Genomic DNA, 57,671 nt, shown 5'->3' with positions numbered 1-57,671 from the left:
TAAGTAAGATTGTAAAACAGTTAGAGCAAAGAAATATTGGTTTACCTGCTCTTGTGCGTTTTCCTCAAATCGTGCATCAGCGTGTGCACAATATCTGTAACGCATTTAATCAAGCGATCGAAGAATATCAGTACGACAACCGTTACCTACTTGTTTATCCGATTAAAGTTAACCAGCAAAAAGAAGTGGTTGATGAAATCTTAGCGAGCCAAGCTCAATTAGAGCAAAAGCAGCTAGGTCTAGAGGCGGGCAGCAAACCTGAACTATTAGCGGTATTGGCGCTGGCTCAAAAAGCGAGTTCTGTGATCGTGTGTAACGGTTACAAAGACAGAGAATACATCCGTCTTGCTCTGATTGGCGAAAAGCTAGGGCACAAGGTATTTATCGTTCTAGAGAAATTGTCTGAGCTTGATCTTGTTCTTTCTGAAGCGAAAGCACTTGGTGTGAAACCTCGTTTGGGTTTACGCATCCGTCTTGCTTCTCAAGGTGCAGGTAAATGGCAAGCAAGTGGTGGTGAGAAGTCGAAATTCGGTTTGTCTGCATCACAAGTATTGACCGTTATTGAACGCTTGAAAGCAGAAGATCAACTGGATGTTCTAGAGCTAGTGCATTTCCACCTTGGTTCACAAATGGCGAACATTCGTGATGTGCGAAATGGTGTGAGTGAAGCGGCTCGCTTCTACTGTGAACTGCGTGATATTGGCGCTCAACTGAAGTTCTTAGATGTTGGTGGCGGTTTGGCGGTCGATTACGACGGCACACGCAGCCAATCTTCAAACTCAATGAACTACGGCTTGCTTGAGTACGCTCGTAATATCGTGATGACAGTAGGGGATATCTGTAAGCTCTACAATCAACCACAACCTGTGATTATTTCGGAGTCTGGTCGCTCATTGACTGCGCATCATGCGGTGCTAATCACCAACGTGATTGGTACTGAAAGCTACTCTCCGGAAGACATGGCGGCACCAGAAGCAGACGCACCGCTGTTGCTTAACAACATGTGGAAGAACTTCTTAGAACTCGATGCTGGTAACGACGACCGTGCGTTGATTGAGATCTACAACGACACGCAGAGTGATATTGCAGAAGCGCACAACCAATTTGCGACCGGTATGCTGAACCTTCAGCACCGTGCTTGGGCTGAGCAGATGTCTTTGCGTATCAACTACGAGCTTAGCACTCGTATGAGTACTAAGAACCGTTACCACCGTCCAATTTTGGATGAGTTGAGTGAGCGTTTGGCAGACAAGTTCTTCGTGAACTTCTCACTGTTCCAGTCATTGCCAGATGCATGGGGTATTGATCAGGTGTTCCCTGTATTGCCACTGAGCGGTTTAGACAATGCGGATGAGCGTCGCGCTGTTGTATTGGACATCACTTGTGACTCTGACGGTACGATTGACCAGTATGTTGATGGTCAAGGTATTGAAACAACGCTGCCAGTTCCTGCATGGAACCCAGATGAACCATATTTGATGGGCTTCTTCCTAGTAGGCGCATACCAAGAGATCTTAGGTGATATGCATAACCTATTTGGTGATACGCACAGTGTAGTGGTCAACGTTGACGAAAGCGGTGAAGCGAACATTGACTACATCAATGAAGGCGACACAGTAGAAGACATGATGCGTTACGTTCACATTGATATGGACCTAATTCGTCAGAACTACAAAGAATTAGTAACGGCGAAAGTACCAGCGCAAGAGCAACAAAGCGTACTTGAAGAGTTAGAGCAAGGCTTGATGGGTTACACCTATCTTGAGGATTTTTAATGAACGATCTATTTACGAAACCAGATTACTCGCTGTACTCCAATGCGATGACGTTTATGCGTCGTCCATTAGTGCAAAACCCAATCGATAACGATGCTGATGTGGTTGTGTTAGGCGCGCCATTAGATATGGCGACATCTGGTCGTCCGGGTGCTCGCATGGGCCCTGATGCGATTCGTCGTGCTTCTGTGAACCTGGCGTGGGAAGGCAAAAAATTCCCTTGGGACTTCAATGTATTTGAACACACCTCGGTAATTGATGCTGGCGATCTTGTGTTTGATTGCGGTGACGCAGAAGATCTAACTCAACGTTTAGAAGCGGCTGCTGATGCGATTCTAAATAGTGGTAAAACTCTGTTAGGTTTAGGTGGCGATCACTTCATTACACTGCCTTTGCTTAGAGCATATGGCAAGAAGTACGGTGAGATGGCTCTGATTCACTTCGACGCGCATACTGACACTTACAGTCAGGGCAGTCGTTACGATCATGGTACTATGTTCTACCATGCGCCAAATGAAGGTTTAATTTCGCCTGAACATTCAGTTCAAATTGGTATTCGTACCGAGTACAAACAAGAAGGTCACGGCTTCAACGTAATTAACGCGATGCAAGCTAATGACATGAGCGTAGACGAGATCATTGCTCAAGTGAAAGGTATTGTTGGTGACAAGCCAGTGTATCTGACGTTTGATATCGACTGTCTGGATCCTGCATTTGCGCCGGGTACTGGCACGCCAGTGTGTGGTGGTTTGAACTCAGATAAAGTTCTGAAAATCATCCGCGGTTTGCAGGGCATCAACATGGTTGGTATGGACGTTGTAGAGGTTTCTCCAGCGTATGACCAAAGCGAAATTACAGCGTTAGCTGGTGCGACGATTGCGCTTGAGCTGCTTTATGTTTGGACTGCAAATCGCCTCGCTAAATCATAATGTTTCATCGGTAACAGCATAACGCTATATACTGGTTCTAAAGCCCACTAAGGTTCAACTTAGTGGGCTTTTTTGTTTTGGTGGTGGATAAATAGAGTAACTTATCGTTGGAAACGAGCAGTTTCTCCCTTTTATGAATTAATGCGCTATCAGGTGTGCCTTATGCAAGTCATTTAATTGATTCTGGATAGGAATACATCATCTTTACTCTGGTTGCTGTCTCAAATGTGGGACTTACCTCTGCTTTGCTGTTAACGCATAACTCACCTCTATTAATGCCCCATATTCGCTAATGATTTATCAACGTTATTACTGTATATATTTATAAAATGAAGAGGTGTAATTACAATGTGCCTTTATTTGCATATAAATCAGCGTCCTACTAACTTTTAACCTCAGGTTTTCAAACCCCAGCCAGAATACCTAGATTTGTGAAAAGACGTCTCGTCGCACAGACATGGCATTTTTTATGGGGAAGACTAGGCTTAAGGGTAAGTAAACTATAAAAAACAGGTGAAATACTTCTCTCTTTTCAAGCTGATTGGGCATAACAATGGATTGCCATTCATGAGAGTTAAGTATGCGTTCAATGAAAACCTGAAATTGCTATTACAAATAATTTTCACAGCTCTAGAGAATAGTGCTTTGTGACAACGGGGGATATATGGATATCGAAGTTACGCGCCAGGTTGCGGTAGTTGAAGCAACTAGTGGAGATGTCGTCGTAGTTAAGCCTGACGGCAGTGCCAGAAAAGTTTCGGTTGGCGATATCATCCGTGAAAACGAGATTGTTATTACTGCACATGATGCAGAACTTTTCTTAGGCGTACCTAATGGCGTTGTTGAGGTTGGTGAGAATTGTGTCGGTTGTGTCGACCCCGAGTTGGCATGGGCAGATGCGCCAATCGCCGGAGAAGTGAATATTGACTTGGCACAAGCTGACGATGAATCATTTAACGATGACGACCTTGCGGCGATTCAAGATGCCATTTTAGCCGGTGCCGATCCAACTCAAATCCTAGAAGCAACGGCTGCTGGTGGCGGTCAGGGTTCTGCAAACGCAGGCTTTGTTACTATAGATTACACCTACATAGAAACTCATCCTTCGACCTTCTTTGAAACTTCTGGTCTAGAAGATCAATCTGTTGATGAAGACAGAGAAGAGCTCAGATCGATCACGCTCTCATCGGGTGGTCAATCCATCGCTGAAACACTGACAGAAGGTTCCATTTCAGGCAATACTTACCCTCAATCGGTTACGGTTACTGATACCGTTGTTGCGGGTAGCTTAGCGCTTGACCCAGATTCTTTTGCTCCAGAAACACTTTCTCTCGCTTCGCTCCTTAGTGAACTTAATAGCGACATTACCTCTAGTGGCCAACCGGTAACTTTTACGTTTGATTCAGCCTCCAATTCGATTATTGGTGTTCAAGGTACAGATGAAGTACTGCGCATCGATATTGATGCCGTGAGTGTTGGAAATGACGTTGAATTATCGCTGACCACAACTGTTTCCCAACCGATAGATCATGTTCCGTCGATTGGTGGCGGTCAGGTTTCCTTTACGGGCGACCAAATCAACATCGCCTTTGACATACAAGGTCAAGACACCGCAGGTAATGAGCTTGTCACACCTATCAATGCGCAAGTGACCGTCTTTGACGGGGTAGATCCGTCTGCTGAAAGTGTGAATATCAGTAACGTTGAAACAAGCAGTGCTGCAATTGAAGGCACGTTTTCAAATATTGGTAGTGATAACCTTCAATCAGCAGTCTTCGATGCAAGTGCATTAGAACAGTTTGATGGCGTACTCAGTGATAATCAGAACACGCTGGCCAGACTTTCTGATGATGGCACGACGATCACTCTGGCAATCCAAGGTCGTGGCGAGGTGGTCCTTACTATCTCACTTGATACCGATGGCACTTATAAATTTGAGCAGTTTAATCCGATCGAACAGATCGGCACTGACTCACTCTCTTTTTCGCTGCCGATCACGGTTACGGACTTTGACCAAGATATCGTAACCAATACCATCAACCTCGCTATTTCTGATGGTGATAAACCAGTCATTACCAATGTCGACAGTATTGATGTTGATGAAGCTGGTATTGTTGGTGGGTCTCAAGAGGGAACCGCGCCCGTAGCGGGTAGCGGAAGCATCACTGCCGATATTTTTGAAAGCGACATCATCGATCATTACGAGATTGAACCTACGGAGTTTAATGCTGGTGGTTCTTTAACGTCTAATGGCGAAGCCGTATTGCTTGAGCTTATTGATGAAACTAACGGTGTAAGAACTTACGAAGGCTATGTTGAAGTCAATGGCTCTAGAATTACGGTCTTTGACGTTAAAGTTGATAGTCCGTCATTGGGGAACTATGAATTCACTCTGTACGAAGAGCTTTCTCACCAAGGCGCTGAAGACGCGTTGTTGACCTTTGCTCTGCCTATTTATGCCGTTGACGCGGATGGAGACCGTTCTGCACTATCTGGCGGTTCGAGTACACCAGAAGCCGCTGAGATTCTCGTCAATGTCACAGATGATGTTGTTGAGCTCGTTGATAAGGTTGAGTCAGTTACTGAGCCAACTTTAGCGGGCGATACTATTGTTTCGTATAACCTGTTTAATTTCGAAGGTGCGGATGGTTCGACAATTCAATCATTCAACTACGATGGTGTTGATTATTCACTAGATCAAAGCTTACTGCCTGATGCTCCTCAAACCTTCAGTTTCACTGAGGGCGTGGTCACTATCTCGCTTAACGGTGATTTCAGTTTTGAGGTTGCTCGTGATATCGATCATTCAAGTAGCGAAACTATCATCAAACAGTTTTCATTCTTAGCCGAAGACGGTGATGGCGACACTGATACATCAACGCTTGAGTTAAGTATTACCGATGGTCAAAATCCGGCAATCAATCTGATTCCACCTGTTACTTTATCTGAAACCAATCTTGCTGATGGCTCTTCACCAAGTGGAAGTGCAGTAAGCGCAACCAACACGATCACCTTTACTTCTGGTAGTGATGATGTGGCGAATTTCCGCATTGAGTCTACTGAGTTCAATGTCGGCGGTGCACTGACGTCCCAAGGGCTTGCAGTCGAGATAAAAGAAGATTCTTCTAATCCGGGTACTTATATCGGTTTTATTACTAACGGCTCTGGCTCTGAAATCCCAGTGTTCACCATTAGCTTCTCGTCCACCACGCTTGGCGAATACACCTTTACTTTACTTGAAGCGCTAGACCATGTGGATGGCCTAGCGAACAATGATCTGAGCTTTGATTTTCCAGTATATGCGGTAGACAGCGATGGTGATGATTCTGTTGTGTCTCAACTGAATGTGACTATCGGTGATGATGTTCAAATCATGCAAGATGGCACATTAGATATTGTTGAGCCTAATCTAGCTGATGGCACGGTGACCACTAACACCATTGATGTGATGCCAAACCAAAGTGCTGATGGCGCGACGATTACTCAGTTCACCTATGACGGTCAACTTCGAACGCTTGACCAAAATGACACGGGGGAGCAGCAATTCAGCTTCACAGAGGGTGAGCTGTTTATCACGCTGCAAGGTGAGGTGCGATTTGAACCAAACCGTAATCTAGACCACTCCTTGAGTGAAGACATCGTGAAGTTGATAGAGGTCACCTCAAGTGATTTCGATAAAGATCCAGTAACATCAACGGTTACTCTGACCATCACTGACGGTGATAACCCAACTATCGATGTGGTACCGAGCGTATCACTTAAAGAAGCGGATCTCGCTGATGGCTCATCACCAAGTGGCAGTGCGGTTAGCCAAACAGAAACCATCACTTTTACCAACCAAAGTGATGATGTTGCAAAGTTCCGTTTGGAGCCGAGTGAGTTTAATACTGGCGGTACTTTGAAATCTGATGGCTTGGTGATTGAGATTCGAGAAGAGCCTGCGGGCTCGGGTAACTACATCGGCTTCACCACAGACACTTCAAATGTCGAGACCACAGTATTCACACTTGCATTTAGCAGCACGACTTTAGGTGAGTACACCTTTACGCTTATAGAAGCGATTGATCACACACCAATTCAAGGCAATAACGGCCTAACGTTTAACTTGCCAGTGTACGCGGTTGATAGCGACGGCGATGATTCTCTAATGTCGCCACTTGCTGTGACGATCACCGATGATATCCAAGTCATGGTAGATGGCGCGTTTACGATTGAAGAGCCGACTGTCGCTGATTTAGCAGCGGGTACGCCGACAACCACGACTGTGAATGTTCTTGATGAAGAAGGGGCAGACGGCACGACTATCACCCAAATCAATTATGACAACGGCACCGTGTTTACGCTTGACCAGAGCAATACGGGAGAGCAGAAGTTTGTGGTTGCTGAAGGTTCGCTTTATGTCACGCTGCAAGGTGATGTGCGCTTTGAACCAAATCGTAACCTCGACCATACAAGTGGAGACATTGTTAAGTCGATAGTCGTGACTTCAAGCGACTCAGATAGTGATGTTGTTACTTCTACGGTGACGTTGACTATTACTGATGGTGACATTCCAACGATCGACAATGTACCGAGCGTTACTTTATCTGAAACTAATTTGAGTGATGGTTCTACGCCAAGCGGTGCCGCGGTAAGTCAAACTGAGACTATTACCGTTACCAATCAAAGTGATGATGTGGCGAGCTTCCGTATTGAACCGACAGAATTCAATGTTGGTGGGGCGCTCAAATCAAATGGGCTGGTGGTTGAGCTAAAAGCAGACCCAAGCAAACCAGGTGGTTACATCGGCTTTGTGACTGATGGTTCGAACGTCGAAACCAACGTGTTCACGATCAGTTTCTCTAGTACTACCCTCGGCCAATACACTTTCACGTTATTGGAAGCGTTAGACCATGTGGATGGTTTAGCGAACAACGATCTTAGCTTTAACCTTCCTGTTTATGCGGTAGACACCGATGGCGACGATTCATTGGTGTCACAGTTGAATGTGACCATCGGTGATGATGTTCAAATCATGCAAGACGGAGCTCTAAATATTGTCGAGCCAACGGTTGCTGATTTGGCTGCGGGTACACCTTCGACAACTACCGTTAATGTATTTGATCAAGAAGGGGCAGACGGCGCGGCCATCACACAATTTACTTATGATGGCGGGGCTGTATTAACGCTTGACCAGAACAATACTGGCGAGCAGAAGTTCGTTGTTGCTGAAGGTTCACTGTATATCACTATCCAAGGTGAGCTTCGCTTCGAGCCGAACCGTAATCTCGACCATACTGGCGGAGATATCGTTAAACAGATCGAGGTCACATCAAGCGACTTCGATAAAGATACCGTGACCTCGACAGTCACCCTGACGATTACCGATGGTGATATCCCGACCATTGATTCGGTGCCAAGTGTTACTCTTTCTGAAACCAACCTTGCTGATGGCTCAGCGCCAAGTAGCGGTGCTGTAAGTCAAACTGAGACGATTACTTTTACTAATCAAAGTGATGATGTGACCGGTTTCCGTATTGAACCTACCGAGTTCAATGTCGGCGGCGCACTGAAATCGAATGGTTTTGCGGTCGAGGTAAAAGAAGATTCAGCGAATCCGGGCACTTATATCGGTTTCATTACCGATGGTTCAAACACTGAAATTCCAGTGTTCACGATTAGCTTTTCGACCTCGAACCTTGGTGAATACACCTTTACTCTATTGGAAGCGTTAGACCATGCAGATGGCCTAGCGAACAATGATCTGAGCTTTGATCTTCCGGTTTATGCGGTAGACAGCGATGGCGATGACTCTTTGGTGTCTCAACTGAATGTAACCATCGGCGATGATGTTCAAATCATGCAAGACGGTACGTTAGATATTGTTGAGCCAAATCTGGCTGATGGTACGGTAACAACCAATACCATTGATGTAATGCCAAACCAAAGTGCCGATGGTGCGACGGTTACTGAGTTTTCTTTTGGTGGCATCGTTAAAACATTGGATCAGAGCATCGTAGGCGAACAGCAGTTCAGTTTCACAGAAGGTGAGTTGTACATCACCCTTCAAGGTGAGATGCGCTTTGAGCCCAACCGTAACTTAGACCATTCCGTGAGCGAAGACATTGTTAAGTCGATAATCGTGACATCCAATGACTTTGATAACGATCCGGTCACTGCAACCGTTACTCTGACGATAACCGATGGCGATAACCCAACTATCGATGCGGTGCCGAGTGTGGCACTTGAAGAAGCGGATCTGGCTGATGGCTCGTCACCAAGTGGCAGTGCGGTTAGCCAGACAGAAACCATCACTTTTACCAACCAAAGTGATGACGTTGTAAAATTCCGCTTAGAGCCGAGTGAGTTTAATACTGGCGGTACTCTGAAATCTGATGGCTTAGTGATTGAGATCCGAGAAGAGCCAACGGGCTCGGGTAACTACATTGGCTTCACCACGGACATTTCAAATGTAGAAACCACAGTCTTCACACTCGCATTTAGCAGCACGACTCTAGGTGAATACACTTTCACGCTTTTAGAAGCGATTGACCATACACCAATTCAAGGTAATAACGACCTAACGTTTAACTTGCCAGTGTACGCGGTCGATAGCGACGGCGATGACTCTCTGATGTCTCCTCTGGCTGTAACGATTACCGATGATATTCAAGTCATGGTGGATGGTGCTCTCAGCATTGAAGAGCCAACAGTGGCTGACTTAACCGCGGGTACGCCGACAACCACGACCGTCAACGTTCTTGATCAAGAAGGGGCTGATGGCACGACTATCACCCAAATCAATTACGACAATGGCACGGTGTTTACGCTTGACCAGAGTAATACGGGTGAGCAAAAGTTTGTGGTTGCTGAAGGCTCGCTCTATATCACTCTGCAAGGCGATGTTCGCTTTGAACCGAACCGCGATCTTAATCACTCGAACGGGGATATCGTTAAGTCGATAGTCATCAGTTCAAGTGACTCTGATAGTGATGTGGTGACTTCGACAGTAACGCTAACTATTACCGATGGCGATCTACCAATCATCAACGTCATTCCTGGTGTGAGTCTTTCTGAGGTCGATCTGGCTGATGGCTCTGCGCCAACGGGCAATCCAGTATCGATGACTCAAGTGATTACCTATACCGAGGGTAGTGATGATGTTAGTCATTTCAGAATTGACCCTGCTCAGTTCAATACTTCGGGGGCTTTGAAGTCGAATGGTTTAGAGGTTGAGATTAAAGAGCAGCCAGCGAACTCTGGTAACTACATTGGCTTTGTAAAAGACGGTGCTAACGTAGAAACCAACGTGTTTACAATCAGTTTCTCAACCACAAATTTAGGGCAATACACGTTTACGTTGCTTGAAGCGTTGGACCATGCGGATGGCTTGCAGAACAACACCTTAAACTTCGATGTACCTGTTATAGCTGTGGATACCGATGGTGATGAGTCTGCGATGTCACCAATGACAGTGACCATTACCGATGATGTACAAGGTGTACAAGACGGGTCATTGAATATTGTTGAGCCTTCACTGGCTGATCTCGTTGCAGGTACTCCAACTACGCCAACCATTGATGTTATGCCGACTCAAAGTGCTGACGGCGCAAAGGTCACCCAATTTATTTACGATGGTGGTACTGCTGTCACCTTGGACCCGAATGTATCGACAGAGCAGGTGTTTACCGTAACCGATGGTTTACTGTACATCACGATTGAAGGCGAAGTTCGTTTTGAGCCAAATCGAAACCTGGATCATTCAGCGGGTGATATTGTTAGAACGATCGTTGTAACGACCAGCGACTTTGATAACGATACTGATACCGCGGATGTCGCATTGACGATCCAAGATGGGATTGATCCGGTCATTGATGTTGTTCCTAGCGTGAACTTATCGGAAGTGAACCTAGCAGATGGCTCAACGCCGAGTGGTTCTGCGGTGAGTTCAACACAAACCATTACCTACACCGTGGGTAGTGATGACTTAAGCCACTTTAGAATTGCAACCAACGAATTCAACCCAGGTGATTTGCTGAAATCAAACGGTCTTGTTGTTCAGCTAAAAGAAGATCCTGCGTCACCTGGCGACTACATCGGGTTTACTGATGATGGGGCCGGCAACGTAACTGATGTATTCACCATTGATTTTGATAGTGTCAACAAAGGTCAGTTCACCTTCACGCTGATTGAGGCACTCGACCACCTTGATGGCGCGCTCAATAACGACCTTAACTTCAACTTACCTGTTTATGCGGTTGATACTGATGGTGATGACTCTGTTAAGCGTGATGTTGTTGTCACCATTCAAGATGACCTTCAACAGATGCAAGATGGCACGTTAACCATCACAGAGCCAAATACTGGCACACCAACTACCTCGACGGTTGATGTTTTACCTACGCAAAGTGCCGATGGGGCAACCATTACACAGTTCACCTATGATGGTGGATCTGCGATTACCTTAAATCAAAACATCAGCGGTGAGCAGGAGTTTGTTTTCACTGAAGGCTCGCTGTTTGTCACTTTGGATGGCGATGTAAGGTTTGAACCAAATCGTAATCTTGACCACTCTGCAGGCGACATTGTCAAGCTGATTGAATTTACTTCATCTGATTTTGATAAGGATATTTCCTCTTCAACGGTCACACTCACTATCGTTGATGGTGATGGACCAACGTTGAATGTCGTGCCGAGTGTTAGCTTGTCTGAAAGCTTACTGGCTGATGGTTCAACACCGAGTGGCAACCCAGTCAGCGTGACTCAAACCATTACTTCACTCGCAAGCAGTGATGACATCGAGAAGATTGTCGTCGAAGTAGGGTTGTTTAATACCAGCGGTGTATTGAAGTCTGATGGCCTTGAATTGAGCTTGCGTGAAGAGCCTGCTGGTTCAGGTGACTACATAGCATTCACAACGGATGGCTCGGGTGTTGAGAAAATTATCTTCACTCTAGAATTTGATAACACTAACCCGAGTGAGTTCACGTTTACTTTGTTAGAGCGTTTGGATCATGTCGACGGATTAGGAAACAACGATCTTAGTTTTGATCTTTCCGTTTACGCACAAGACACTGATGGTGATATTTCAGCGTCTAAACCGCTTTCTGTGACCATCAGTGATGATGTTCAGTTGATGCAATCTGGTGCTCTGAGCATCACAGAGCCAAGTACGGGTACGCCAACTACAACGACATTTGATGTGATGCCTGCGCAAAGTGCTGATGGCGCCACCATAACCAAATTTACTTATGGTAGTCAGCCTGAAGAATCTCTAGTGCAAACCAATACTGGTGAGCAAGAGTTCGTATTTACAGAAGGTTCGTTGTTTATCACGCTTGAAGGCGATGTGCGCTTTGAGCCTAATCGAAATCTGAATCATTCTGGTGGTGACATCGTTAAGACGATTACCGTCACATCAGAAGATAAAGACGGTGATATTGTTACTTCGACAGTGACACTGACGATTTCAGATGGTGCTCCACCGGTAATTGATACGGTTCCAACGGTGGCATTGGAAGAAGCGAATCTAGTGGATGGCTCATCTCCGAGCTTACCTGTGAGCCAAACTGAAACCATTACTTTCACAGCGGGAAGTGATGATGTGAGCCACTTCCGTATTGATACCACTCAGTTCAACACATCTGGCGATCTGAAAGCGGATGGTTTGGTGGTTCAGCTTAAAGAAGATCCAGCCAACAGCGGAACCTATATTGGTTTCGTTGAAAGTGGAGGTGTTCAAACTGATATCTTTACCATAACTTTTAGTAGTGTAGTGCTAGGCGAATACACGTTCACTCTGTTGGAAGAGCTCGATCATCTACCTGTACAAGGCAACAACGATCAAGTATTCACTCTGCCAGTGATCGCGGTCGACCTAGACAATACCGATTCTGTGATGAAACCTTTGACCGTTACTATCACCGATGATGTGCCTGTCATTACCGATACGACAGCGACCAGCACATTTGTGGTTGATGAAGATGATCTTGGATCTGTGGTTTCTCAAGCAACAGGCGCATTTGTTACCACAGAAGGTGCTGACCAAGTAGAGGTTTACGAACTGCGTAATATCTCTGCGCTTGAAGCGACATTGACCTCTGGAACCGAAGCGATTTCTATTACAGAAGTCACTGGAGCTGCGAACACAACGACCTATCAAGGTACGACGACAAGCGGAACTCCTATCTTCACGCTCGCACTAGCGAATGATGGCTCTTATACGTTTACGTTGCTAGGTCCTCTGAACCATCCAACAAGCCCAAATTCCAATACCTTGACGATTCCATTTGATGTGGTGGCTGTTGATGGCGATGGTGACGATTCTAATCAGTATGTATTGCCAATCGAAGTACTCGATGACGTGCCCGTAATGAGTGCGCCAACGGGTGAGATGGTGGTTGATGAAGATGATCTTGCTGGGATTGGCTCGGATCAATCTGAAGACACCATTATCAATGGTCTATTTACAGTCGACGAAGGTGCTGATGGCGTTGTTAAGTATGAACTGGTCGATGAAAACTTAGTTATCGCAGGCTTAACTTCTGATGGAGAAAGCCTAGAGTGGCTGCCTGTTTCACAAAGCGGTACAACCTTCACTTATGTTGCACAGACGGTAACCAGCAATCAGCCTGTGTTTGAAATCATTTTTGATACCTCAAACAACAGCTATCAATTTGAGCTGTTTAAACCACTTAAGCACCCTGATGGTGCGAATGAAAACACCATCGAGCTTGATTTCTCTGTCGTGGCTGAAGATTTTGACCAAGATAAATCGAATGCGATCGACCTGACTATTACGGTAACTGACGATGTTCCATTGGTGACCACTCAATCGATCACGCGAGTTGAGGGTCAAGGTTATGGCAACTCCAAAGTTAACATGTTTGCAAATGCGACGGATGTGGGTGCGGATGATGCAGCGCTAACTCGCATAGAGGGCATTACCAGCAATGGTGCCGACATCGTGTTCCGAACAGGAAACAATGGACCATACAGCAGCAGCTTTGATTTAAACAGTGGAATCCAGCAGGTACGAGTGTACGAGCAAACCGACGATGGTAGTGGCGGCATAGATACTCGTGAGCTTGGTAGACTGCGCATAAATTCCAATGGTGAAGTGGAGTTTAGAGCCACTAATTATCTCGATCATGATGGAGACACCATCGACTTCTCGATCAATGTGATTGCGACAGACGGTGATTTAGATACGTCATCAACGCCTTTGAATATCACGATCACGGATGAAGAGTCTTCAGCAGTATCGCTCAAGGTGACTACGTTTGAGGATGCGGGTAGAGATTCGACAATCCCTTACGCAACGGGCGATGCTCCAAGCCTAGAGAATATTCAAGATAATCAAAGCGGTTTGCCTGATGCCCCTGCACAAATTGCGCTGCAGGTTAACCTGAAGGACCAAGATAACAGCGAGTCTATCGGCCAACTGACGATTCAAAGTGGTAATCACAGAGGGACGTTCTATTACTTTGACGGCGTGGAGTATCACAAGTTAGTCGCAGAACCAAACGGTGATATCTTGTTTGGTCCACCTCAAATGCAGCAGAGCTTTGCTCCAAGCACGAACCAACCATTAGACATCATCGCGACAATCGATAACTTGTTCTTTGTTCCAGACCAAAACTACGGTTCGAATGACAATGGTGTGCGAATCAACTACGAACTTGAGATTGATAATAATGGTTCGCTAGACCACACCGTAACCTCAAACTTTAGAATTGAAATTGAAGCGGTAGCCGACATCGCCACTTGGGATGATGTGAATAGCACGTATCAATATCAAGTGAATGAAGATGAAGACAATGTGACGCTGCAGCTGAACGCAGAGTCACAAGATAACAGCCGTACCGAGACCATTACCTATGAGCTTGAAGCGATTCAGGGTGATGGGAAGTTTGAGCTGTTGGATCAAAATGGCAATGTGTTAACGCCGGTCAATGGTGTCTACACGATTGCTGCCGCAGATATCAATAGCACCGTGGTTAACCCTATTGATAATTTCTCTGGGCAAATTGAGTTCAAAGCAACCGCAATTACGGAAGAGACGCGTAATCCATACGATGACGCAGCCAACGGAGGGGCAAATGATAAGACAACGGCTCGCTCTGTAGAGCAAAACATTATCATTGATGTGACTGCCGATGCGGATCCAGGCTCGTTCAGTGTTAACCGAATCCGTATTAATGAAGACAATATTGATGATCCAGACTACTTAGGTCCTCTGGCCAATAAAGATGCCTTCACGTTGGATGAAGTGATCACCATGAATGGCTCGGTGGACGCTGATGGCTCCGAAGAGCTGTTTGTTCGCATCAGCAATATTACCGAAGGAGCGGTGCTTTATTTCCTAGGAACCACTTCTCCGGTTCCTACAATCACTATCAACGGTGTCGATTATCAGGAAGTGGCGTATTCCGATCTAGCCAACGTAGAGATCGTTCCGACTAAACACAGCAATGTTGACTTCACGTTTGAAGTTACGGGTGTGGTCAAGGATACCGCAAACCTCTCTACTGGTGCCCAAGTTGATGAAGAAATCCTAGGGACTAAAACGGTTAACGTTGAGGTTAAAGGCGTTGCCGATATTCCTTATGGCGGTACCAACGGTACGGCTTGGACAGCAATTACCGATGGCACAACATCTGGCGTTCAAACCACAATTCAAGAGAGTCAAAATGGCGATAGCTTTGCTGAGCTCGATTTCACTGTATTGTCGGGCGAGAGAAGGCCAGATAGCGGTACAACACCATTACCGGACGATGGTTCAGAGTCGATAACGGTTATTCTTTCAGGCATCCCAGACGGCGTTATTCTGGAAGATGGCGATGGTACAGTGATTGACTTGAACTTTGTTGGTTATGAAACGGGACCGGGCGGTAGCCCTGATCTCTCTAAACCTATTTACGAAGCGAACATCACTGAAGCGGGTAAAACTTCAGGTATCCGCATTAGACCTGTTGATTCGTCGACAGAGAATATCCACATCCAAGGTAAAGTGATCGTGACCGAGAATGATGGCCATACGCTCTCTTTTGATCAGGAAATTCGCATATTAGTTGAGCCTAGGATTGATACATCTGCAACCTACAATACTGTGACTCGTGGGGACGAAGATACGGCGATCAACATTGATTGGCACCCAGAGGGCACTGATTACATTGACGATGATGAGCACTTCACTTCAATCGTCATCAGTGGCATTCCAAGTGGTGTTGCCAGTGTGGTTGTAAACGGTGATGTGATTTGGAACTACGATGCCGTGGCCGGAACGCTAACCATCACACCTAAGGCTGGGCAGACTCCAGAAGCGTTCACTCAGATAGCACTGAACAATAATTTTATTCAGATAACACCGGAACAAGACTCGAGCACCGATTTTACGCTTAATACGGTTGTCATGATTGAAGAACGCGATCATGAATATGTTGACGCAACTGACCCAGGGCAGGGTATTGCAACAGCGACAATCACGGGCTCAATTGATGTTCGTGTGCGACCTGTGGTTGAGCCTGAAGATGCGAGTAACAAACTGGTGGTCGATGAGGTCGCGGGTCTTACGGACTTGAGTACAGTGGTCGCGAATGCTCTAACTGGTGTTCTTAAATTCACAACCAACAGTGATAACACATCGGTTACGGATGAGTTCGTTATTCGATACCAAGAAACTGATGCTTCGTCTGCTATCGAAGAGGTTGACCAGCTAGTGATTCAACTGACTAATGTGGACGACTCGGCGTTATCAGATGCTGTCCTCAATCAGTTAGTTGTGATGGGTGCTGCTTATGAAGGCAATGGTCGTTGGGTGGTAACCAATGAAGACCTGTTTAGTATTAGTGCACCAAGCGGCCTTGCGTTTCCGCCAGTTTCTGGTGTTCCAGGCGTTTTCAATGACATCAAGATGACCATCTATAGTACCGTGATTGATCGAGGTGATGGCGCTGAAACTGAGTCATCAGCTGCGGTTCAGAGGGAAGGCGAAGTGAACTTGTCATTCCCAGAAGTGCTTGTTGGCGGGAACGAGGTGGCTGCAGATATTACGATGACACCAGATAGCGTTGTCGATGCTGTAGAGGATACACAGTTAGACTTGGGAACGGCACTAAATAGTCTGATCACATTTTCCGGTGAAGACGCTTCAACAGACCAAGTAACTATCATTATTGATGACTCTGTGACCATTCCCCCAGGAATAACTTTCCCAATCAGTTTAGGAGGAGGCAGTGATGTTGACTTCGTAAACGGGAAGTATGTATTTGAAACAACGGTCGATCAGGGTGTTCCAACGGATTTCTCTGGCCTGCTACTTAATCTGCCTGCTGACTATTCTGGCGACTTTAGGTTACCAATCACAATAGTCACCAAAGATACACTGTCTGGTGATGAGAAAACCTTGGTGACCGATGTCGTGATTAAAGTCGCTCCTGACGTTGAAGGTAACCCGGACATTGATGTAACGGTTGTTGGTTCGCTCGATGACTCGTTTAATCCTGTTGATACTGATGGTCAACCGGGACAAGATCCGGTGGGTTACGAAGATACTTACATTCAGCTTGATTTCAGCACGACCATTACTGACCAAGTCAGTGGGGTTGAGGGTGGTGACGAAAAATTCACATCTATTACGCTGACTTTGGATGACACAAGCGTCGGTGCGTTTTACACAAGCGCGGGTGTATCGCTTGGCACGTCCGTGACCTTCAATGAAGCGGAAATTAATGCCGGCGCTCTGGACAATGTATTGTTCCGTCCTGCTCTCAACTACCCAACGGGGAATGATATTAACCAAGTACAGGTGAATATCAGCGGAACAATAACCGATACCGCTACTTACAATGACGCCTCGTCTCCCGTTGGAACGGCAACCGATACTGATACGTTCAACACCAGTGTTAGCTTTGAAGTTGTCCCTGTGGTTGATGATGTGCTTGTAACAGGGCCGGGTAGTGATCCTGATGTCATTGAGATCACGGGCAATGAAGATCAAGCTATTTCTCTATCGGGAACGGGGCCTGTTTCTATTGCGCTCACTGACCTAGACGGCTCAGAGCAGTTCGTTTCGATTAAATTCACTGGTGTGCCTGATGGTTTCTTAATGAGTGCAGATCCGAGCTCCGCTTATACAGTGAAGAACAATGGTGGTGGTGAGTGGAGTGTTCAGCTTCCTCAAGCATCAGGGTTGTCATTTGATTTGAGTGAGATTTCGATCCTACCGCCTAAAAACTTCAGTGGTACGGCGGAATTTGGCGTTGCTGTCTTTACTCAAGAATCCTTGTTAGGCGTGCCAACTGCAGCATCGAATTTGCCAAGCTTTAAGCTGCATGTGGTGCCAGTGGGTGATGATGTTGATACCAACCCAACCGATTCTGTTACTGGCAATGAAGGCCAAAACATTGATATCGAAATCAATGCGACTATTTTGGATAAAGAGCTATCTGCAACAGGCAGCGGCACCTATACCGAAAATGCGCCAGAGACACTTCGTGTTGAGGTGGCTGGTGTGCCTCAAGATGCCTCTATCTACTACCCAGACGGTACGACGTTGGCTAGCTACGATCCTGTCACACAGATTTGGACACTGGATGTTTCGGCTCAGTCACTCGATAAGATCGTATTCAATTCTGGTCAACACAACAGCGATACAGGTAATGCGTTGGGTATTACTGGTCCATTACAAATCACGGTTCGCTCTGTGGACACAGATGCAGACAACACCGAATACCTGGGTACACCAACCAGCTTCGATGTTGATTTAGTGATTGACCCTATCAACGATCAACCAACGTTCGTCAACGTTACCAATATTGAAACGCAAGAAGACTCAACTGGTGTGGCGATTAATAACTTTAGTATCTACGACGTAGACGCAAGTTTTGATAACCCAGATGCACCGTATACGCTGACGTTGGAGATTGACCAAACACTGCCAGGAGCACAGGGTGTCTTTGAGTTTACAAGTTCTCCAGATGTGACGTTTGTACTGCAACCTGACGGTTCACTGGTCATCACCGGTAAAGAAGCTGACATCAATACGGCATTGACCAATGGTGCGGTGACCTTTAAGCCGGATCCAGACCAGAACTACCTCAACCAGAGTGGGTTGGTGACAATCAACGCAACACTCGATGACGGCGGTAACAATGGTCTTATTGACCCAGCGGATCCGAATACTGCACAGACTAACCAGACGACTTTCACGATTAAGGTGACGGAAGTAAACGACGCGCCTATCGCGACAGACGTTGATTTAGGCTCGATTGCTGAAGATGGTCAGATAGTCATTGTTGAAGGTGATTTGATTGCAGCAAGTTCTGACCCTGAAAACCACAACCTCACGGTAACAGGTGTCACCCTGACTCAGGGACAAGGTCAGTTAACGCGCTTTGAAAATGCTGGTGGCGCTGACAACGCAGCGATTACCGGTCCATTCTGGCTATTTGTCGCCGACAACGATTTTAACGGCGATGTTAAATTCAATTACTCCATTATCGATGATGGCACAACCAATGGCGTGGATGATTTCCAAACCGACAGTGCTGAAATTAGCCTCGTCGTAACGGAAGTGAATGATGCACCTGTCGCAGCGGATATCGACCTAGGCACCATCCTTGAAGAAGGTCAGTTGATCATCAAGGAAGAGGATTTGATTGCAGCGACGACAGACCCAGAAAATGACACGATTACCGTGACGAATCTGGTGCTCGATCAAGGTCAAGGCACACTGCAACGCTTTGAAAATGTAGGTGGCGTGGATGATGCGACGATTACAGGTCCATACTGGGTATTTACCGCTGCGGATGAATATAACGGCGACGTGAAATTCACTTATACCGTAGAGGATGATGGTACCACCAATGGCGCCAATGACTTCTTAACCGACAGTGCTGAGATCAGTGCTGTCGTGACGGAAGTGAATGATCAACCAGATGCTACGGATATCGACTTGGGCACCATCCTCGAAGAAGGTCAATTGATCATCAAGGAAGAGGATTTGATTGCAGCGACGACCGATCCGGAAAATGACACGATTACCGTGACTAATCTGGTGCTCGATCAAGGCCAAGGCACACTGCAACGCTTTGAAAACGTCGGTGGGGCAGATGATGCTACGATTACTGGCCCTTACTGGGTATTTACCGCAGCAGATGAATACAACGGTGATGTTAAGTTTACTTATACCGTAGAGGATGACGGGACAACGAATGGCGTTAATGATTTCCTAACCGATACCGCTGAAATCACTGCCGTGGTGCAAGGAGTGAACGATACTCCTGTTGTTAATGGTGACAGTGTCACTACGTTGATTGATGAAGACGCAGGACAACTGCTTAGTGGTATTAATGTCAGTGACCCTGATTATGTCGATAGTTTTGCTAATGACTTGATGACAGTAACGCTGACCGTTGATTACGGAACACTTTCCGTATCATTACCTGCTGGTACTAGTGTGACCGTTAATGGTGACAATAGTGGTTCGGTGACGTTAGTAGGGACGCTGAGCGATCTGAATGCCTTGATTGACACACCGACCAGCCCGAATGGGGTTTACCTTGATGCAAGCTTGGCTCCAACCAACAACATCGGCTTAGAGGTCACCGCCAAAGACAGCGGTAATCCTTCTGGTATCGCTATTGAAACGGCACCGGTTGTTTATAACATCGCGGTGACACCAGTGGCGAATGCGCCAACCTTGTTGATTGACCCGGCATTCAACTACGTGAGAAACATTACAACGAGCTCATCAGTGGTCGCTAATAGTGGAGTCGCTTTAGTCGGAATTGTCGCTGCATTGACGGATATTACTGAAGAGTTGACGCTGAAGATCAGTGATGTTCCGGACGGTGTTGACGTAACCAGTGATGCGGGTGCAGTTTCGCTAGTAGGTGACACTTGGATAGCGACGGCTGATGCGATTGATAGTCTCAGACTCGTCGAGCAACCATCCGTTGGTAAGCCGTTAACTCCTGGTAACTACACATTGAAGGTTGAGGCGGTATCTGAGGAAACGGACAATAACGATATTGCGATATCTCAAAACATTGATCTCAACCTCAATATTGTCGCGAACCCAAGAGACCTCGATCTGTCTTCTGAAACAGAGGATGTGCAACTTTTAGCGAGTAGCTTTGATACCAACCTTACTGGTGGATCTGGCAATGATCGTCTTGAGGGCGGTTCAGGAGATGATACGCTTGTTGGTGGCGATGGAAACGACACCCTGATCGGTGGTGGAGGCTCAGACATCCTGACCGGTGGTGATGGTATGGATTCATTTGTCTGGCTGAACATTGAGGATGGTGTCGAAGATACGATCACTGACTTCAATTTAGCCGAAGGTGACCAGATTGACTTGCGTGAAGTATTACCTGAACTGAAAGACGCGAATGTGAATATGACCACATTGTTGCAGCATGTTGATGCCAAGTTAGAAGGGAATGATGTTGAGTTAACCATCAATCCTGATGGCCTAGGTACCACAGAGCAAGTGATAGTGGTTGAAGACCTCGCACCTCAGTTGACGTTAAGCGGTACTATGCCTTCAGATATTCTGGACGCGCTTGTGCAGCAAAATGTGATAACTCACGGTTAAAGCGAAACATTAAACCATAACGAAATAGGCCAGCAATGCTGGCCTATTTTTTATCTAAAACTTTAGAAAATTATTTAAGAGAGTTGTGAATCAGGAACTCTTCTTCAACACCTTTCAGTTTCATCTCATCCATAATGAAGTTCACAGTGTTCAGCAAACGTTGCTCACCTTTAGGAATGAGGTAGCCGAATTGGCTGTTGGTAAATGGTGTTTCACAGCGAGCTGCTTCAAGGCGTTCGTCCGTCACTTGGTAGAATAGGCCTTCCGGAGTTTCAGTCACCATTACATCAACTTTGCCTTCCGCAACGGCTTGCGGTACATCTAAGTTGTTTTCGTAGCGAGTGAAGCTTGCATTCTGTAAATGAGCATCTGCAAACATCTCGTTAGTGCCACCGATATTTACGCCAACACGGACCGAAGATAGATTCACTTTCTCGATGCTGTTGTACTTTTCTGCTTTACCTTTAGCGACTAAGAAACACTTACCAAACGTCATGTAGCCTTGAGTTTGTTCTGCGTTTAGCTGACGCTGCATTTTACGTGTAATGCCTCCCATCGCGATGTCGTACTTATCGTCGTCTAGGTCGGTCAGCAGATCTTTCCATGTGGTACGAACAATCTTCAATTCAACGCCTAATTGCTCCGCGATGTGCTGTGCAACATCGATATCGTAGCCAGAGTAGCCTTTACCATCAAAGTAAGAAAATGGCTTATAGTCGCCAGTGGTGCCCACACGAAGGGTACCGGATTTTTGAATGTCTTCTAACTGGTCAGCTTGTGCGACACCAGAAAGTGTCAGAGCAATGGAAGCAAGTAATAGTGATGTTTTTTTCATTGTAATTATCTGTTGTGTTTGTGTTGTCATTCAAAGTAACAGAAACAATCTGAGAAAGAGATCAAACCATTGGAAAGGTTGGAAAATAAGATAAAACGAGGGCAGGAGATAGGCATTTCTATGGTTTGTGAGCATTAATCGAGATGCGTTTCATATTCTAATTTGATAAAGCGAAGGCAAATAAAAAGCCCATGTTATCGAATAACATGGGCTTCATTGTGGTTTATCTTGTTAGCTGTTTAGCTGTTTAGCTGTTTAGCTGTTTAGCTGTTTAGCTGTTTAGCTGTTTAGCTATTTAGCAACTGACTCGTTGTTCATCTTAGCTGGAGCTTTAGATGCGTTAACCAGAAGGATACCAACGGTTAGTACCATCGAACCACATAGTAGGAACAATAAGCGTCCTGTTGGTTCGTTTGGAATCAGAGCCATTGCGAGGATACCGAAACCTGCCGTGCTGATAAGCTTACCAAGCATTGAACGCTGTTTAGTATCTAGGTTCTGCTGCTCTTCACCTTCCGCTACTAACGGCGTGTTCCAGTTAGTGAATAGTTGGTCAACTTCTTTCTCACGCTCTGGCGTTAGGCCTTTGTAGAAGCGAGACGTTAGGATGAAGTAACCACCCGTGAACACTACGTGAGCTGCTAAGCTTAGACCTACCTTCAAGTCGCTCCATTCACGGCCTGTAAGGGCTGTTTCTAGACCAAATAGGTTTTCGATGTCTTCTGCTTGAAGCGAAATACCGAAGATGTAAGAAACGAAACCACCTACAACTAGTGTTGACCAACCCGCCCAGTCTGGCGTCTTACGAATCCACATACCAAGTAGTACAGGGATAAGCATTGGGAAGCCAATCAATGCACCAACATTCATTACGATGTCGAATAGGCTCAAGTGACGTAGAGAGTTGATGAACAAACCAATCGAGATAATGATGATACCCATCATGATGGTTGTTAGCTTACTTACAATAACCAGCTCTTTTTGTGTCGCGTTTTTACGAACAATAGGGCTGTAGAAGTTCATCACGAAGATACCAGCGTTACGGTTCAAACCTGAATCCATAGAAGACATCGTTGCAGCGAACATTGCAGACATTAGAAGACCAACCATACCTGCAGGCATTACGTTTTGTACGAATGCTAGGTAAGCAGCATCACCCGCTTTATCGCCCATTGATGCGTATTGATCCGCAAACTCAGGCATGAATGCACTTACGTACCAAGGTGGTAGGAACCAAATTAGTGGGCCAACAACCATAAGGATACATGCTAGGCCTGCCGCTTTACGTGCGTTTTCACTGTCTTTTGCACATAGGTAACGGTAAGCATTGATGCTGTTGTTCATTACACCGAACTGCTTCACGAAGATGAATACAACCCAAAGGATGAAGATGCTCATGTAGTTTAGGTTGTTACCTAACATGAAGTCGCCGTCGAAGTTAGCAACGATGTTAGTTAAGCCGCCACCGTGGAAGTAAGCTGCTACCGCACAAGTGATTGTCACGGCCATGATTACAAGCATTTGCATGAAGTCAGAAGCAACAACCGCCCAAGAGCCGCCCGTTACTGCCATCAATACTAGAACCATACCCGTTACCACAATGGTAGCTTCCATTGGGATATTGAATACCGCTGCTACAAAGATAGCTAGACCGTTTAGCCAGATACCTGCAGAGATAAGGCTGTCCGGCATACCTGCCCATGTGAAGAACTGTTCAGACGTTTTACCAAAGCGCTGACGAATAGCTTCGATCGCCGTTACCACACGAAGTTGGCGGAACTTTGGAGCGAAGTACATATAGTTCATGAAGTAGCCAAAAGCATTGGCTAAGAATAGGATTACAATAACGAAACCGTCATTGAACGCGCGTCCTGCGGCACCTGTAAACGTCCATGCTGAAAACTGTGTCATAAAGGCAGTTGCACCAACCATCCACCACAACATTTTGCCGCCCCCTCTAAAGTAATCACTTGTTGAGGTGGTGAACTTACGGAACATCCAACCAATCGCGATTAAAAAGAAGAAGTAGGCGAGAACAACAAAAGTATCAATAGTCATCTTTTCAGCCTTTTAAATATCATAATTAACTGGGCTTAGATTAACGCGTACAAAGGTTTATTTGTACTACAATATGTCTTTAGTATGATCTAGGTCGCATTGATTTTTTCTTTAATATTAGTGGCTAAATTAAGTTATTGTTTTTAATGATTTTAATTGGCATCTAATTTTGGTTTTGTTTGATGTTTAACGACCCAATAAATGTACATATGTATTACAATATAAACCAAAAAACAATAACAGAGGTCACCCATAAGACTTTAGTTATAACCGTAACAAATGTGCTACAAATGAGCCCAATTTTGCGACAGCTCTCATAATTAAAATTACGACATAATTATCAACCATCACGTGGTTAACGCAGAGGTAGCTTGTTGTTTTTAAGTGCTTATTTGATTATTTGATTATTTGATTATTTGATTCTTATGAGCTGTAGCACCGCCCATAGTTTCTTTTGATTTCAATATCAGTGAAGGTAACTAGTATTTTGTTCGAATAGTGCTCTTAAAATGCAAGCTGGCTACTCATTTGAGAGTTGGGGCCTAGCAATGGTGAATTAAAGTGGTCAATAAGTAGGGGGAAGTGGTGGAGCGCTTAGGAGAAAGTTAAAGTGGTTCGTGGTGAATTAGATGTAGCGTGGTGAATTAGATGTAGATAGGTTTGTACGACAAAAGCTAGGGGCTTTAGCATATATTAGCGCTTGAGTGTAAATGACCATACCAACGCCTAGTGGGAGCGGTAAGCTAAAGCGTAGACAACAAAAAGCCCCACCGAAGTGAGGCTTTATCAGCAAATCTAAAACAGATTAAGCGTTAACGTGTTCAACTGCATCACGTACTAGTTTGCCTAGCTCGTCCCATTTACCTTCGTCGATAAGGTTAGTTGGAACCATCCAAGTACCGCCACACGCAAGTACAGAAGGGATAGATAGGTATTCGTCTACATTCTTCAAGCTCACGCCACCAGTAGGCATGAATTTAACAGGGTAAACCGCAGTTAGTGCTTTAAGCATGCCAGTACCGCCTGAAGGCTCAGCCGGGAAGAACTTCAACGTACGAAGACCCATTTCCAATGCTTGCTCAACTAGGCTTGGGTTGTTAACACCTGGTACGATCGCAACACCTTTGTCGATGCAGTATTGAACTGTACGAGGGTTGAAACCTGGGCTAACGATGAAATCAACACCAGCTTCGATAGATGCGTCAACTTGCTCGTTAGTCAGTACAGTACCCGAACCGATTAGCATGTCTGGGAATTCTTTACGCATGATGCGAATCGCTTCGATTGCACATTCCGTACGTAGTGTGATTTCTGCACATGGCATGCCGTTTTCAACGAGTGCTTTGCCTAGGGGGATAGCATCTTCAGCACGGTTGATCGCGATTACAGGGATTACTTTCAGGTTTGCTAGTTGTTCATTTAATGTAGTCATGAATTCTTTCTCACGTTAATTGTGGGCTTGCTTAAAAAAGCAAGCCCTTGATTAATATATAAAGTATCTAATTATAGAGACAGATCAGGCGTCGCTTCTAGCGGAATAATCGCACCTGGATGCTGAATTACGGTTCCTGCCACAATATGACCAGCAAACGCTGCATCACGAGCATTGCCACCGCTCAAGCGTTTAGCAAGGAAACCTGCGCTGAACGAGTCTCCAGCCGCTGTCGTGTCAACGATGTTGTCTACTGGGTTTGGTGCAACGTATTGAGCGCCCTGGCTTTCAACAACTAAACAGTCTTTTGCACCGCGCTTAATGATGATCTCTTTCACACCAGACTCAGACGTACGTGCAATGCACTGTTCAATGCTTTCGTCGCCGTACAACTCTTGCTCATCATCGAACGTAAGCAGTGCTGTATCTGTGTACTTAAGCATTTTTAAGTACCAAGAAATCGCTTCTTGTTGGCTTTCCCAAAGCTTTGGACGGTAGTTATTGTCGAAGAATACTTGGCCGCCTTGCGCTTTAAATTTGTCTAAGAAGGTGAATAGCTGTGTACGTCCATGCTCTGTCAGGATAGCTAGCGTAATACCACTTAGGTAAACCGCATCAAAAGAGAATAGCTTATCAAGCAGAGCTGGAGTGTCTTCTTGGTCAAACATGAATTTTGCAGCAGCATCACTACGCCAGTAATGGAAGCTACGTTCACCAGTTTCATCGGTTTCGATGTAATAAAGCCCTGGCTGTTTGTGATCAAGTCGAGCAATTAAACTAGTATCGATACCTTCTGATTGCCACTTTTCTAACATGTCAGTACTGAATGGGTCAGTGCCTAATGCCGTAACATAGCTGGTGTTGATATCTTGCTCTTTAGTTAAGCGTGACAGGTAAAGTGCTGTATTTAGTGTATCGCCACCAAAACTTTGCTTAAGCCCGTCTTGTTTCTTTTGTAGCTCAACCATGCACTCGCCAATGACCGCGATGTTTAATGATTTCATATGCTTACCTTAGCAACTGAGGTTGCGCTATTCATTATTTTAGGAAATCTTCACGCGCAGGGTTGAAGATATCAAGAAGGATGCTGTCTTGCTCTAGAGCAACCGCACCGTGCATCATGTGTTTACGAGCAAAGTAAGCATCGCCTTCTTTAAGCACTTTCTTTTCGCCTTCGATTTCAGCTTCGAAACTACCACGAACTACGTAACCGATTTGGTCGTGAATCTCATGAGTATGAGGGTGGCCAATCGCGCCTTTATCAAAACATAGATGAACAGCCATAAGATCGTCAGTGTAAGCAACGATTTTACGCTTAATGCCGCCGCCAAGTTCTTCCCATGGGTTTTCATCTAGAATAAAGAAAGAGTTCATTGTGTATCTCCTAATCTGTTTAAATCTTTTAAGTGTTACTTAACTGTGTTCATCATAAGGTAATGACTTCAATTGTAATACAATATATCTAGAATTGTGTGATGACGATCAAGTGATACTTTATATAGCCTAAATAAATCAACAACTTAACAAACGCCTGTTATTCGCCATTCACTATCTACATCAATGACTTACAGTGATTTATGTGATTCTACTCATCATTTCGCACTGAATAGCTATAATTAAAGTTCATATTGTATTACTTTATATGGAGTTTGAAAATTTAATCAAAGTTTAAGCAGATAAACTCTTTATTGAGGGTGGCAAAGAATATGACGACTAAACCAGTATTGTTGACTGAAGCTGAAATAGAGCAACTTCACCTTGAAGTAGGCCGTTCTAGCTTAATGGGTAAAACCATTGCAGCGAACGCGAAAGACCTAGAAGCGTTCATGCGCTTACCTATTGATGTTCCTGGTCATGGAGAAGCGGGTGGTTATGAACACAACCGCCATAAGCAAAACTACACGTACATGAATTTAGCTGGTCGCATGTTCTTGATCACTAAAGAGCAAAAGTACGCTGACTTTGTTACAGAATTACTAGAAGAGTACGCAGACAAATACCTAACGTTTGATTTCCACGTACAGAAAAACACTAACCCTACCGGTCGTTTGTTCCACCAAATCTTGAACGAACACTGCTGGTTAATGTTCTCAAGCTTGGCTTACTCTTGTATTGCTTCAACATTGACACAAGAGCAACGTGACAACATTGAGTCTCGTATCTTCGAACCAATGCTAGAAATGTTCACAGTGAAATACGCACATGACTTTGACCGTATCCACAATCATGGTATTTGGGCTGTAGCCGCTGTAGGTATCTGTGGTCTTGCTCTTGGTAAGCGTGAGTACCTTGAAATGTCAGTCTACGGCATTGACCGTAACGACACTGGCGGTTTCTTAGCGCAAATCTCTCAACTGTTTGCACCTTCTGGCTACTACATGGAAGGTCCTTACTACCACCGTTACGCGATTCGCCCAACTTGTGTATTCGCGGAAGTGATTCACCGTCATATGCCTGAAGTGGATATCTACAACTACAAAGGTGGTGTGATTGGTAACACGGTACAAGCGATGCTGGCGACAGCGTACCCGAACGGTGAATTCCCAGCTCTGAACGATGCATCTCGCACAATGGGCATTACAGACATGGGTGTTCAGGTGGCAGTGAGCGTTTACAGCAAACATTACTCATCTGAAAACGGCGTTGACCAAAACATTCTTGGTATGGCGAAGATTCAAGACGCAGTTTGGATGCACCCATGTGGTCTTGAGCTATCTAAAGCTTATGAAGCGGCGTCTGCTGAGCAAGAAATCGGCATGCCTTTCTGGCCAAGTGTTGAATTGAACGAAGGTCCTGAAGGCCACAACGGCGCACAAGGCTTTATTCGTATGCAGGATAAGAAAGGCGACGTTTCTCAGTTAGTGATGAACTACGGTCAACACGGCATGGGTCACGGCAACTTCGATACGCTGGGTATTTCTTTCTTCAACCGCGGTCAAGAAGTGTTACGTGAATACGGTTTCTGTCGTTGGGTTAACGTGGAGCCAAAATTTGGTGGCCGCTACCTAGATGAAAACAAATCTTACGCTCGTCAAACGATTGCTCACAATGCAGTAACGATTGATGAAAAATGCCAAAACAACTTTGATGTTGAACGTGCAGACGCCGTACACGGCTTACCACACTTCTTCAAAGTAGAAGACGAGCAAATCAACGGGATGAGTGCGTTTGCTAACGATCACTACCAAGGTTTTGACATGCAACGCAGCGTGTTCATGCTAAATCTTGAAGAGTTGGAATCTCCGCTACTATTGGATCTTTACCGTTTAGATTCTGAGAAAGGTGGCGAAGGCGAACACCAATACGATTACTCGCACCAATATGTCGGTCAGATTGTTCGTACTAACTTTGAATACCAAGCGAACAAAGAGTTGAACACGCTGGGTAGTGACTTCGGTTACCAACACCTATGGAACGTAGCAAGCGGTGATGTGGATGGCACGGCACTTGTGAGCTGGCTACAAAACAACACCTACTACACATGGTTAGGTGCAACGTCTAACGACAATGCTGAAGTTATCTTTACTCGCACTGGCGCGAATGACCCAAGCTTCAACCTACGCTCAGAGCCTGCTTTCATTCTACGTAGCAAGGGTGAAACAACACTGTTCGCTTCTGTTCTAGAAACGCACGGTTACTTCAACGAAGAGTTCGAGCAATCAGTCAATGCTCGCGGCGTTGTGAAAAACATCAAGGTTGTCGCGCATACAAATGTGGGTTCAGTCATCGAAATCAGCACAGAGAAATCAAACGTGACAGTGATGATCAGCAACCAACTTGGCGCGACTGACAGCACAGAACACAAGGTAGAACTGAACGGCAAAGTATACAGCTGGACAGGCTTCTACTCAGTAGAGACAACTCTACAAGAAACAAATTCAGAAGAACTTAGCACTGCAGAGCAGGGGAAATAATAATGAGCTATCAACCACTTTTACTTAACTTTGATGAAGCAGCAGAGCTTCGTAAAGAACTTGGCAAGGATAGCCTTTTAGGTAACGCACTGACTCGTGACATTAAACAAACTGACGCTTACATGGCTGAAGTTGGCATTGAAGTACCAGGTCATGGTGAAGGCGGCGGTTACGAACATAACCGTCATAAGCAAAACTACATCCACATGGATCTAGCGGGTCGTTTGTTCCTTATCACTGAGGAATCGAAGTACCGTGATTACATCGTAGATATGCTAACTGCGTACGCGAAGGTTTACCCAACGTTAGAGAGCAACACAAGCCGTGACACTAACCCACCGGGTAAGATCTTCCACCAAACATTGAATGAAAACATGTGGATGCTGTACGCTTCGTGTGCGTATAGCTGTGTTTACCACACGATTTCTGAAGATCAAAAAACACTGATCGAAAACGACTTGTTTAAGCAAATGATCGACCTATTCGTCGTGACTTACGGTCATGACTTCGACATCGTACACAACCACGGTCTATGGGCTGTGGCTGCGGTTGGCATCTGTGGTTACGCGATCAACGACCAAGAGTCAGTAGACAAAGCACTGTACGGCTTAAAACTGGACAAAGTAAGCGGCGGTTTCTTAGCGCAACTTGATCAACTGTTCTCGCCAGACGGCTACTACATGGAAGGTCCTTACTACCACCGTTTCTCTCTGCGTCCAATCTACCTATTCGCAGAAGCGATTGAACGTCGTCAACCAGAGGTCGGTATTTACCAATTTAACGATTCAGTGATCAAGACAACCTCTTACTCTGTATTCAAAACAGCCTTCCCAGACGGCACATTGCCAGCTCTGAACGATTCATCGAAGACGATCTCTATCAACGATGAAGGCGTGATCATGGCGACGTCTGTGTGTTACCACCGTTACGAGCAGACTGAAACTCTGCTTGGTATGGCTGATCACCAACAAGACGTTTGGGTTCATGCTTCTGGTAAAACACTGTCTGATGCGGTTGATGCAGCAGACGACATCAAAGCATTCAACTGGGGTAGCCTGTTTGTAACGGATGGCCCTGAAGGTGAAAAAGGCGGCGTAAGCATTCTTCGTCACCGTGACGAAAAAGACGGCGACCCTAAGACCGCAGATACCATGGCGTTGATTTGGTTTGGTCAACACGGCAGCGACCACCAGTACCACTCTGCGCTAGACCACGGTCACTACGACGGCCTGCATCTAAGCGTATTCAACCGTGGCCACGAAGTGCTGCACGATTACGGCTTTGGTCGCTGGGTAAACGTTGAGCCTAAGTTTGGTGGTCGTTACATTCCAGAGAACAAGTCTTACTGTAAGCAGACGGTTGCTCACAACACAGTAACGGTTGATCAGAAAACCCAGAACAACTTCAACACAGCATTGGCTGAGTCTAAGTTTGGTCAGAAGCACTTCTTCGTAGCAGACGATCAGTCTCTACAAGGTATGAGCGGCACGATTTCTGAGTACTACACTGGCGTAGACATGCAGCGCAGCGTGATTCTTGCAGATCTTCCTGAGTTCGAAAAGCCGCTAGTGATTGATGTTTACCGCATCGAAGCTGACGCTGAGCACCAGTACGACTTACCAGTTCACCACTCTGGTCAAATCATCCGTACTGACTTCGATTACAACATGGAAAAAACGCTTAAGCCACTAGGTGAAGACAACGGTTACCAACACCTATGGAACGTGGCTTCAGGCAAAGTGAACGAAGAAGGTTCTCTAGTAAGCTGGCTACATGACAGCAGCTACTACAGCCTAGTAACCAGCGCTAATGTGGGCAGCGAAGTTATCTTTGCTCGCACTGGTGCTAACGATCCAGACTTCAATCTTAAGAGTGAGCCTGCGTTCATCTTACGTCAGTCTGGTCAAAACCATGTGTTTGCTTCTGTATTGGAAACACACGGTTACTTTAACGAGTCTATCGAAGCCTCTGTAGGCGCTCGTGGTCTGGTTAAATCGGTGTCTGTTGTTGGTCATAACAGTGTCGGGACTGTTGTGCGTATTCAAACGACATCTGGCAACACTTACCACTACGGTATTTCAAACCAAGCTGAAGACGCGCAGCAAGCAACTCACACTGTTGAGTTTGCTGGTGAGACATACTCGTGGGAAGGATCATTTGCTCAACTGTAAATGATCAACATATATCGTTTAATGACGGTATGTGCTGATGTGGTGCTTTGCGGGAACGAAGTGCCACGTCATGTTCGGTTGGTAGGGTGCTCGCATCTAAATAACTGAACGAAACTAATGTCGATGACAAAGAATATCGGAAATAAGTCAAACCGAGTAACTCGTTGCGAGTTGCTCGGTTTTTTTATGTATGTGATTTGAGAGTCACTCTTTCACGCGTACTGGAATTGACCGTGGGGAATTAGAGTGGCTCGAAGATAACCAGAGTAGGCCGAAGATAACCAGAGTGGACTAGAGTTTAGATTGGAGATTAATCGACAAGGGAATCAAGTATGAAAGGATTAATGGCGGTATTGATGATTTCAAGCGCTGCTTATGTCAATGCGGAAACCGTAGTTAAGAACAGCATCAAGGAATTCGTACGCTATCAATATCAAGACAAAATCAGTTATGGGAAGTTAGATAAAGGCGATGTGTTACCTATCAGCGGTGACATCTTCGGTGAGTATGCCGTCGCAAAAACCTCGATTCCTCTTGAGTCTGTCGAAGTATTATTGCCTATCAAGCCTGAAAAGGTGTTTGCGGTAGGGATGAACTTCGCCAGTCACCTAGCATCACCTGCCAATGCGCCGCCCCCTATGTTTCTTAAACTTCCTTCTTCTTTAATCCTGACAGGCGAAGTGATTCAAATGCCACCTAAAGCGAAGAACGTCCACTTTGAAGGAGAGCTGGTGGTCGTGATTGGTAAGGAGCTTAGCCGAGCCAATGAAGAAGAAGCCGAACAAGCGATCTTTGGTGTCACTGTGGGTAACGATATTACAGAAAGAAGCTGGCAAGGCACGGATTTACAATGGTTACGAGCGAAAGCATCCGACGGCTTTGGGCCGATTGGTAATACGATTGTTCGTGGCATCGATTATAACAAGGTGCAACTGACCACTCGTGTTAACGGAGAGGTTGTGCAGCAAGAAAGTACCTCGTTCATGATCCACAAGCCTCGAAAAGTGGTTAGCTACTTGAGTCACTATTTTACCCTTAAGCCGGGCGATCTTATTTTTATGGGCACACCGGGCAGAACGTTTGCGTTATCCGATAAAGACAAAGTGAGTGTTACCATTGAAGGGGTAGGGACGGTCGTTAATGAAGTGCGCTTCTAAGCGTGAGTTTGTCCGTAACACCTCAACAAACAAAAGCCTACTCTGTGAGTAGGCTTTGATCTTAGCTAACCGTCAATTTGACGTTGTTTTATTATTTAGATGAGGGCTTTTCGAGCTTTGGCAGCCAACCATTCTGAGAAGACAACCGTCACGAGAATCGCACAGAAAATCACAGTCACTTGAGGCCATGCCAGCATCGCCATTGATTCTTGCAGTTTCAAACCGATACCGCCTGCGCCTACTAATCCTAATACTGTAGATTCCCGAATGTTGATATCCCAACGAAACAAGCTCGTGCCGATAAAGCTTGGCATCACTTGAGGAAGAATGCCGTAGTTCAACACTTGCAGCGGAGATGCGCCCGTCGATTGAATCGCTGACATTTGTGTTGCGTTCACTTCTTCAATTGCTTCGTACATCAACTTAGCCACGAAACCAATCGAGCGTAGGGCAATCGCGATAATACCCGCCAACAAGCCTGGGCCGATGATCGCCACTAACAGAAGAGCCCAAATTAAAGAGTTAATTGAACGGCTTGCCGCGATGATAAAGAGCGCAATAGGTCTGATAAACGTCATGCTTGGTGTCGTGTTACGTGCCGCTAAGAACGCAACCGGAAACGCCAGTACGATCCCCAACAATGTGCCAAGTGTCGCGATGTTAATGGTGTCCCACAACGGGCTCCAAAGTGAATCTAAGTAGCTCCATCTCGGCGGCCACATACGTGAAGATATATCAGCAAGTTGATTTGGTGAGTCAGTCACAAAGTACCAAATCGTATCCTTGTTCATGACTTGCCATGCAAAAACGGTCAAAGCAACAAAGCAAAGCCAGCCAATCCAAAGCATCAGACTCTGTTTACTGTCGTAACGCTGCCATTGGGTATGATTCATGGCGATTGAAGGTGTGTCATTTAGCGTGCTCATTGGTCGTTCCTTACTGCACATGCTTACGGATGATGGTCGATAGATATTCACACAACATCATGATCACGATAATAATCAATAGGATAGCGACTGCGGCGCTGTACTCGTAGCGGTCCATTGCTGTATTCAATGTTGCGCCAATACCACCTGCGCCAACAATGCCAATCACGGCAGACTCACGGAAGTTGATGTCAAGTCGGTACATCGAAAGGCCAATAAAGCGCGGCATAACTTGTGCTTGAATGGCGTAATTCACTTGTTGTAGCCAGCTTGCGTCAGTCGCACGCATTGCAGTGAGTGGCGCAGGGTCAATGGCTTCGATTTCATCAGCAAACAGTTTTGCAAGAAAGCCTATGGTCACGAAGGTTAGCGTGACAAAACCAGCAAAGGTGCCAAAGCCAAATAGCGCAACACATAAAATAGCGACGATGATCTCTTGTAAGCTTCGGGCTATAGAAATGAATCCACGACAAAATAGGTAGATTGGCGTTGGTGCTAAGTTCTTTGCTGCACCAAGCCCAAATGGAATAGAAAGAATCACACCAGCGACCGTTGAGGTAAGTGTCATGGTCAGACTTTCAATTAAGCCTTGATATATGTTGTCCCAGCGTCCGCTGAAATCTGGGTTCATGAAGGCCATAATGAACTGTAAACCACGCTCGCTACCTTCGTAGATACGAGCCCAATTGACATCAACTGATTGTGTCGCTAGGTACAAGTAAACCGCGACTACGATGATCAAGCTCCAACGTAACCATGGGCTTGAAATCAAAGGTGGCTTTGTCCACTGTTTGGCTAACTGCACATCGTGAATATTAATGATGGCTGGAAGTTGTTGCTCAGAACAAATTTCGCTAATCAAGCGCATGATTTGGCGTGCCGTACGTGGATCAAGTGCCGCTGTTGGTTCGTCAATCAAGAGTAACTTGGGTTTCTGAGCGAGTGCTCGGGCAATACCAACACGTTGACGCTGACCACCCGACAGAGCGTCAGCTCTCTTATTTGCGTGTTCCAATAACCCCACACGATCGAGTAGGGCATAGGCTGCTTGGATATCCGACTCTGGAAAGCGGCGAGTGAAGCTTTGCCAGAAATTCACATACCCTAAACGGCCTGAAAGCACGTTTTCCATTACCGTTAAACGTTCAATCAGCGCGTACTCTTGGAAGATCATCCCAATCTCGCGGCGTGATTGTCTTAGTTGGCGCTTGGAAAGCGTTTCTAGATTGGTATTGGAAAAGATTACTTCGCCGCTGGTGGGTTCGGTGAGCCGGTTAATACAACGAATAAGCGTTGATTTTCCGGCACCAGATGGGCCAATCAATCCAACCACTTCGCCGGCATTCACCGACAAGCTAACGTTGGTCAAGGCTTTATCAGAACTGGAGTAGTGCTTGGTAAGCCCTTTTAGGGTAAGAGTAGACATAGTATTCCTATAAGACCGGTGTACTAAGCGTTCGCCTGAGGCTGAAATGGGAAGTAAACCGCTGAAAGTGGTGAGTAACTGCAGGCACATGTACCTGCAGCTAGTTTTAGTGTGTGTTACGGGTTTATCTGTGTGGTACTGGTTTAGCGTTTGAGTCGTTTAGCTACAGGTGTAAGACACTTTGTTTGCTGTATCGATAGTGCGAATGACTTCCCAATGCTCTTGGTAAGTGATTGGAACAAACTTCGCTTCGCCGTTACGCTCAAATTCTTCTTGAAGCTTTGTGCCTTCCCAGTCGAAAGTGAAGAAGGCTTTTTGAATCTTCTCTTGCAGCTCTGGCGTTAGGTTATGCGCTGTGCCGTAAGCCGTTGTTGGGAAGGTTTGAGACTTGTAGATGCTCTTGATTTGATCTTCTTTCACCACTTCGCGTGAAAGCATGCGGTTCAATACTGAGTTCGCTACCGCTGCTGCATCGTAGTCTTTGTGCGCCACACCTAATATAGAGTTGTCGTGCGCACCAGAGAATGCAGGTTTGAAATCACGGTCAGGTTGAAGTTGGTATTCCGCGTCCAAAATGGCAGAAGGTGCTTTAAAGCCAGAGTTCGATGTTTGTGATGTGAACGCTAAATTTTTACCTTTTAGATCTTCCACGTTTTCAATACCAGAACCCGGATGAGTGATGATTTCCATTTCGTAACCGAAAGAGCCATCTTCCGCGGCCATCATGGTGAATGGGGCAAAGCCTGCGCAGTTAACCGCTAGTGGTGTAGAACCTGTGTTGAAACCTGCGATATGCAGACGACCTGAACGCATAGCTTCGATTTGAGCTGCGTTATTTTGAACAGGAAAGAAACGAACCGTCTTTTCCGTTGTTTTTTCAAGGTGGCTCAAAAACTCGCTCCACACATCAGCGTATACTGCTGGATCTTCAACTGGTGTATAAGCAAAAATTAGCGTGTTTGGATCAACCCATTGCGATTCGTCTTGAGGAATATCCGCGACCAAGTTGCCAGTACGATCTTCGTATCGTGTATCCATTGCTAATGCAGAACCAGAAAAAATCAGCGCAGCAGTAATAGCGCTTTTAAGCGTAAGATTCGTTTTTGTCGGTTTCATTATTTCAGTCCAATTGAGTGATTTGTTGGGGAGGGAGTATAGAAATCGAGGATGACAGAACCGATGCGTTTTGATGACGGATTTATGAGTGGTGTAACATATTGTTTCTGAGTGCCTGAATTTGGATGCTTTCTAAGTGTTTGATTAGTTGAGTAAAATAGTAGGCTATTAGGGTTTGAGATTTTACTTAATTGGCGATAGGTTGAAATACTGTTATAGTGATCCTTAAATAATACATAAACATAACATATAAAATAAGTGAACTTATGGTTAGCTGTTTTAATTCAATTTCGGGCTCGAAGCGCAGCCTGCACGTTCAAGTAGCGCGTGAGATAGCTCGTGGGATCTTGTCTGGCGATCTGCCTCAAGGTTCTATTATTCCTGGTGAAATGGCGTTGTGTGAACAATTTGGTATCAGCCGAACGGCGCTTCGTGAAGCTGTTAAGCTTTTGACTTCTAAAGGCTTGTTAGAGTCGCGCCCAAAAATTGGTACTCGCGTAGTCGACCGTGCGTACTGGAACTTTCTTGATCCTCAACTGATTGAATGGATGGACGGCCTAACCGACATAGACCAATTCTGTTCTCAGTTCTTAGGCCTTCGTCGTGCGATTGAACCAGAGGCATGTGCATTGGCAGCAAGGTTTGCAACTGCTGAGCAACGCATCGAGCTTTCAGAGATCTTTCAAAAGATGGTAGAAGTGGATGCTGCTGAAGTATTTGACCAAGAAAGCTGGACAAACATCGACATTCGTTTCCACAGCTTGATCTTCAATGCAACTGGTAACGACTTCTACCTGCCATTTGGCAACATTCTGACGACCATGTTCATGAACTTCATCGTGCACTCTTCTGAAGAGGGCAGCACATGTATCAATGAACACCGCAGAATTTATGAAGCGATCATGGCTGGCGACAGTGAAAAAGCGCGTACAATGTCAGCTGCTCACTTGCAAGATGCTAACCACCGCTTGGCGACTGCAAGCTAAAGACGGTTTTCAACTTCATTTGAACCAGTCAAAAAGGTATGCCAAGTGCATGCCTTTTTTGTTTTTAGAAAGCGTGTTGCACCATGTGTGGCACTGTTTTGGTTCATCCTCGCTTTTAGCTCCTTCTTAAGTTAATTCCTTCTTGTATACGCCTAGCGGTCGTTCTCTTTACCATCAAAATAACAATAATATTACGCTCGATATTCGTTTTTAGACACTCGAACTCCCCTCATATAATTATGCGTCATCCATGATTTTTCATTTTTGTATATTTTGAATCCGCCATCGTTTGAACAGGATATGCCGCTTCAATATGGATTAATTTAAGTTGAATTCTAATGAAATTATCCACTCTCAATAGATAAAAAACACTGGTTTATTGTGTGATAAATGAGGGGGAGTTCAGCTCTGGTTTGGCTTTTATTATTTTTGAGAATTTTATATTTATATGTGTTTGGTTGTATTTGTTAATAAGTGTGCAAAGTCTCATTTTGTTATAAGCCTTTGATTTTGATGGTTATTATGTTCTTTGGTCTTGGTTTTTTGAGTTTTTACCTCAAACACCAGTAATTTCCTTAATGGATTGGCCATATTCCATCCTATGTCATATATATAATTAACTTAATCAATCAAAATAAGATCGCCATCACTTATTTGGATTATTGTACTACAAATAAAGTTTGGGATTTCCTATAGTCCTCGTAACAAAATACAACGGACAAAGGATACACGATGGAACTCAACACGATTATTGTCGGCATTTATTTCCTATTCTTGATCGCGATAGGTTGGATGTTTAGAACATTTACAAGTACCACCAGTGACTACTTCCGCGGGGGCGGTAACATGTTGTGGTGGATGGTTGGTGCAACCGCCTTTATGACCCAGTTTAGTGCATGGACATTCACCGGTGCGGCTGGTAAAGCGTATAACGATGGTTTTGCCGTCGCGGTTATCTTCGTAGCGAATGCATTTGGCTACTTCATGAACTTTGCATACTTCGCTCCAAAATTCCGTCAACTACGCGTAGTAACTGTAATCGAAGCTATTCGTATGCGTTTTGGTACGACGAACGAGCAAGTATTCACTTGGTCTTCAATGCCGAACAGTGTTGTTTCTGCGGGTGTATGGCTAAACGCACTGGCAATCATCGCTTCTGGTATCTTCGGCTTCGACATGACAGCCACAATCTGGATTACTGGTTTGGTTGTATTGGCGATGTCAGTAACAGGTGGTTCATGGGCGGTAATCGCATCTGACTTCATGCAGATGGTTATCATCATGGCAGTAACCGTGACATGTGCTGTTGTTGCTGTTGTTCAAGGTGGCGGTGTTGGTGAAATCGTAAATAACTTCCCAGTAGCGGAAGGCGGTTCTTTCCTTTCTGGTAACAACATTAACTACCTAAGCATCTTCAGTATTTGGGCATTCTTCATCTTCGTTAAGCAGTTCTCTATTACTAACAACATGCTTAACTCTTACCGTTACCTTGCGGCTAAAGACTCAAAGAACGCGAAGAAAGCAGCGCTACTGGCGTGTGTGCTAATGCTTTGTGGTGTATTCATCTGGTTTATGCCTTCTTGGTACATTGCAGGTCAAGGTGTCGACCTAGCAGCAGCTTACCCAGAAGCAGGTAAGAAAGCGGGTGACTTTGCGTACCTATACTTCGTACAAGAGTACATGCCAGCAGGTATGGTTGGTCTTCTCGTTGCTGCTATGTTTGCCGCGACAATGTCTTCAATGGATTCTGGTCTAAACCGTAACTCAGGTATTTTCGTTAAGAACTTCTACGAACCAATCGTTCGTAAAGGCAACGCTACAGAGAAAGAGCTTGTAACGGTTTCTAAGATTACTTCTGCCGTGTTTGGTATCGCTATTATCCTTATCGCACAGTTCATTAACTCGCTTAAAGGTTTGAGCTTGTTCGATACAATGATGTATGTGGGCGCACTTATCGGCTTCCCAATGACAATTCCTGCGTTCCTTGGCTTCTTTATTAAGAAGACACCGGACTGGGCTGGTTGGGGTACGCTAGTTGTCGGTGGTTTCGTTTCTTATTACGTAGGTTTCGTTGTTAATGCTGAAATGGTGTCGTCAGTCTTCGGTCTGGAAGAACTAACAAGCCGTGAATGGTCTGATGTTAAGGTTGCTATCGGTCTGGTTGCGCACATTACTCTGACAGGTGGTTTCTTCATCCTATCAACTCTGTTCTACAAGCCATTAACTGAGAAGCGTCAGGCTGACGTTGATAAGTTCTTCGGCAACCTAGCAACGCCACTTGTTGCTGAGTCAGCGGAACAGAAGAAACTAGACAACAAACAGCGTGAGATGCTTGGTAAACTTATCGCAGTAGCGGGTGTTGGTATTATGCTGATGGCAATGCTTCCAAACCCAATGTGGGGAAGTCTGGTCTTCATCCTATGTGGTGTGATAGTTGGCGGTGTTGGTATGCTGCTAGTTAAAGCTGTCGATGATGGTGGCAAGCAAGCGAAAGCGGTCACTGAAAGCTAATACGTAGAAAATGTTTAATAGAATGCGATGCTCGATAGGGCATCGCATTTTTTTGCTTTGCAAAGATGGAGCATCTGCATGGATTGGGGGCGAGCAGCATAACAGGGAGCGCTTGCTCTGGAGTACAACATCAGACCTAAATCACGAAAACTGTAAAAAAGTGTTCAATCGAATCGAAACAGATTTAATTGTCCTACAATAAGACGTATATTGTTGCTAATTCCTTTCAGTCAACTTGAATATAAGTGAGTTAGAATGAGCGACCAAAAATCTCTTGATGCAATCAGGAAGATGAAGCTGGAGAATGACACTTCAGCAGGTAATCTTGTAGACCTACTCCCTATCGAAGTACAAAAACGTGACTTCGACCTATCATTCCTAGACAACTTGAGCGAAGCACGTCCACGTCTTCTTGTTCAAGCTGATCAATTAGAAGAATTCAAAGCAAAAGTGAAAGCTGATGAAGCTCACTGCATGTTTGATGATTTCTACAACAATTCTACGGTTAAGTTCCTTGAGACAGCACCTTTTGAAGAGCCTCAAGCGTACCCTGCGGAAACAGTAGGCAAAGCTTCTTTGTGGCGTCCTTACTGGCGTCAAATGTACGTTGATTGCCAAATGGCACTGAACGCGACACGTAACCTTGCAATTGCAGGTATCGTGAAAGAGGACGAAGAGCTAATCGCAAAAGCGAAAGCTTGGACTCTAAAACTGTCTACGTACGATCCAGAAGGTGTGACTTCTCGTGGCTACAACGATGAAGCGGCGTTCCGTGTTATCGCAGCAATGGCTTGGGGTTACGACTGGCTACACGCTTACTTCACAGACGAAGAGCGTCAGCAAGTTCAAGATGCTTTGATTGAGCGTCTAGACGAAATCATGCACCACCTGAAAGTGACGGTTGATCTACTGAACAACCCGCTAAACAGCCACGGTGTTCGTTCTATCTCTTCTGCTATCATCCCAACGTGTATCGCGCTTTATCACGATCACCCGAAAGCAGGCGAGTACATTGCCTACGCATTAGAATACTACGCAGTGCACTACCCACCATGGGGCGGTGAAGACGGCGGTTGGGCTGAAGGTCCTGACTACTGGAACACGCAAACTGCATTCCTAGGTGAAGCATTCGACCTATTGAAAGCATACTGTGGCGTAGACATGTTCAATAAAACATTCTACGAAAACACAGGTGACTTTCCGCTTTACTGCATGCCTGTTCACTCTAAACGTGCGAGCTTCTGTGACCAGTCTTCAATTGGTGACTTCCCAGGTCTAAAACTGGCTTACAACATCAAGCACTACGCAGGTGTTAACCAGAAACCTGAGTACGTTTGGTACTACAACCAGCTTAAAGGCCGTGATACTGAAGCTCATACGAAGTTCTACAACTTCGGCTGGTGGGACTTCGGTTACGATGATCTTCGCTTCAACTTCCTATGGGATGCTCCAGAAGAGAAAGCACCATCAAACGACCCTCTGTTGAAAGTATTCCCAATCACTGGTTGGGCTGCATTCCACAACAAGATGACTGAACGTGATAACCATATTCACATGGTATTCAAATGTTCTCCGTTTGGCTCAATCAGCCACTCTCACGGTGACCAAAACGCATTCACGTTGCATGCATTCGGTGAAACGCTGGCGTCAATCACTGGCTACTACGGTGGTTTCGGTGTTGATATGCACACCAAATGGCGTCGTCAAACGTTCTCTAAAAACCTGCCACTATTTGGCGGTAAAGGTCAGTACGGCGAGAACAAGAACACAGGTTACGAAAACCACCAAGATCGTTTCTGTATTGAAGCGGGCGGTACAATCTCTGACTTCGACACAGAATCTGATGTGAAGATGGTTGAAGGTGACGCAACGGCATCTTACAAGTACTTCGTTCCTGAAATCGAATCTTACAAGCGTAAGATCTGGTTTGTTCAAGGTAAAGTATTCGTAATGCAAGACAAGGCAACGCTTTCTGAAGAGAAAGACATGACTTGGCTAATGCACACAACTTTCGCAAACGAAGTGGCTGATAAGTCTTTCACTATCCGTGGCGAAGTAGCGCACCTAGACGTGAACTTCATCAATGAGTCTGCTGATAACATCACTTCAGTTAAGAACGTTGAAGGTTTCGGTGAAGTAGACCCATATGAGTTCAAAGATCTTGAGATCCACCGTCACGTTGAAGTGGAATTCAAGCCTTCTAAAGAGCACAACATCTTGACGCTTCTTGTTCCAAATAAGAACGAAGGTGAGCAAGTTGAAGTGTCTCACAAGCTTGAAGGCAACACGCTACTGCTTAATGTTGATGGTGAAACGGTTTCAATTGAACTGTAATTCGTTGAATTAGCAGCTAGATACCAAAAACTCCGGGCCAAAGCTCGGAGTTTTTTTGTTTGCACAGAACAGGCAGTAGCCTACAAGGTGGGAAGAGGTAGCGTTGGTTAGTTAGAGGCTAAGTAGCAAGAGTGCCAGGCTTAGTAAGTGGCGACAAAACTTTGGTTTAAACCTCGTGTTCAGTAAACCTTACCAAGGCTAGGGCAGTGACTGTCTTCCAATAATTTGTCAATTACTGACAGTGGGCAGCCTTAACCTTGTCTGAAAAAAGGGACGGCAGGTTAATAATCGTTATTGGAGTGGCTTATTCTCATTAATCGTATGACATTTAGAGTACGTTATTTCATCAACAGGCTATTTTTTGATTGGTATATCGCTCTTGTAAGTACAAAGCGTGACCATATTTTCTCGTAAAGTGAATCCCCGTCACAACTTGCGTCTAAGCATTGAAGGATTACCCTAAAACTATTGCGTAACGGAAAAGACGTCGTTATTATAATGACCATATAATCATACAATACTATATTTGGAGTTTGAACATGACTAAACCTGTAATCGGTTTCATTGGCCTAGGTCTTATGGGCGGCAACATGGTTGAAAACCTACAAAAGCGCGGCTACCACGTAAACGTAATGGATCTAAGCGCTGAAGCTGTTGCTCGCGTTACAGATCGCGGCAATGCAACTGCATTCACTTCTGCTAAAGAACTAGCTGCTGCAAGTGACATCGTTCAGTTTTGTCTTACAACTTCAGCTGTTGTTGAAAAAATCGTTTACGGTGACGACGGCGTTCTAGCTGGCATCAAAGAAGGCGCAGTATTAGTAGACTTCGGTACTTCTATCCCTGCTTCTACTAAGAAAATCGGCGCAGCTCTAGCTGAAAAAGGCGCGGGCATGATCGACGCACCTCTAGGCCGTACTCCTGCACACGCTAAAGATGGTCTTCTGAACATCATGGCTGCTGGCGACATGGAAACTTTCAACAAAGTTAAACCTGTTCTTGAAGAGCAAGGCGAAAACGTATTCCACCTAGGTGCTCTAGGTTCTGGTCACGTTACTAAGCTTGTAAACAACTTCATGGGTATGACGACTGTTGCGACTATGTCTCAAGCTTTCGCTGTTGCTCAACGCGCTGGTGTTGATGGCCAACAACTGTTTGACATCATGTCTGCAGGTCCATCTAACTCACCATTCATGCAATTCTGTAAGTTCTACGCAGTAGACGGCGAAGAGAAGCTAGGTTTCTCTGTTGCTAACGCTAACAAAGATCTTGGTTACTTCCTTGCTCTTTGTGAAGAGCTAGGTACTGAGTCTCTAATTGCTCAAGGTACTGCAACTAGCCTACAAGCTGCTGTTGACGCAGGAATGGGTAACAACGACGTACCAGTAATCTTCGACTACTTCGCTAAACTAGAGAAGTAATCGACGTACGACCTCGCTCGGGTATTGCCTGTCATTTAGGCGGCGATACCTCAGCGAGGTTCGTTTTTATCTGAACAAGTCTTATCTATAATCCTGTTTTATCCTCGCTCCCTGTTTTATCCTTAATACCAGTTTGCTCCCACGGTTTCACTCTCCCTCGTAAAGCCAGCTGTCATCAGTATTAATTTTCTCGTTCTACTTTTTTACTCTTGTTGTTCTATCCAATCCAAACTTTACCGGTTTCGACTTTTAATTATGTATATCAACGCTCTACGCCACCATAAACCTATCGTTGTAGATGCGCTTTGTTAGACAGGAGCTGACACTCTATTTTTACACAAACAAGTACCTAAAACTGACAATAATGGGTGACACTTCGCGCCCTAGATCGATAACTAAAACCCGAGTAATCAGCAACAAATAAAAAAAAGCCCACATAGCTGGTGACTATGTGGGCGTATTCGGACTAGCCGTCTGGAAAAACAAATGAACAATACCAGTGAATAACGATTAACGAGATCCCCCGACAGTTTCTACATTAAGCGTGTTCAATGACCTTAAAGCGAGTCGCTTCAATTACCACTTCGAATTGTACAAAAGCATCCAGAAAGAACTTAAGTTATGATTCAAATACACCATACATCAAGAGTTATTGTATTACAAATGAATCTTGAGGTTGAATGCCTTTAGTGAATAGTTAAAGAGTGAAAATGTGAGGTGATGCTCGTTTTTGATTCGACGAGTTCGTGTCGACAAGGTTATTTCAGTGAAGCGCTATATTGGTGAGGTTGGAAGTTAACTATCTGTAATTAGATCGTTTTTTCGTGTCACCTTGCTTGGCTATACTCGGAGTGTATTCCAGATTCATAAATGATAACTATGTCACAAGGTGTTTTTAACTACTTTTAATATATCAAGATCGCTCACAGAAAATGCCAGCTAATTAAGCATACAATATTAATTAAATTGGTGATTGTGACTATGGGCGGTATGGGTGAGTTTCGCTGACCGTACCATTGAAAATAGAAGGAATGACCGTCTCGTTTGGGTGGGAATAACAGGTATAGGTTGATAGGGATGATAAGTTTTAAGGATTCTAAGCTGTCTTTTGGGTTTAAAGGAAAATTGATTTTGATGGTCGCTATCGTCAGTTCCAGTGCCTTGGCATTTACGAACTGGTTTACGCTTAGCCTGGCCACTGATCAAGTAAACCAAACGATTTATAACGAGATTGATCACTCGTTAACGATAGAAATTAATCAGATTGAAAGCACCGTCCAGCGCACCATCGATACGGTCAATTCCGTTGCACAAGAGTTCATGAAATCCCCATACCAAGTACCAAACGAAGCGCTGATGCATTTTGCCGCTAAACTCGGTGGTATTGACAAGATTGTAGTGGGTTTTGATGATGGTCGGTCTTACACTTCTCGTCCTTCAGAGTCTTTCCCCAACGGTGTTGGAATCAAAGAAAAATACAACCCAACGACTCGTCCTTGGTATCAACAAGCGAAATTGAAATCAGGTTTATCTTTTAGTGAGCTGTTTTTCACTAAGAGTACTCAAGTGCCTATGATTGGTGTGACTTACACCTATCAAGATCGCGTCATCATGGCAGACATTCGATTTGATGATTTGGAAACTCAGCTCAAACAGCTAGATAGCATCTACGAAGCCAAAGGTATCATTGTGGATGAGAGAGGGATGGTAATTGCATCCACAATAGAAAACGTGCTTCCACAGAGCAATATATCTTCTGCTGACGCCTTAATGAAACTCAATGAAGCTATCGAACGACCGGACCAATTCATTGAAGGTGTGATTGATGGTAATCAGCGAATCTTGATGGCTAAGAAGGTCGATATTGGCAGCCAGAAAGAGTGGTACATGATTTCAAGTATTGATCCTGAACTTGCGCTCGATCAGCTGAATGGTGTGATGTCGGATGCTCGAATGCTGATTATTGCCTGTGTGTTGGGGTCGGTCATATTGATGATTTTACTCCTGAATCGTTTCTACCGCCCAATCGTGTCATTGCGTAAGATTGTTCACGACCTTTCTCAAGGTAATGGCGACCTGACCCAAAGGCTCGCAGAGAAAGGTAATGACGACCTAGGACACATCGCCAAAGACATCAACTTGTTCATCATTGGCTTGCAAGAGATGGTTAAAGACGTGAAATTCAAGAACTCAGATCTTGATACCAAGGTATTAAGTATTCGAGAAGGCTGCAAGGAAACCAGCGATGTACTGAAAGTTCATACCGATGAAACGGTTCAGGTGGTCTCTGCGATTAATGGATTGTCCGAGGCTTCAAGTGAAGTCGAGAAGAACTCACAGTTTGCGGCAGAAGCAGCGCAAGATGCGGCCGTGTCCAGTGATGAGACTAAGCAAATTAACACTGTGACCGAAACGTACATCAGTGATCTTGAGAAGCAAGTTTGTACGACGTCGGATGATATTCGTTCTATGGCCAATGAAACACAGAGCATTCAGTCGATAGTGTCTGTGATTGGTGGTATTGCTGAGCAAACCAACTTGCTTGCGCTGAATGCATCCATTGAGGCGGCGAGAGCAGGCGAGCATGGTCGAGGTTTTGCTGTCGTGGCTGACGAAGTCCGTGCGCTAGCAAACCGAACTCAAATTATAGCTTTGCTATCAGCAGTTCCTATTGTGTCGTTTGCAAATAACGGTGTGTCTTATCCAGTTCCCGCTGATAAGTTTGATATGCGTAATTGGAAAATAACGATCCCTTCAGATATTAATGAAGATGGACGTGTTGATGAAATCGAAGGGGTAGCCATGATGAGCTACTCACACAGCGATTTCTTCCACCTTGATAAAGACGGTAATCTTGTCTTTGAAGTACAAAACCAAGCGATTACCACGAAGAACTCGAAAAACGCACGCTCTGAATTACGCCAGATGCCACGCGGTGCTGATTTCTCGATCGATACGGCTGACAAAGGAAACCAGTGGGCATTATCGAGCCACCCAGCAGCGAGTGAATACAGTGCGGTTGGTGGAACGCTAGAAGCGACGCTAAAAGTGAATCACGTTGCGATTAACGCTAAGCACCCTGAAAGGTACCCAGCTCACTCAGTGGTTGTTGGTCAGATACACGCGAAGAAACACGATGCTTTGATCAAAGCAAAAACAGGTTACGGCCACGGTAACGAACCACTAAAAATCTTCTATAAGAAGTTTCCTGATCAAGAGATGGGCTCAGTCTTTTGGAACTATGAACGTAACCTAGAGAAGAAAGATCCTAACCGCGCTGATATTGCTTACCCAGTTTGGGGCAATACTTGGGAAAACCCAGCAGAGCCTGGTGAAGCGGGGATTGCTCTAGGTGAAGAGTTCAGCTATAAAGTGGAAGTGAAGGGTACAATGATGTACCTAACATTTGAAACAGCTCGCCACGATACTGTTAAGTATGAAATCGACTTGAGCAAGGGCATCGATGAACTTGATTCGCCAACAGGCTATGCGGAAGATGACTTTTACTATAAAGCGGGTGCGTACGGTCAATGTAGTGTAAGCGACTCTCATCCAGTTTGGGGCCCGGGTTGTGCAGGCACTGGCGATTTCGTTGTCGATAAAAAGAACGGCGATTACAACAGCGTGACTTTCTCAGCACTTAAGCTGAACGGCAAGTAGTCGAGAATAGATAAATAGATAATATGAAGGCCACTAACTAAGCGTTAAGTGGCCTTTTTTGTGTTCGCTGTTTAAATGTGCATTTAAATAACTTTGAACACTTCGTCTAGCGGAAGTCGAGCTTTAGGAAGACCGTGATTGTAGTCTTCGCCTTCAAGGAAGTACCCCATTGCCAATGCAACTTCACATACATGCCCGTCCAGCTCTTCGCTAAATTCTTGTCCAATCAAATCCATATCGACTCCTTCCATCGGCGTCGAACCTATCTCAAGTCTCGCGAGAACGTGTAGGGCATTACCGAGTGCTAGGTAAAGCTGTGCCTTAGTCCAGTTACCGTTAAAGCCTGCTTCGTCGGTATTGAGATCGGCAAATGCGTAGCCACCATTGAGCATGTTGTCGTGCATCTCTGCTGGTAAGTGACCCGATTCCACTTCAACATCCACTCGATGTGCGTATTTCTCTTTGGTGTAGTGCGGATCGTAAGCGAAAAGAATGATGTGTGAGGATTCAATCGCATGGTGTTGGTTGAATTGGAATTTGATAGCAAACGTATCGTGGAAACGTTGTTTTGCCTCTTCGCTCTCTATCAGAATGAATTTCCATGGCTGTGAGTTGATAGAAGAAGGGGAAAGGCGGATAGCTTCTTTGATGATCTCGATTTTTTCCGATGAAATGCGCTTACTAGGATCGTATTTCTTTACCGTGTAGCGATGATGAAGGTCTTGAATAATGTCATGCATAGTGTGTTCACCCATTCTTTTAGCGATTAACTGAAACCGAATTATTGGGTGTTTACGATTCAAAAAAGATGCGGTCGATAGCCCAATAAATGCTTACCTTGAAAGTAGTACAACCTTGCCAAAGGACAAGGTTGTATTCAGAGAGCTTAGACAGATCTTTGATATCTTTTAGAGATAACTCTGACCCTTAGAGTTAGTTGGGTACGAACGACATACCATCACTAGTCATACATCAACTCATTGGCCTTGTTTGCATCAAACTCTTTAAGAGACTTGCGCGCCAAATGACGGAATGGGAAGGCTTTGACTATCTCTTCGAATGGTTGGATGGCAAATGCCCAAAAGATAGAGCCGTCTAAACCAAAGATGATCAACGCACACAGTGGGATTGAAACGACCCATTGACCTGTAAAGTTGATTTTGAAGACTGCGGTCGTTTTTCCTAGTGCTCTTAATACGTGTCCGTGAACGGTGTTGTAACCACGAACGATTGGCAAGAAAATGTAGAGTGGGGCAATAACGGCCAGCGCTTGATAAGTCGAGGCGTCAAGATCTGGGTAAATATCGCCAATCACCAAACTTAAACCTGCAAACATCACCGCACAAACCACAGAGATACCCACCGCAACATCAATACTGGTATCAACGTTTTTGGTTAGGTCATCCATTTTCTTCGAACCGATCGCCTGGCTGATCGTAATTGCGGAAGAATGAGCCCAAGCCGTAATGAATTGAGTACCGGCACGTATCCACGGCATCACCAAGGTGATCGCTACATAGGCGTTAATGTTGAGTTGTGAGTACAACAACTGATAGATCGTCGCGCCAATCGAAAGCATAGTTACGTTCGCTGCGACCGGGAATATCTCAATGAAGTGACGACGGATGTTAGTGATGAACTCTGACTTTTCAGTATCCAGTTTCAGAGATACGGACGAATCGTAATGCACACACAGAATCAAATACACAAGACGAATCGTAATGGCGATAACACTACCTAGTGCTGCACCTTGTACACCAATGCCTTCAAAATTAGAAAAACCATGAATCAGCACATATGAGAGTACAGCATTGATAGGCAGTTCAATTAAGTAACCTTTGAATGGGACTTTAGTTCTGCCCAGTCCATTAAACAAGGCAATGATTACTTGTGTTAAGGCTGTGAAGATCACTAGATATTTTGAGATGTCTAGATAGCGGCTGATTTCTAAGTGGAGGGAAGCGTCGTCTGTTAATGCTTGGATTAGAGGTTGTTCAAAAAAGGTCAGCAGAAGCCAAAACAGTGTTGCTACGCCAAGGTTGATAAATAACCCTGCCCAAAATGCTTTAGATAATGACGCGGCGATGCCAGAGCCCACTGCGCGGCTTAATACTAACTGAGTACCGTTTGCCAGCGCCATTTGAATTCCCAGTACAAAGGCAACGATAGTCGTCGCAATCCCCATTGCAGCTAAAGGGATTTCACCAAGAGGAGAAACCAGCAACGTGTCGATCATCAACATCGACTGCATCAAGATACCGTTTAAGGCGAGGGGCCAGGCGAGAGAGAAGTTTTTCCTTACGTACGATTGCGAAGACACAAACAACACCTTATGTGTATAACCGTAAGCTTTCTCTGAGACGACCCGACTTCAAGGTTTAAAGATGAAACACTACGGTATGGATGGTAAAAAATTGGACGCTAAAATGTGACTGACTCGTGTATTGAAATACACGAGTCAGTTTGGTAAATCTTGGTTATGCGATGGCGAGTTCAACCCGAGACAGCTTTTGGTTTTCATCGTCTAGTAACACTTGTGAGGCTATTCGAGCCTGCTGAGCGTTACCCGACATAATCGCGTCGTATATCGCTTTGTGTTCTTCTAAACAGAAGCGACCGCCTTCGGCTGAATGGTCGATGAACTGCTTGAAGATTGTCGACAGAATGTTCGCGAATGGGATGTAGAACTGATTACCTGTCGATAAGAAAATCGTTTGGTGAAACAGGTGATCGTTGGTTGTCCACTCTTCATAATCAAAGCTATTGGCCGCAATGGTCATCTTTTGGAACAGAATCGAAAGCTCTTTGCGTTGTTCTACCGTTGCGTTGGTTGCTGCTAGCGCACACGCTTCTGGGTCAATCGCTTTTCTTAAGCCTAAGAACTGAGACAAGAAGGGTTTGGTGTCTTCTAAGTCTTGAATCCAATACAGCAATTGCGGATCTAAGAAGTGCCATTGCGTTCTTGGTTTGATACGAGTGCCTACTTTGGGCTTTGACTCAATCAACCCTTTTGCTGAAAGTAGCTTAGTTGATTCGCGAAGGGCAGTTCTACTCACTCCGAAGATATCACATAGATCCATTTCACTGGGTAACTTCTGATTCTCTTGTAACTCGCCAGATAAGATCTTACGAGCAATTTGTCTCGCCACTTGAACATGAATTCGGCGGCTTGAATCTTCCACCAATGTAAATATTGACATTTAAACCACCTGAAATTGAATCTTTTAAAACAAAAAAAGCCAGACGAATCTGGCTTTTAGTGTCAGTGTATACGTCTAATATAGCGTGAGGTTTATCCTCATCTATCTCGGTCTTTGGAACCTATGTAATGTGTAACTTATTGTGCTACCTACCTACACTAAGGCGTAATTTGCCCACCGTTTACATCTAGGATTTGCCCCGTGATGTAACCGCTGCATGCGTGTGATGCAAAGAAAGCAAAAGTCGGTGCCACTTCTTCGATATTGCCAAAGCGCCCCATTGGGATGTTGCTAGCAATATTCGATTTCAGCTCGTCGCTTTTACCATCGTGAAATGCAGTATCGATAGTACCCGGAGAAACAATGTTGAAACGGATATTGTCTTTCGCAAACTCTTTCACCCAGTTACGGTGAATGTCGTGTAACCACGCTTTTGAAGCTGCATAGATGCCAGCACCCACACCGCCACCTTCACGAGCCGCAATCGACCCCGTGCTGATAACACACGATGTTTGCCCCGACTCAGCAGCAGAAGCACGTAAGTGGGGGATAGAGAACTTGGTTGTCATTAATGCAGAGCGAACGTTGAGATCCATAACTCGTTCATAAAACTCGTCATCGATACTTTCTAGATTTGCACGACCGCCTAAGCCACCTGCGTTATTGATCAAGACATCCATGCCACCAAAATGCTCGGTGAACTCTTTTACTAATCTTTCGCACTCTGATGTGTCCATCAGATTTGCTGGGAAAAACGCAACATCGCCACCCAGTGCAGTGAGTTCTGTTAGTACGTCATCCACTTTTGGGCTGAAAGCACGACTATTGATGCCAATCTTTGCACCATACTTTGCAAAAATACGTGCGGTAGCTAAGCCCATACCAGCAGTAGAGCCAGTAATTAGAATGCGTTTGCCTTTTAAATCGTTAAACATCAGAGTCGCCTATATTGTAGATTATTTGCGTTAATAAATCATACAATAACACTTGCCATATTCAAGGGTGTTCATCTCAAAACCGATCATTAACGACATAAATAGTGAGAGTAAGAGTGGTTTTGTGAGTTCGCGCATACTCAAAAAGTGTAAATAAGAACTATTTGTATGAATAAATAGATTGAAGAGGTCTAATGTGTTGAATAGGGGTAAGATGAGTGAAATATTGCTCTAGACTATATCAGGAGTGACCTCACGTTATTCTTATACTGAGTTGGTGCAGGTATAAATCGGTGATATAGTCCGGGTTAAATAATACATATCTAATAAGTAAGTAGACACATGGCTGGCTCTTTCAATTCGATTTCAGGCTCTAAGCGAAGCCTTCATGTGCAAGTTGCACGTGAAATCGCTCGTGGTATTTTGTCGGGCAATTTGCCTCAAGGTTCTATTATCCCTGGTGAAATGGCTCTGTGTGAGCAATTTGGTATCAGTAGAACAGCATTAAGAGAAGCGGTGAAACTTCTGACTTCAAAAGGTCTACTAGAATCTCGTCCTAAGATTGGTACTCGTGTGGTTGACCGCGCATTCTGGAACTTTCTTGATCCACAATTAATTGAATGGATGGACGGACTGGCAGATACAGACCAATTTTGCCATCAGTTCTTGGGATTACGTCGAGCGATTGAACCAGAAGCGTGCGCACTAGCTGCTCAGTTGGCGACTGCTGAGCAACGCATTGAACTATCGAGTATTTTTCAACAGATGGTTGAAATATCGAGTGCGGACGTGTTTGATCAAGAGAGCTGGCTAGATATCGACATGAAGTTTCATAGCCTGATTTTTAACGCCACGGGTAATGATTTTTACCTGCCGTTTGGCAATATCCTAACGACGATGTTTGTTAACTTTATTTCTCACTCTTCTGAAGAGGGAAGTACGTGTATTAACGAACACCGCCAAATTTATGAAGCAATCATGGCGGGTAACAGTGACAAAGCGCGCCAAGCGTCGGCAAGTCACCTGTTGGAAACGAATCACAGATTACCAGTGGCTAGCTGATTGTTTTAAAAAGCTTTAGTTTTAAAAAGTTATAGTTTTAACAAGATTTTGGTTTATAAAAAGACAGTGATTTAAAAATCTTAGTTAAAGCAAACTGACACCTAAAAGCACGTTCAATACGTGCTTTTTTTGTCTTCAAATTTGATGAAAACCTGACCAGTGTCCAATATTTAACCTATTATTTGTCGTTTTATTAAAATCACTAGTAACCAGTATTTTAAGTTATATAATAATACTAATTAAATTATTGTGAGTGTGATTATGCCCCAGTCTCTGCTGCCAAATATTCTTCAATTCATCGGTCAGATAGACCCTTTCGATAAGATCCCTAAAGAAGCACTTCGTGAGCTTGCCTCTAATGTTCAGATCACTTACCTCGGCAAAGGGGATGTGGTTGATCTGTGTGAGTCGGGTAAAGAGAAGTCGCTTTATATCATTCGAACGGGCTCCATGGAGCAAAGAAAATCAGACGGCGTACTTCGTGCGCGTTTAGGCAGTGAAGATTTGTTCGGCTTTACGTTCTTAGATTCTGAAGTTAACGACGAGAAAGGCTATCGCGCCGTCGCCATCGAAAACACCTTACTTTATGTGATACCACACTCGGCACTTCAAACGTTGTTCAAAGCATTTCCAAGCTGTGCTGAACACTTTGCATCACAGGCTCAAGTTCGCTTGAAGTCGGCACTTGATGTGGTGTGGTCAAATAAAGAGAAGGGCTTGTTCATTCGTAAGGTTGAAGAGGTGGCAAGCGGGCAGGTGGCCATCGTCAAATCTGAGCAAACCATCCAATCGGTCGCGGTAGAAATGCTGCATCAACGCTCTCCTTGTGCGGTGATCTATGAAGGTGAAACCATTGTTGGCTTGATCACCGACCGTGATATGACCAAACGCGTGATTGCGCACGGTGTTAGCACTGAAAATTTAATCTCTGAGGTAATGACACATTCTCCACTCACAGTAAAACCGGACGATCTTGTGTTGCATGCTGCGTCTATCATGATGCAATTCAACATTCGTAACCTTCCTGTAGTGAAAGAGAACAAAGTCGTTGGCCTTCTGACGACGTCTCACTTAGTTCAAAACCACCGTGTTCAAGCGATCTTCTTAATCGAGAAAATCAAATATGCGGGCAGCGTGAAAACCATGTCTTCCTTCACTTCAGAGCGACAAGCTATTTTTGAAGCGCTGGTGGAAGGTAAGGTTGCACCGGAAACGGTCGGCAAGGTAATGACCATGATTATGGATGCCTACACACGCCGATTGATTCAGATAGCAATTGATAAGTTAGGCCCGCCGCCGTGTGATTTCTCTTGGATAGTGGCGGGTTCGCATGCTCGTAACGAAGTTCACATGCTGTCTGATCAAGACAGTGCGATCGTACTGGCTGACGATGCAACCGACAGCGACCGCATTTACTTTAAACACTTAGCCATGATGGTGACCAACGGCTTAGCGAGCTGTGACTACCCACTCTGTCCGGGTAAATTCATGGCTGCGACGCCAAAATGGTGTCAACCGCTCAGCGTATGGAAGCACTACTATAAAAAGTGGGTGGCAAACCCTGAGTACGAACGCTTACTCAACATCAGTGTATTCCTAGAGATTCGTACCATTTACGGCAACAGTGAGTTTGAAGGCATTCTCCGTGATGAACTGCATAACAATATTCGCAGCAACCGTGAGTTCTTAAGCACGTTAGTGAAAGATGCGGTGAACACCAACCCACCTTTGGGCATCTTCAATAGTTTGGTACTTGAGAAGTCGGGTGAGAACAAGAAAACACTCAACGTGAAGAAGTACGCTATTAACTTGATCATCGATTTAGCGCGTATTTACGGTTTGGCGGTTGAGTGTGACTTGTCGGCAACGGACGAACGTTTCGCTGCTGCTAATGAAAAAGGCATGTTGAGTGACGACGCATTCAAGAACATCCTTGGCGCGTATCAGTTCATTCTGTCTTTCCGTTTCGGACACCAATTAGAGGCCTTGAAGAACGGGGAGGTGCCAGACAACAATATCAACCCAGACAGCTTTGGTAGCTTTGAACGTAAGCACTTGAAAGACGCCTTTAGAATCATTGCCGACCTTCAAGAAGCGGCGAAAATTCGTTTCGGAGCGCGTTAATGAAAGCCTTGTTGAACTACTTTCACCCGCTTGAGCGAATTAAACGCAAGCGTAAACAATATTTGGGTACGGTTAAGCTGCCAGAAGCGTTACATGATCTGGTAGAACAGCCTTGTCCCGAAATGACAGACGCAGCGAAAGACAGCGATTACATTGTGTTGGATCTTGAAACCACAGGCTTAGACAGCGAACAAGATCTGATTTTATCTATGGGGTGGGTTGATGTGGTGAAAGGGCGAATCGATTTAGCTTCGGCCAAGCATATCTACCTCAATAACGATTCACAGATCAACGCTGAAACCGCGGTGATTAACCACATCACGCCACAGATGTTGGAAGAGGGCGTATCAATTCATGATGCGATGCTTACTTTCTTCGAAGCAGCGAAAGGCAAGATCATTGTCGCGCATGCTTGTGTGGTTGAAGAGAAGTTCATTAGCCAGTATCTGCTAAGGTGCTATGGCTTAAGGCAATTGCCTTTGCTTTGGTTAGATACGCTGTGTATCGAGAAGAGCATGGAAAAAGCGATCAGCAACCATGAAGAGGTGGACTTAACTCTGGCGGGTACGCGTGAAAGGTACGGGCTTCCTGAGTACAACAGCCACAATGCGTTAGCCGATGCGGTTTCTACAGCGGAATTGTTTTTGGCACAGCAGAAACGAGTGGTGCCTAACGACCAAGTGACATTAGCCTTTCTGTATCGTATTAGTCACTAGAGCAATAACTTCAACCACACGAATCTTATTGGATTAACGGATTTCAAAGCAAAAAAAGCCAGCGATTAAGCTGGCTTTTGTTTAGGTCTTAGAAAATTAGGACAGTAATTATCTTAGATTATTCATATAGCTATCGATTAGAAGCTGTAAGTTAGACCAACACGGCTACGTAGTTCGCGAGTCGCTTTAGTCGATGAAGTGCTCACATCACCAAACTCTACATATGGTGCCCACTGACCCATCATGTGACGAATACTAGCGTTTAACTCGTAGTTGGTATCGTCGTTGTCGTAGATGTCATATCCATCCGCTTTGTAGTAGTTACCTTCTAGACCAAAGCGCCAGTTTTCCATTGAGTAGTTAACGTTTGCCGTTAGACGGTGGCGACGTTGGTTTTCAATGTTTTTCTCAACACCGACAATGTCACCATTATCGTCGATCTGGTACTCAGTAGTACTAGTGTTTTGTCTCATATCGTAACGGTAACGAGCACTTAGGCTTAGACCATCAACGCTATCCACTTTGTATGTTGCACGAACTTGAGGCTTATACGTAACGCCTGATTCACGGCCTTCAATTGGCATACCGTAAGTCATTGTCCAGTTATCGTTGAGAACATGGCGGTAATTTAGACCAAGTTCCCAACCATTGTTCTTTAGATCTTCCATGAATTTACCGTCTTCTCCCTTGAATTTTGCTTCGATATCTACAAGGAAGTTGCCAATGCTATCGCCAAGTTTTACACGAGTAGCGTGTTGATCTGTATGACTTTTGTATTCGTGTCTTACATCGAAAGACGCCGCTGATACAGAGCCAGCAGTTAATACAGATGCCACAGCAATCACGATTTTAGTTTTATTCATGGTATTAGTTCCATATTTATAGGTTTAGTAATGGCTTAAGTCTCAAGCCAAATAGAGTAGTTCTAGCTTTCATTGCATCCAGTGGTTGAGGTTATTAAGTTTTTCTCAATTCTAGATTTGCATTTAAATAATACAAATATGGTAACGATCTGAGGCGTGATGATCTGTGAATTAGATCGTGTTGTAGTGACAAAATCACTATTTACAAAGGGTTACAAAGTTGAACAAACCAAGTAAGTTAATGATTTGTATTGATTTATTTGGCTGTTGATAATGATTTTGAAGAGTTTTGTTCGTCAATAAATGTGCGCTACAGCAAAGAATTTAACCTTTAGATATTATTTTTATTTGTAATACATTATTATTTACTAACTTTCTGTAGCAATACATAACTTTGCTGTGTTGATTGTATGAACAGACGGTGTGGAGCCGAGAAGCGAAATGGATTAAATCCAACCGCTTTAAAAGCATGAGGCATTTACTTGAGGTGATTTAAAGCTCAATCAGAGAAGGTTTGAAATGTAGTAGGCAAGGCAGTGACATAGCCTGCTATATGAGTACGAACTTGATAGGAATGAACAAGGTTCGAATAGTTACCCTTTGTTCTCATCAGCGACAAAGAAGAAATCGTTGAAGTGCTTGCGAAAGCATTTTGATTATTGCTCCCAACTATTCTAATTATAACTTCTGCTTTCGTTTAGAAAGGTAGGAGATGGTAGTCGAAGATCTGCCCTTGCGCTCATGTTGATACAGGCAACATGAGCGTTTTTTTTATCTGAAATTTGAGTAGAGAGTCGTTTGAGGCTCAATAAGCGTGTAAACCACGGCTTAATAGCTAGGCTTTTAGGTTGATGACAGCACGTTCAAGTGAGTCTGTTTGCTCTACGACTGAAGTTGCAGAAGCTGCGTTTTTTGAAGCACTTTTCACATTGGTCATTGTCAGCTGTTTGATGGCATCTACGTTTTCGATGATCTCTGATGTGACCTCACTTTGCTCCTTCATGGCATTGGATACCTCTAAACTGTTATTTAGAATGGTTTCCATATCTGCGATAACGGAAGTAATTCTTGAATGCGCATTTTCACAAGAGTCGACGCTACTGTTGCCTTTCTCACAACAACTTTTAATCGTGTTTTCGACCGTTTGAGTCTGATCTTGAACGCCTTTGATAATCCTTGAGATCTCTTCGGTCGAAAGTTGTGTTCGACCAGCCAACGTCCTGACTTCATCTGCCACCACTGCAAAACCACGGCCTTGTTCTCCTGCACGAGCAGCTTCGATTGCTGCATTTAGGGCGAGTAGGTTGGTTTGTTCAGCGATGTCTTTAATCACCTCTAACACGGTATTGATCTTCTCTGAGTGGACAGAAAGGCGATTCACTTCTTCACTAGCACTGACGAGGTCAGTCGAAAGGGTATTGATGGTGTTCCGTGTAAATGCGACATCATTCAAGCCATCATTCGCAGTGCTAAAGCTGGTTTGCGCATTGCTGGAAGCATTTTCGCTATTGGTCGCAACACTTTGGATGTTGCTGCC

The 57,671-nt window shown here is 44.8% G+C and carries 28 protein-coding genes and 1 pseudogene (2 of these 29 cut by a window edge); 15 read left to right on the top strand and 14 right to left on the bottom strand.

Annotated features, from left to right (window positions below):
- The 3 genes from speA to F0251_RS08895 all read left to right on the top strand — a co-directional run.
- Window positions 1-1,775 carry the 3' portion of an arginine decarboxylase gene (gene speA / locus F0251_RS08905; protein ID WP_105057850.1) on the top strand. Its footprint begins 133 nt before the window's first position, so only the last 1,775 of its 1,908 coding nucleotides appear in the window; its start codon lies off the left edge, out of view; its stop codon occupies window positions 1,773-1,775.
- Window positions 1,775-2,704 carry an agmatinase gene (gene speB / locus F0251_RS08900; protein WP_017082742.1) on the top strand — a complete coding sequence of 310 codons (930 nt, stop codon included), beginning with the start codon at window positions 1,775-1,777 and terminating at the stop codon, window positions 2,702-2,704. The genes speA and speB overlap by 1 nt, the downstream gene beginning before the upstream one ends.
- Before the next feature lie 664 nt (window positions 2,705-3,368).
- Window positions 3,369-21,287 carry a retention module-containing protein gene (locus F0251_RS08895; protein WP_171730825.1) on the top strand — a complete coding sequence of 5,973 codons (17,919 nt, stop codon included), beginning with the start codon at window positions 3,369-3,371 and terminating at the stop codon, window positions 21,285-21,287.
- Window positions 21,288-21,357: 70 nt separating this feature from the next.
- On the opposite strand, the gene F0251_RS08890 is transcribed toward F0251_RS08895, so the two are convergent.
- The 5 genes from F0251_RS08890 to F0251_RS08870 all read right to left on the bottom strand — a co-directional run bounded on the left by F0251_RS08890 (window position 21,358) and on the right by F0251_RS08870 (window position 26,986).
- Window positions 21,358-22,122 (bottom strand): transporter substrate-binding domain-containing protein, encoded by a 765-nt coding sequence (locus F0251_RS08890; protein ID WP_171730824.1) that lies wholly within the window; start codon window positions 22,120-22,122, stop codon window positions 21,358-21,360.
- A gap of 291 nt (window positions 22,123-22,413) precedes the next feature.
- Window positions 22,414-24,180: a transporter gene (locus tag F0251_RS08885; protein ID WP_061032724.1), complete on the bottom strand. Its 1,767-nt coding sequence runs from the start codon at window positions 24,178-24,180 to the stop codon at window positions 22,414-22,416.
- A gap of 805 nt (window positions 24,181-24,985) precedes the next feature.
- Window positions 24,986-25,612 (bottom strand): bifunctional 4-hydroxy-2-oxoglutarate aldolase/2-dehydro-3-deoxy-phosphogluconate aldolase, encoded by a 627-nt coding sequence (locus tag F0251_RS08880; protein WP_171730823.1) that lies wholly within the window; start codon window positions 25,610-25,612, stop codon window positions 24,986-24,988.
- Between the two features lie 71 nt (window positions 25,613-25,683).
- The gene (locus F0251_RS08875; RefSeq protein WP_105057255.1) at window positions 25,684-26,616 is read right to left on the bottom strand and encodes a sugar kinase; all 933 of its coding nucleotides are present in this window, start codon (window positions 26,614-26,616) and stop codon (window positions 25,684-25,686) included.
- A gap of 34 nt (window positions 26,617-26,650) precedes the next feature.
- Entirely contained in the window at window positions 26,651-26,986 is a 336-nt protein-coding gene (locus tag F0251_RS08870; protein ID WP_009846518.1) for a cupin domain-containing protein, read from the bottom strand.
- Window positions 26,987-27,318: 332 nt separating this feature from the next.
- Here F0251_RS08870 and F0251_RS08865 point away from each other — a divergent pair, with 332 nt between their 5' ends.
- The 3 genes from F0251_RS08865 (at window position 27,319) to F0251_RS08855 (ending at window position 32,854) form a co-directional block, all read left to right on the top strand.
- Window positions 27,319-29,526, top strand: coding sequence for a heparinase II/III family protein (locus F0251_RS08865; RefSeq protein ID WP_171730822.1), 2,208 nt, complete (start codon window positions 27,319-27,321; stop codon window positions 29,524-29,526).
- 2 nt (window positions 29,527-29,528) lie between these two features.
- A complete protein-coding gene (locus F0251_RS08860; protein WP_171730821.1) occupies window positions 29,529-31,697 on the top strand; it encodes a heparinase II/III family protein in 2,169 nt (722 codons plus the stop codon).
- A 356-nt stretch (window positions 31,698-32,053) separates the two neighbouring features.
- Window positions 32,054-32,854, top strand: a complete 801-nt coding sequence (locus tag F0251_RS08855; protein ID WP_162884342.1) for a fumarylacetoacetate hydrolase family protein — start codon at window positions 32,054-32,056, stop codon at window positions 32,852-32,854.
- Window positions 32,855-32,949: 95 nt separating this feature from the next.
- Here the strand turns inward: F0251_RS08855 and phnE are convergent, their stop codons facing one another.
- The 3 genes from phnE to phnD all read right to left on the bottom strand — a co-directional run bounded on the left by phnE (window position 32,950) and on the right by phnD (window position 36,322).
- Entirely contained in the window at window positions 32,950-33,780 is an 831-nt protein-coding gene (gene phnE, locus F0251_RS08850; RefSeq protein WP_171730820.1) for a phosphonate ABC transporter, permease protein PhnE, read from the bottom strand.
- Window positions 33,781-33,790: 10 nt separating this feature from the next.
- Window positions 33,791-35,206: a phosphonate ABC transporter ATP-binding protein gene (gene phnC, locus F0251_RS24560; RefSeq protein WP_171730819.1), complete on the bottom strand. Its 1,416-nt coding sequence runs from the start codon at window positions 35,204-35,206 to the stop codon at window positions 33,791-33,793.
- A 159-nt stretch (window positions 35,207-35,365) separates the two neighbouring features.
- A complete protein-coding gene (phnD, locus tag F0251_RS08840; RefSeq protein WP_171730818.1) occupies window positions 35,366-36,322 on the bottom strand; it encodes a phosphate/phosphite/phosphonate ABC transporter substrate-binding protein in 957 nt (318 codons plus the stop codon).
- A 266-nt stretch (window positions 36,323-36,588) separates the two neighbouring features.
- On the opposite strand from phnD, the gene F0251_RS08835 reads away from it, so the two are divergent.
- The 6 genes and pseudogenes from F0251_RS08835 (at window position 36,589) to F0251_RS08810 (ending at window position 47,234) form a co-directional block, all read left to right on the top strand.
- Window positions 36,589-37,308: a FadR/GntR family transcriptional regulator gene (locus tag F0251_RS08835; protein WP_171730817.1), complete on the top strand. Its 720-nt coding sequence runs from the start codon at window positions 36,589-36,591 to the stop codon at window positions 37,306-37,308.
- 732 nt (window positions 37,309-38,040) lie between these two features.
- Window positions 38,041-39,819: a transporter gene (locus F0251_RS08830; RefSeq protein WP_171730816.1), complete on the top strand. Its 1,779-nt coding sequence runs from the start codon at window positions 38,041-38,043 to the stop codon at window positions 39,817-39,819.
- Between the two features lie 255 nt (window positions 39,820-40,074).
- Window positions 40,075-42,153, top strand: coding sequence for a DUF4962 domain-containing protein (locus F0251_RS08825; RefSeq protein ID WP_171730815.1), 2,079 nt, complete (start codon window positions 40,075-40,077; stop codon window positions 42,151-42,153).
- Window positions 42,154-42,692: 539 nt separating this feature from the next.
- Window positions 42,693-43,574, top strand: a complete 882-nt coding sequence (locus F0251_RS08820) for an NAD(P)-dependent oxidoreductase (protein WP_105057251.1) — start codon at window positions 42,693-42,695, stop codon at window positions 43,572-43,574.
- 1,134 nt (window positions 43,575-44,708) lie between these two features.
- Window positions 44,709-46,220, top strand: a pseudogene (locus F0251_RS08815) (methyl-accepting chemotaxis protein); the annotation flags it as partial.
- Window positions 46,221-47,234, top strand: a complete 1,014-nt coding sequence (locus tag F0251_RS08810; protein WP_171730841.1) for a polysaccharide lyase family 7 protein — start codon at window positions 46,221-46,223, stop codon at window positions 47,232-47,234.
- An 83-nt stretch (window positions 47,235-47,317) separates the two neighbouring features.
- On the opposite strand, the gene F0251_RS08805 is transcribed toward F0251_RS08810, so the two are convergent.
- The 4 genes from F0251_RS08805 to F0251_RS08790 all read right to left on the bottom strand — a co-directional run bounded on the left by F0251_RS08805 (window position 47,318) and on the right by F0251_RS08790 (window position 51,369).
- Window positions 47,318-47,974, bottom strand: coding sequence for a nitroreductase family protein (locus F0251_RS08805; protein WP_171730814.1), 657 nt, complete (start codon window positions 47,972-47,974; stop codon window positions 47,318-47,320).
- 221 nt (window positions 47,975-48,195) lie between these two features.
- Window positions 48,196-49,563 carry an MATE family efflux transporter gene (locus F0251_RS08800; protein WP_171730813.1) on the bottom strand — a complete coding sequence of 456 codons (1,368 nt, stop codon included), beginning with the start codon at window positions 49,561-49,563 and terminating at the stop codon, window positions 48,196-48,198.
- 148 nt (window positions 49,564-49,711) lie between these two features.
- Window positions 49,712-50,434 carry a FadR/GntR family transcriptional regulator gene (locus F0251_RS08795; protein ID WP_171730812.1) on the bottom strand — a complete coding sequence of 241 codons (723 nt, stop codon included), beginning with the start codon at window positions 50,432-50,434 and terminating at the stop codon, window positions 49,712-49,714.
- Between the two features lie 158 nt (window positions 50,435-50,592).
- Window positions 50,593-51,369 carry an SDR family NAD(P)-dependent oxidoreductase gene (locus F0251_RS08790; protein ID WP_171730811.1) on the bottom strand — a complete coding sequence of 259 codons (777 nt, stop codon included), beginning with the start codon at window positions 51,367-51,369 and terminating at the stop codon, window positions 50,593-50,595.
- A 342-nt stretch (window positions 51,370-51,711) separates the two neighbouring features.
- Between F0251_RS08790 and F0251_RS08785 the strand changes: the two genes are divergently transcribed.
- The 3 genes from F0251_RS08785 to F0251_RS08775 all read left to right on the top strand — a co-directional run bounded on the left by F0251_RS08785 (window position 51,712) and on the right by F0251_RS08775 (window position 55,271).
- Entirely contained in the window at window positions 51,712-52,431 is a 720-nt protein-coding gene (locus F0251_RS08785; RefSeq protein ID WP_171730810.1) for a FadR/GntR family transcriptional regulator, read from the top strand.
- A gap of 261 nt (window positions 52,432-52,692) precedes the next feature.
- Complete coding sequence (locus F0251_RS08780) at window positions 52,693-54,555, top strand: DUF294 nucleotidyltransferase-like domain-containing protein (protein WP_017632462.1); 1,863 nt, start codon at window positions 52,693-52,695, stop codon at window positions 54,553-54,555.
- Complete coding sequence (locus tag F0251_RS08775) at window positions 54,555-55,271, top strand: 3'-5' exonuclease (protein ID WP_061032695.1); 717 nt, start codon at window positions 54,555-54,557, stop codon at window positions 55,269-55,271. Before F0251_RS08780 ends, F0251_RS08775 begins: the two co-directional genes overlap by 1 nt.
- A 137-nt stretch (window positions 55,272-55,408) precedes the next feature.
- On the opposite strand, the gene F0251_RS08770 is transcribed toward F0251_RS08775, so the two are convergent.
- Window positions 55,409-56,134, bottom strand: coding sequence for an oligogalacturonate-specific porin KdgM family protein (locus tag F0251_RS08770; protein WP_048659506.1), 726 nt, complete (start codon window positions 56,132-56,134; stop codon window positions 55,409-55,411).
- Between the two features lie 835 nt (window positions 56,135-56,969).
- A protein-coding gene (locus tag F0251_RS08765; RefSeq protein ID WP_171730809.1) for a methyl-accepting chemotaxis protein crosses the window boundary here: on the bottom strand, window positions 56,970-57,671 show its end. 852 nt of this gene lie beyond the right edge of the window; 702 of the gene's 1,554 nt are visible here — the last part of the coding sequence; the start codon falls outside the window, past its right edge; it ends in the stop codon at window positions 56,970-56,972.

Source organism: Vibrio sp. 070316B (genome assembly GCF_013114115.1).
GTDB classification, from domain to species: Bacteria; Pseudomonadota; Gammaproteobacteria; order Enterobacterales; family Vibrionaceae; genus Vibrio; species Vibrio chagasii_B.
This window is presented reverse-complemented; position numbering and strand designations above follow the sequence as displayed.

Coding starts and splice junctions, on each gene's coding strand:
- F0251_RS08770 (WP_048659506.1), bottom strand. CDS start 56,134: ATGAATAAAACTAAAATCGTGATTGCTGTGGCATCTGTATTAACTGCT.
- F0251_RS08805 (WP_171730814.1), bottom strand. CDS start 47,974: ATGCATGACATTATTCAAGACCTTCATCATCGCTACACGGTAAAGAAA.
- F0251_RS08865 (WP_171730822.1), top strand. CDS start 27,319: ATGACGACTAAACCAGTATTGTTGACTGAAGCTGAAATAGAGCAACTT.
- phnC (WP_171730819.1), bottom strand. CDS start 35,206: ATGTCTACTCTTACCCTAAAAGGGCTTACCAAGCACTACTCCAGTTCT.
- F0251_RS08880 (WP_171730823.1), bottom strand. CDS start 25,612: ATGACTACATTAAATGAACAACTAGCAAACCTGAAAGTAATCCCTGTA.
- speB (WP_017082742.1), top strand. CDS start 1,775: ATGAACGATCTATTTACGAAACCAGATTACTCGCTGTACTCCAATGCG.
- F0251_RS08890 (WP_171730824.1), bottom strand. CDS start 22,122: ATGAAAAAAACATCACTATTACTTGCTTCCATTGCTCTGACACTTTCT.
- F0251_RS08870 (WP_009846518.1), bottom strand. CDS start 26,986: ATGAACTCTTTCTTTATTCTAGATGAAAACCCATGGGAAGAACTTGGC.
- phnD (WP_171730818.1), bottom strand. CDS start 36,322: ATGAAACCGACAAAAACGAATCTTACGCTTAAAAGCGCTATTACTGCT.
- F0251_RS08790 (WP_171730811.1), bottom strand. CDS start 51,369: ATGTTTAACGATTTAAAAGGCAAACGCATTCTAATTACTGGCTCTACT.
- F0251_RS08885 (WP_061032724.1), bottom strand. CDS start 24,180: ATGACTATTGATACTTTTGTTGTTCTCGCCTACTTCTTCTTTTTAATC.
- F0251_RS08830 (WP_171730816.1), top strand. CDS start 38,041: ATGGAACTCAACACGATTATTGTCGGCATTTATTTCCTATTCTTGATC.
- F0251_RS08875 (WP_105057255.1), bottom strand. CDS start 26,616: ATGAAATCATTAAACATCGCGGTCATTGGCGAGTGCATGGTTGAGCTA.
- F0251_RS08895 (WP_171730825.1), top strand. CDS start 3,369: ATGGATATCGAAGTTACGCGCCAGGTTGCGGTAGTTGAAGCAACTAGT.
- phnE (WP_171730820.1), bottom strand. CDS start 33,780: ATGAGCACGCTAAATGACACACCTTCAATCGCCATGAATCATACCCAA.
- F0251_RS08835 (WP_171730817.1), top strand. CDS start 36,589: ATGGTTAGCTGTTTTAATTCAATTTCGGGCTCGAAGCGCAGCCTGCAC.
- F0251_RS08855 (WP_162884342.1), top strand. CDS start 32,054: ATGATTTCAAGCGCTGCTTATGTCAATGCGGAAACCGTAGTTAAGAAC.
- F0251_RS08825 (WP_171730815.1), top strand. CDS start 40,075: ATGAGCGACCAAAAATCTCTTGATGCAATCAGGAAGATGAAGCTGGAG.
- F0251_RS08785 (WP_171730810.1), top strand. CDS start 51,712: ATGGCTGGCTCTTTCAATTCGATTTCAGGCTCTAAGCGAAGCCTTCAT.
- F0251_RS08795 (WP_171730812.1), bottom strand. CDS start 50,434: ATGTCAATATTTACATTGGTGGAAGATTCAAGCCGCCGAATTCATGTT.
- F0251_RS08780 (WP_017632462.1), top strand. CDS start 52,693: ATGCCCCAGTCTCTGCTGCCAAATATTCTTCAATTCATCGGTCAGATA.
- F0251_RS08820 (WP_105057251.1), top strand. CDS start 42,693: ATGACTAAACCTGTAATCGGTTTCATTGGCCTAGGTCTTATGGGCGGC.
- F0251_RS08775 (WP_061032695.1), top strand. CDS start 54,555: ATGAAAGCCTTGTTGAACTACTTTCACCCGCTTGAGCGAATTAAACGC.
- F0251_RS08860 (WP_171730821.1), top strand. CDS start 29,529: ATGAGCTATCAACCACTTTTACTTAACTTTGATGAAGCAGCAGAGCTT.